The sequence below is a fragment of the Streptomyces sp. NPDC047880 genome (assembly GCF_040706515.1).
GTDB lineage: Bacteria > Actinomycetota > Actinomycetes > Streptomycetales > Streptomycetaceae > Streptomyces.
On the sequence record NZ_JBEZOK010000037.1, the window covers coordinates 1 to 56281 of the forward strand.

The 56281-nt window shown below is 72.5% G+C and carries 53 protein-coding genes and 4 pseudogenes (1 of these 57 cut by a window edge); 22 read left to right on the forward strand and 35 right to left on the reverse strand.

Annotated features, from left to right (window positions below; translation table 11 throughout):
• Window positions 1-113 precede the first annotated feature (113 nt).
• Window positions 114-566, forward strand: a complete 453-nt coding sequence (locus AB0937_RS35905) for an NAD(P)H-dependent oxidoreductase (RefSeq protein WP_366717977.1) — start codon at window positions 114-116, stop codon at window positions 564-566.
• A 14-nt stretch (window positions 567-580) separates the two neighbouring features.
• On the opposite strand, the gene AB0937_RS35910 is transcribed toward AB0937_RS35905, so the two are convergent.
• The gene (locus AB0937_RS35910; protein WP_366718080.1) at window positions 581-1543 is read right to left on the reverse strand and encodes a YihY/virulence factor BrkB family protein; all 963 of its coding nucleotides are present in this window, start codon (window positions 1541-1543) and stop codon (window positions 581-583) included.
• 408 nt (window positions 1544-1951) lie between these two features.
• On the opposite strand from AB0937_RS35910, the gene AB0937_RS35915 reads away from it, so the two are divergent.
• The 3 genes from AB0937_RS35915 to AB0937_RS35925 all read left to right on the forward strand — a co-directional run bounded on the left by AB0937_RS35915 (window position 1952) and on the right by AB0937_RS35925 (window position 5731).
• A complete protein-coding gene (locus tag AB0937_RS35915) occupies window positions 1952-2584 on the forward strand; it encodes a GNAT family N-acetyltransferase (RefSeq protein WP_366717979.1) in 633 nt (210 codons plus the stop codon).
• Window positions 2585-2747: 163 nt separating this feature from the next.
• The gene (locus AB0937_RS35920; RefSeq protein ID WP_366717981.1) at window positions 2748-3428 is read left to right on the forward strand and encodes a lytic polysaccharide monooxygenase; all 681 of its coding nucleotides are present in this window, start codon (window positions 2748-2750) and stop codon (window positions 3426-3428) included.
• 251 nt (window positions 3429-3679) lie between these two features.
• Entirely contained in the window at window positions 3680-5731 is a 2052-nt protein-coding gene (locus AB0937_RS35925) for a DUF1996 domain-containing protein (protein WP_366717983.1), read from the forward strand.
• A 393-nt stretch (window positions 5732-6124) separates the two neighbouring features.
• Here AB0937_RS35925 and AB0937_RS35930 read toward each other — a convergent pair whose 3' ends face one another.
• From AB0937_RS35930 to AB0937_RS35940, 3 genes are all read right to left on the reverse strand, one after another.
• Window positions 6125-8377 carry an MMPL family transporter gene (locus AB0937_RS35930; RefSeq protein WP_366717984.1) on the reverse strand — a complete coding sequence of 751 codons (2253 nt, stop codon included), beginning with the start codon at window positions 8375-8377 and terminating at the stop codon, window positions 6125-6127.
• Between the two features lie 58 nt (window positions 8378-8435).
• Window positions 8436-9398, reverse strand: a complete 963-nt coding sequence (locus AB0937_RS35935; protein ID WP_366717986.1) for a DMT family transporter — start codon at window positions 9396-9398, stop codon at window positions 8436-8438.
• Between the two features lie 87 nt (window positions 9399-9485).
• A complete protein-coding gene (locus tag AB0937_RS35940; protein ID WP_366717988.1) occupies window positions 9486-10307 on the reverse strand; it encodes a chitosanase in 822 nt (273 codons plus the stop codon).
• Between the two features lie 239 nt (window positions 10308-10546).
• Here AB0937_RS35940 and AB0937_RS35945 point away from each other — a divergent pair, with 239 nt between their 5' ends.
• Window positions 10547-10729: a hypothetical protein gene (locus tag AB0937_RS35945; RefSeq protein ID WP_366717989.1), complete on the forward strand. Its 183-nt coding sequence runs from the start codon at window positions 10547-10549 to the stop codon at window positions 10727-10729.
• Window positions 10730-10751: 22 nt separating this feature from the next.
• Here the strand turns inward: AB0937_RS35945 and AB0937_RS35950 are convergent, their stop codons facing one another.
• Window positions 10752-11480: an ankyrin repeat domain-containing protein gene (locus AB0937_RS35950; RefSeq protein WP_366717991.1), complete on the reverse strand. Its 729-nt coding sequence runs from the start codon at window positions 11478-11480 to the stop codon at window positions 10752-10754.
• A 208-nt stretch (window positions 11481-11688) separates the two neighbouring features.
• Here AB0937_RS35950 and AB0937_RS35955 point away from each other — a divergent pair, with 208 nt between their 5' ends.
• Complete coding sequence (locus tag AB0937_RS35955) at window positions 11689-13812, forward strand: SpoIIE family protein phosphatase (protein ID WP_366717993.1); 2124 nt, start codon at window positions 11689-11691, stop codon at window positions 13810-13812.
• A 4-nt stretch (window positions 13813-13816) separates the two neighbouring features.
• On the opposite strand, the gene AB0937_RS35960 is transcribed toward AB0937_RS35955, so the two are convergent.
• Window positions 13817-14509: a GAF and ANTAR domain-containing protein gene (locus AB0937_RS35960; RefSeq protein WP_366717995.1), complete on the reverse strand. Its 693-nt coding sequence runs from the start codon at window positions 14507-14509 to the stop codon at window positions 13817-13819.
• Window positions 14510-14623: 114 nt separating this feature from the next.
• Window positions 14624-17191 carry a SpoIIE family protein phosphatase gene (locus tag AB0937_RS35965; protein ID WP_366717997.1) on the reverse strand — a complete coding sequence of 856 codons (2568 nt, stop codon included), beginning with the start codon at window positions 17189-17191 and terminating at the stop codon, window positions 14624-14626.
• Window positions 17192-17340: 149 nt separating this feature from the next.
• Here AB0937_RS35965 and AB0937_RS35970 point away from each other — a divergent pair, with 149 nt between their 5' ends.
• Window positions 17341-17931, forward strand: a complete 591-nt coding sequence (locus AB0937_RS35970) for a hypothetical protein (protein WP_366717999.1) — start codon at window positions 17341-17343, stop codon at window positions 17929-17931.
• A gap of 73 nt (window positions 17932-18004) precedes the next feature.
• Here AB0937_RS35970 and AB0937_RS35975 read toward each other — a convergent pair whose 3' ends face one another.
• From AB0937_RS35975 to AB0937_RS35990, 4 genes are all read right to left on the reverse strand, one after another.
• Window positions 18005-19108, reverse strand: a complete 1104-nt coding sequence (locus AB0937_RS35975; RefSeq protein WP_366718082.1) for a GNAT family N-acetyltransferase — start codon at window positions 19106-19108, stop codon at window positions 18005-18007.
• Window positions 19109-19813: 705 nt separating this feature from the next.
• Complete coding sequence (locus AB0937_RS35980) at window positions 19814-19969, reverse strand: hypothetical protein (RefSeq protein WP_366718001.1); 156 nt, start codon at window positions 19967-19969, stop codon at window positions 19814-19816.
• Window positions 19970-20173: 204 nt separating this feature from the next.
• On the reverse strand, window positions 20174-21253 hold the full coding sequence (locus tag AB0937_RS35985; protein ID WP_366718003.1) for an LLM class flavin-dependent oxidoreductase: 1080 nt from the start codon (window positions 21251-21253) through the stop codon (window positions 20174-20176).
• A complete protein-coding gene (locus AB0937_RS35990; RefSeq protein WP_366718005.1) occupies window positions 21253-21759 on the reverse strand; it encodes an SRPBCC family protein in 507 nt (168 codons plus the stop codon). Before AB0937_RS35990 ends, AB0937_RS35985 begins: the two co-directional genes overlap by 1 nt.
• 313 nt (window positions 21760-22072) lie before the next feature.
• Between AB0937_RS35990 and AB0937_RS35995 the strand changes: the two genes are divergently transcribed.
• Window positions 22073-23425 carry a diacylglycerol kinase family protein gene (locus tag AB0937_RS35995; RefSeq protein ID WP_366718084.1) on the forward strand — a complete coding sequence of 451 codons (1353 nt, stop codon included), beginning with the start codon at window positions 22073-22075 and terminating at the stop codon, window positions 23423-23425.
• A 74-nt stretch (window positions 23426-23499) separates the two neighbouring features.
• Here the strand turns inward: AB0937_RS35995 and AB0937_RS36000 are convergent, their stop codons facing one another.
• Entirely contained in the window at window positions 23500-23826 is a 327-nt protein-coding gene (locus AB0937_RS36000; RefSeq protein WP_361111586.1) for an antibiotic biosynthesis monooxygenase, read from the reverse strand.
• 114 nt (window positions 23827-23940) lie between these two features.
• Between AB0937_RS36000 and AB0937_RS36005 the strand changes: the two are divergent.
• Window positions 23941-24195, forward strand: a pseudogene (locus AB0937_RS36005) (NAD-dependent epimerase/dehydratase family protein); the annotation flags it as partial.
• Window positions 24196-24475: 280 nt separating this feature from the next.
• On the opposite strand, the gene AB0937_RS36010 reads toward AB0937_RS36005, so the two are convergent.
• Window positions 24476-24622, reverse strand: coding sequence for a hypothetical protein (locus AB0937_RS36010; RefSeq protein WP_361307289.1), 147 nt, complete (start codon window positions 24620-24622; stop codon window positions 24476-24478).
• Between the two features lie 139 nt (window positions 24623-24761).
• Here AB0937_RS36010 and AB0937_RS36015 point away from each other — a divergent pair, with 139 nt between their 5' ends.
• The 5 genes from AB0937_RS36015 (at window position 24762) to AB0937_RS36035 (ending at window position 29828) form a co-directional block, all read left to right on the forward strand.
• The gene (locus AB0937_RS36015) at window positions 24762-25223 is read left to right on the forward strand and encodes a hypothetical protein (protein WP_366718008.1); all 462 of its coding nucleotides are present in this window, start codon (window positions 24762-24764) and stop codon (window positions 25221-25223) included.
• A gap of 286 nt (window positions 25224-25509) precedes the next feature.
• Window positions 25510-27150 carry a phosphoglucomutase (alpha-D-glucose-1,6-bisphosphate-dependent) gene (gene pgm / locus AB0937_RS36020; protein ID WP_366718010.1) on the forward strand — a complete coding sequence of 547 codons (1641 nt, stop codon included), beginning with the start codon at window positions 25510-25512 and terminating at the stop codon, window positions 27148-27150.
• A 303-nt stretch (window positions 27151-27453) separates the two neighbouring features.
• Window positions 27454-27741 carry a zinc-ribbon domain-containing protein gene (locus tag AB0937_RS36025; RefSeq protein ID WP_366718011.1) on the forward strand — a complete coding sequence of 96 codons (288 nt, stop codon included), beginning with the start codon at window positions 27454-27456 and terminating at the stop codon, window positions 27739-27741.
• Window positions 27742-28107: 366 nt separating this feature from the next.
• Window positions 28108-28593 (forward strand): SRPBCC family protein, encoded by a 486-nt coding sequence (locus AB0937_RS36030; RefSeq protein ID WP_366718013.1) that lies wholly within the window; start codon window positions 28108-28110, stop codon window positions 28591-28593.
• Window positions 28594-28820: 227 nt separating this feature from the next.
• Window positions 28821-29828 carry a peptidase gene (locus AB0937_RS36035; RefSeq protein WP_366718015.1) on the forward strand — a complete coding sequence of 336 codons (1008 nt, stop codon included), beginning with the start codon at window positions 28821-28823 and terminating at the stop codon, window positions 29826-29828.
• Window positions 29829-30105: 277 nt separating this feature from the next.
• Here AB0937_RS36035 and secD read toward each other — a convergent pair whose 3' ends face one another.
• The 4 genes from secD to AB0937_RS36055 form a co-directional block, all read right to left on the reverse strand.
• Complete coding sequence (gene secD, locus AB0937_RS36040; RefSeq protein WP_366718017.1) at window positions 30106-32373, reverse strand: protein translocase subunit SecD; 2268 nt, start codon at window positions 32371-32373, stop codon at window positions 30106-30108.
• A gap of 80 nt (window positions 32374-32453) precedes the next feature.
• Complete coding sequence (locus tag AB0937_RS36045; protein ID WP_366718018.1) at window positions 32454-32879, reverse strand: hypothetical protein; 426 nt, start codon at window positions 32877-32879, stop codon at window positions 32454-32456.
• A 42-nt stretch (window positions 32880-32921) separates the two neighbouring features.
• Complete coding sequence (locus AB0937_RS36050; RefSeq protein ID WP_366718020.1) at window positions 32922-33605, reverse strand: response regulator transcription factor; 684 nt, start codon at window positions 33603-33605, stop codon at window positions 32922-32924.
• A 2-nt stretch (window positions 33606-33607) separates the two neighbouring features.
• Window positions 33608-34561: a sensor histidine kinase gene (locus tag AB0937_RS36055; protein WP_366718022.1), complete on the reverse strand. Its 954-nt coding sequence runs from the start codon at window positions 34559-34561 to the stop codon at window positions 33608-33610.
• Window positions 34562-34930: 369 nt separating this feature from the next.
• On the opposite strand from AB0937_RS36055, the gene AB0937_RS36060 reads away from it, so the two are divergent.
• The 3 genes from AB0937_RS36060 to AB0937_RS36070 are packed head-to-tail and all read left to right on the forward strand — an operon-like array spanning window position 34931 to window position 36462.
• Entirely contained in the window at window positions 34931-35242 is a 312-nt protein-coding gene (locus AB0937_RS36060; protein ID WP_366718024.1) for a TraR/DksA C4-type zinc finger protein, read from the forward strand.
• Between the two features lie 42 nt (window positions 35243-35284).
• The gene (locus AB0937_RS36065) at window positions 35285-35659 is read left to right on the forward strand and encodes a TraR/DksA C4-type zinc finger protein (protein WP_366718026.1); all 375 of its coding nucleotides are present in this window, start codon (window positions 35285-35287) and stop codon (window positions 35657-35659) included.
• A complete protein-coding gene (locus AB0937_RS36070; RefSeq protein ID WP_366718028.1) occupies window positions 35656-36462 on the forward strand; it encodes a rod shape-determining protein in 807 nt (268 codons plus the stop codon). The genes AB0937_RS36065 and AB0937_RS36070 overlap by 4 nt, the downstream gene beginning before the upstream one ends.
• A 14-nt stretch (window positions 36463-36476) precedes the next feature.
• Here the strand turns inward: AB0937_RS36070 and AB0937_RS36075 are convergent, their stop codons facing one another.
• Window positions 36477-36698 (reverse strand): hypothetical protein, encoded by a 222-nt coding sequence (locus tag AB0937_RS36075; RefSeq protein WP_366718030.1) that lies wholly within the window; start codon window positions 36696-36698, stop codon window positions 36477-36479.
• Window positions 36699-36809: 111 nt separating this feature from the next.
• Window positions 36810-37238 (reverse strand): hypothetical protein, encoded by a 429-nt coding sequence (locus tag AB0937_RS36080; RefSeq protein WP_366718032.1) that lies wholly within the window; start codon window positions 37236-37238, stop codon window positions 36810-36812.
• A gap of 71 nt (window positions 37239-37309) precedes the next feature.
• Between AB0937_RS36080 and AB0937_RS36085 the strand changes: the two genes are divergently transcribed.
• Together AB0937_RS36085 and AB0937_RS36090 are read left to right on the forward strand one after the other, a co-directional pair.
• Complete coding sequence (locus AB0937_RS36085) at window positions 37310-37897, forward strand: LysE family translocator (RefSeq protein ID WP_366718034.1); 588 nt, start codon at window positions 37310-37312, stop codon at window positions 37895-37897.
• 77 nt (window positions 37898-37974) lie between these two features.
• Entirely contained in the window at window positions 37975-38526 is a 552-nt protein-coding gene (locus AB0937_RS36090; protein WP_366718036.1) for a snapalysin family zinc-dependent metalloprotease, read from the forward strand.
• Window positions 38527-38679: 153 nt separating this feature from the next.
• On the opposite strand, the gene AB0937_RS36095 is transcribed toward AB0937_RS36090, so the two are convergent.
• Window positions 38680-39483, reverse strand: coding sequence for an inositol monophosphatase family protein (locus AB0937_RS36095; protein ID WP_366718038.1), 804 nt, complete (start codon window positions 39481-39483; stop codon window positions 38680-38682).
• 389 nt (window positions 39484-39872) lie between these two features.
• On the opposite strand from AB0937_RS36095, the pseudogene AB0937_RS36100 reads away from it, so the two are divergent.
• Both AB0937_RS36100 and AB0937_RS36105 read left to right on the forward strand, forming a co-directional pair.
• A pseudogene (locus tag AB0937_RS36100) lies at window positions 39873-40162 on the forward strand (alpha/beta hydrolase); the annotation flags it as partial.
• A 213-nt stretch (window positions 40163-40375) separates the two neighbouring features.
• Window positions 40376-40801, forward strand: a complete 426-nt coding sequence (locus AB0937_RS36105; protein ID WP_366718086.1) for a hypothetical protein — start codon at window positions 40376-40378, stop codon at window positions 40799-40801.
• On the opposite strand, the pseudogene AB0937_RS36110 reads toward AB0937_RS36105, so the two are convergent.
• The 15 genes and pseudogenes from AB0937_RS36110 to AB0937_RS36180 form a co-directional block, all read right to left on the reverse strand.
• Window positions 40779-40955: pseudogene (locus tag AB0937_RS36110) on the reverse strand (2-phosphosulfolactate phosphatase); the annotation flags it as partial. The gene AB0937_RS36105 and the pseudogene AB0937_RS36110 sit on opposite strands and share 23 nt — an antisense overlap.
• Before the next feature lie 53 nt (window positions 40956-41008).
• Entirely contained in the window at window positions 41009-41197 is a 189-nt protein-coding gene (locus tag AB0937_RS36115; protein ID WP_366718040.1) for a hypothetical protein, read from the reverse strand.
• 127 nt (window positions 41198-41324) lie between these two features.
• A complete protein-coding gene (locus AB0937_RS36120; protein ID WP_366718042.1) occupies window positions 41325-41894 on the reverse strand; it encodes a dihydrofolate reductase family protein in 570 nt (189 codons plus the stop codon).
• A gap of 138 nt (window positions 41895-42032) precedes the next feature.
• Window positions 42033-42287, reverse strand: a pseudogene (locus AB0937_RS36125) (carbonic anhydrase); the annotation flags it as partial.
• A gap of 104 nt (window positions 42288-42391) precedes the next feature.
• Complete coding sequence (locus AB0937_RS36130; protein ID WP_366718044.1) at window positions 42392-42859, reverse strand: SHOCT domain-containing protein; 468 nt, start codon at window positions 42857-42859, stop codon at window positions 42392-42394.
• Between the two features lie 49 nt (window positions 42860-42908).
• Window positions 42909-43790: a ribonuclease BN gene (locus AB0937_RS36135; RefSeq protein ID WP_366718046.1), complete on the reverse strand. Its 882-nt coding sequence runs from the start codon at window positions 43788-43790 to the stop codon at window positions 42909-42911.
• 3 nt (window positions 43791-43793) lie between these two features.
• Window positions 43794-45149, reverse strand: a complete 1356-nt coding sequence (locus AB0937_RS36140; RefSeq protein ID WP_366718048.1) for a hypothetical protein — start codon at window positions 45147-45149, stop codon at window positions 43794-43796.
• 123 nt (window positions 45150-45272) lie between these two features.
• Window positions 45273-45935 carry an HdeD family acid-resistance protein gene (locus tag AB0937_RS36145; RefSeq protein WP_366718050.1) on the reverse strand — a complete coding sequence of 221 codons (663 nt, stop codon included), beginning with the start codon at window positions 45933-45935 and terminating at the stop codon, window positions 45273-45275.
• A 288-nt stretch (window positions 45936-46223) separates the two neighbouring features.
• The gene (locus tag AB0937_RS36150; protein WP_175437358.1) at window positions 46224-46421 is read right to left on the reverse strand and encodes a hypothetical protein; all 198 of its coding nucleotides are present in this window, start codon (window positions 46419-46421) and stop codon (window positions 46224-46226) included.
• A gap of 121 nt (window positions 46422-46542) precedes the next feature.
• On the reverse strand, window positions 46543-47067 hold the full coding sequence (locus AB0937_RS36155) for a hypothetical protein (RefSeq protein WP_366718052.1): 525 nt from the start codon (window positions 47065-47067) through the stop codon (window positions 46543-46545).
• An 18-nt stretch (window positions 47068-47085) separates the two neighbouring features.
• Entirely contained in the window at window positions 47086-48714 is a 1629-nt protein-coding gene (locus AB0937_RS36160; protein ID WP_366718054.1) for an MFS transporter, read from the reverse strand.
• A gap of 166 nt (window positions 48715-48880) precedes the next feature.
• Complete coding sequence (locus tag AB0937_RS36165; RefSeq protein ID WP_366718056.1) at window positions 48881-51586, reverse strand: LuxR C-terminal-related transcriptional regulator; 2706 nt, start codon at window positions 51584-51586, stop codon at window positions 48881-48883.
• A 138-nt stretch (window positions 51587-51724) separates the two neighbouring features.
• Window positions 51725-52216 carry a hypothetical protein gene (locus tag AB0937_RS36170; protein ID WP_366718058.1) on the reverse strand — a complete coding sequence of 164 codons (492 nt, stop codon included), beginning with the start codon at window positions 52214-52216 and terminating at the stop codon, window positions 51725-51727.
• Window positions 52217-52704: 488 nt separating this feature from the next.
• On the reverse strand, window positions 52705-54600 hold the full coding sequence (locus tag AB0937_RS36175; protein ID WP_366718088.1) for a protein-arginine deiminase domain-containing protein: 1896 nt from the start codon (window positions 54598-54600) through the stop codon (window positions 52705-52707).
• Window positions 54601-54789: 189 nt separating this feature from the next.
• Window positions 54790-55212 carry a DUF350 domain-containing protein gene (locus tag AB0937_RS36180; protein ID WP_104781710.1) on the reverse strand — a complete coding sequence of 141 codons (423 nt, stop codon included), beginning with the start codon at window positions 55210-55212 and terminating at the stop codon, window positions 54790-54792.
• A gap of 204 nt (window positions 55213-55416) precedes the next feature.
• Between AB0937_RS36180 and AB0937_RS36185 the strand changes: the two genes are divergently transcribed.
• Window positions 55417-56281: the 5' portion of an enoyl-CoA hydratase/isomerase family protein gene (locus AB0937_RS36185; RefSeq protein WP_366718060.1), read on the forward strand. It continues 200 nt past the right edge of the window; only the first 865 of its 1065 coding nucleotides appear in the window; it begins with the start codon at window positions 55417-55419; its stop codon lies off the right edge, out of view.

Genomic DNA, 56281 nt, shown 5'->3' on the forward strand with positions numbered 1-56281 from the left:
TGCTCGCCCGTCGCGAAACCCCCTGCGCCACTGCGACACCGGCCCCCGTCACCGCGCGCGGTGACGGGGCCCGGGCTTGCGTGACGAGCGCCCGAACGGCAAGGTCAGGTGCCGTGGCCACCTTGCTGATCGTCCATCACACACCCTCGCCGAACTGCCAGGCGTTGTTCGAAGCGGTCGTCTCCGGGGCGACGGACCCCGACATCGAGGACGTCCGGGTCGTCCGCGTGCCCGCGCTGTCCGCCACCGCCTCCGACGTCCTCGCGGCCGACGGCTTCCTCCTCGGCACCCCCGCGAACCTCGGCTACATGTCCGGCGCCCTCAAGCACTTCTTCGACCAGGTCTACTACCCCTGCCTGGACGCGACCCGCGGTCGCCCCTTCGGCTACTGGGTGCACGGCGGCAACGACGTCACCGGAGCGGTGCGCGGCATCGAGTCGGTCACGACGGGCCTCGGCTGGCGCCGCGCCGCCGAGGCCGTGACCGTGACCGGCGAGCCGGGCAAGGGCGACCTCGAACGGTGCTGGGAACTGGGCGCGACGGTCGCCGCCGGACTCATGGGCTGAACCGCCCCGGCGGGTCAGGTCTCTTCCAGCCGGCGCCGGTCTTCCTCGTCCCACGCCCGGGTGTCCCGCGGCTGGGTGTACGGCTCGGACTCCGGCGGATGCCCGCCGGCGATGGCGCGCTGGCGCACGGTCTCCGCGTCGAACTCCAGGCCGAGCAGGATCGCCAGATTGGTGATCCACAGCCAGACCAGGAAGACGATGACACCGGCCATCGTGCCGTAGGTCTTGTTGTACGAGGCGAAGTTGGCCACGTAGACCGCGAAGCCGGCGGACGCGACCATCCAGATCAGCAGGGCCAGGAGACTGCCGGGCGTGATCCAGCGGAACCCCTTCACCTTGGCGTTCGGGGCCGCCCAGTACAGGATCGCGATCATGACCACGACCAGCAGTACCAGGACCGGCCACTTGGCGATCGACCACACCGTCAGCGCGGTGCCGCCGATGCCCAGCAGGTCTCCGGCCTGTCGGGCCAGCCCGCCCGTGAACACCACGATCAGCGCGCTGATGACGGCCAGCACCAGCAGCACGACCGTCACGCCCACGCGCATCGGCAGCAGCTTCCACACCGGCCGGCCCTCGGGCATGTCGTACACCGCGTTGGCGGAGCGGATGAACGCTCCCACGTAGCCGGACGCCGACCACACCGCCAGCACCAGACCGACGACGGCCATCAGCGAGCCGATGCCGGCGTTGCCCTGCAACTGGTCCACGGCCCGGGTGATGATGTCGCCCGCGGAGCCGGGTACGAGCTCACGGACGTTCTCGGTCACCTTGTCGGTGGTCGAACGGCCGGTGAGGCCCAGCATCGACACCAGCACCAGCAGCGCGGGGAACATCGCCAGCACGCCGTAGTAGGTCAGCGCGGCGGCGCGGTCGGTGAGCTCGTCGTCCTTGAACTCCCGCACACTGCCCTTCAGGACCGCGACCCACGACTTCCGGGGCAGGTCGGTCGGCGAGTCCGGCGCGGCGCGCTCCACCGAGGGATCCGGTCCCGGCTCGTCGAAAGCGGCGGCGGCCTCCTCCCGGCGCTCCTCGACGGAACCCTCCCGGCGATCCGGTCCGGCGGTCTCATCGCGTCCGGCTCCGACGGTTTTCCGGCGCTCCGCTTCGGCAGCCGCCCCGCGCCCGGCCTCGAATGTGCCGCTACCGTCCGCCTCCACGGTCTCCCGGCGGTCCGCCTCCACCGTTCCCCGGCGATCCGCCTCGGACCCCGGGGGCGGGTTCTCCGGAGGCGGGGCCTCGGACTCGGCGTGCTCTTTTCGTCCCGGAATACGCAGCTTCACCATGTGAGACGGGTAACCCCAGGCCGAAGCCTTAAGCCGCGCAACTGCAAGACCGGCCCGCACATCGCGTTGAGAAAGCGCTCCCACGGGCACGATGCCGCCATGACCACCGCACCCGCCGTCCGCCGCTACCGCCCCGAGGACCGTCCGGCTCTGGACGGCATCTGCGTCCGCACCGCCCACCACGGCGAGGACAGCCGCCCCCACTACGACGATCCGGGCATCTTTCCGGCGGTCTTCGCGGCACCGTACGTCCATCTGGAACCGGATCTGGCCTTCGTGCTGGACGACGGGCGGGGAGAGGCGGTCGGCTACGTCCTCGGTACGGCCGACACCCCGCGCTTCGCCGAAGCCTTCCGGGCCAGGTGGCTGCCCCAGGTCGCCGACCGGTACCCGGAACCGCCCGGCCCCGCGCGCACTCCGGAGGAGGCGTTGGCGGGGATGCAGCACCACCCCGAACGGATGGTGCTGCCCGAGCTGGCCGGCCACCCCGCTCATCTGCACATCGACCTGCTGCCCGCATGGCAGGGTCACGGGTACGGGCGCCGCCTGATGCGGACCTTCCTGCAAGCGCTGCAGGACGCGGGAGTCCCTGCCGTCCACCTGGCGATGTCGAAGGCCAACACCCGGGCCAGGGCCTTCTACGACCGCATGGGCTTCGAGGAGCTCGACGTCCCCGAACCGGGTGAGGCCACCTTCCTCGGGCGCTCCACGAAGGAGCTCGATCGGCTCTGACCGATGCGGAAGTGGCGCAAACACACATTGCCGACCCGTGGCCGACGGGCGCAGTCTGTGCAGAGTGGGAGCGCTCCCACTTCGAAACATGATCGAAAGTGCGCAGGAAGGCGCGCACGATCACGAGCCCCACTCGAAGTCCCCACATCCGAAAGGGGAGATCATGAATTGTCATGGTCATGACCTTCCGTCGTCCCGGTCCAGGGCCCGCCTGACGCTCGCCCTGAGCCTGCTGGTCGCCGCGCTGCTGAGCCTCGTCCCGTGGAGCGGCACCGCCGTCGCCCACGGCTCGGTCGTCGACCCGGCCTCCCGCAACTACGGCTGCTGGCTGCGCTGGGGCAGCGACCACCTGAACCCCGCGATGGCCCAGCAGGACCCCATGTGCTGGCAGGCGTGGCGGGCCGACCCCAACGCCATGTGGAACTGGAACGGTCTGTACCGCAACGGCTCCGGCGGGAACTTCCAAGCCGTCGTCCCCAACGGCCAGCTGTGCAGCGGCGGCCGGACCGAGGGCGGCCGCTACAACTCGCTCGACGCGGTCGGCGCCTGGAAGGCGACGGACATCACCGGCAACTTCACGGTGAAGCTGTACGACCAGGCCAGTCATGGCGCCGACTACTTCCTGGTGTACGTCACGCGGCAGGGCTTCGACCCCACCAGCCGGCCGCTGACCTGGAACGACCTCCAGCTCGTCAAGCGCACCGGCAGGTACGCGCCCAGCCAGAACTACGAGATCCCCGTGAGTACTTCGGGACTGAGCGGCCGGCACGTCGTGTACACGATCTGGCAGGCCTCGCACATGGACCAGACCTACTTCCTGTGCAGTGACGTGAACTTCCGCTGACCTGCGCCTCCCGCCGGACAGCGTGTCCGGCGGGGCCCGGGAAAGTCCGGCCTTCATGAGAGTTCTCCGAAAATTTTCGAAGTGAGTGAACACGCTGGTGCTCCCGTACGTATGGGGCGAGGGGATTTTCATGCCCGGCACGCCACAAGCGCAGGAGAGCACCCTTGGGACGCAACACGCGAAGACGCCCTACAGGCCCACGACGCGCGACCTTCGCCGCATTCGCACTGATCCTCGGCGGAGGCGGGCTGATGGCCGCGAACGTCTACGCCTCGGCCACGGGCGGTGGTTCGGGCGCCGACGCCGCCCAGACACGATCCGGCACGGGGGTCGGGACCGCGGGCGCCACCATCGACTGCCCCGACGTCGGCAGCAAGCTGACCTCGGTCCCCGAGCAGGCCCGGGGGGAGGTCGACAAGGAACTCGCCCTGCTGGACGAGCAGATCGCCAAGGCCTACCAGCGGCTGAGCGAATCGACGCAACAGATGCAGCAGGATCCCGGATTCGCCGACAACGCGGTCGTGAACCCGCTGAAGGAGAAGCGGGCCGCGACCCTCGAACGCATCGCGATCGCCATCGACCGCGTCGGTGACCGCCCCGAAGGACTGGAGGCTCTCGCCGCCTGCACCGTCCAGGACGGCAACAAGGCCACCGCGCAGGGCGAGGGCCAGGACGCCGGCGCCACTCAGCAGCCCGGCCAGGGGCAGGCAGGCCAGGGCCAGCAGAACGGCCAGGGCGCCAACGGCGGGCAGGCGGGCAACGGCCCCGTCGCCGCCGACTTCGCCGACATCAAGAGCGTCCAGCCCAATGTGAACACTCCCCGGCCGGAAGGCAACGCCTCCCGTGGCTCCTTCGCCACCAGTTGTGGTGTGAACGAGAACGGGCTGTTCAACTCCGACAACATCATCGCCGCCCCGGGGGTCACCAACGGCGCCCACCACTTCCACGACTACGTCGGCAACCAGGGCAACAACGCCTTCGCCAGCGACCAGGAACTCGCGAAGGCCGGGACCAGCTGCGAGGACCAGGGCGACAAGTCGTCCTACTACTGGCCCGTGATCCGCCTGCAGAACGGCGCCAAGGAGCAGGACGCCGACAAGCCCGGCGGCGGCATCGAGGGCAACGCGGGCGAGATCGTGACGCCGAAGCAGGTCACGCTGACGTTCGTGGGCAACCCGCGCGAGAAGGTCACCGCCATGCCGCGGCTGCTGCGCATCATCACCGGCGACGCCAAGTCGTTCGTCAACGGCCCCGCCAACGCGAACGCCTCCTGGAGCTGCACCGGCTTCGAGGACCGGCAGTTGAAGGACAAGTACCCGCTGTGCCCGCAGGGCAGCGACGTCGTACGGACCTTCAAGTTCCAGAGCTGCTGGGACGGCCGCAACATCGACAGCGCCAACCACCGCACCCACGTGGCGTTCGCGGACGCCGCCGGGAACTGCCCCTCCGGCTTCCGCCCCATCCCTCAGCTCGTCCAGCGCATCGTCTACGACGTCGGCGCGCCGAGCCTCCAGGACGGCGGCCGTACGTCACCGCTGTTCGCGGTCGACTCCTTCCCGGAACAGCTGCACAAGCCGGTCACGGACCACGGCGACTTCATCAACATCTTCGACGAGGATCTGATGGGGGAGATGGTCGACTGCATCAACGACGGCCGTAAGTGCGGAGCCGGAGCGGACGGCGGGCAGAACCCGGCGCCGGGCGAGGAGCCCGCGGAGGAGCCCACCAAGTCGCCGGAGGCTCCGCAGGAGGAACCGACGAAGACTCCCGAGGCCCCGCAGGAGGAGCCGACGAAGACCCCCGAGGCCCCGCAGGAGGAGCCCACCAAGTCGCCGGAGGCTCCGCAGGAGCAGCCGACGAAGACGCCCGACGCCCCGCAGAACGGCGACGGCGGCGGCCAGCCCGGTGACAAGGGCGACGGTGGCGACGACGGCGGCGACGGCAAGGGTGAGGCCCCGAAGCCTCCGGCGGACAAGCCTGAGCCCGGGGACGCGTCCACCGCTCCCGGCGCCCCCCGGCCCGAGGTGAAGGCGACCGAGTCTGCCGACGGTGGCAACGGCGCCGAGCAGGGCGGCGGTGCGAAGGACGACGACGGCGACGACTCGGACACCATCGGCGAGTCCCAGGCCGTCGGCACGGCGACCAGCGCCGCACCGACCCCGTCGGCCCCGTCCCGGACCGAACCGCAGGCGGTCGGCCAGGGCGGCCTGGCCGACACCGGAGCCCAGCTCTGGCCGGCCGCGGCGGGCGCCGTCCTGGTCATCGCGGGCTTCGTCGTCCTGCGCCGGGTGAGGCGCGGCTGAGGGCAACGCCCGGACGTGAGCCGTGAACGGCGGCGGGATCCCCATCGGATCCCGCCGCCGTCGCGTGTCTCGGGCCCAGGCCCTGCCCCGGTCCGCTGCTCCGGCCCGGCCCGGCCCGGCCCGGCGCGTACGCCGGGTGCCCGGGGCGGGAGGTTCTCCCTCCCGCCCCGGGCACCCGGTGGAGATCAGTGGTGGCGCCGCTGGTCCCCGTGCTCGTCGGTCTCCTCGGTTTCTATGCGTTCCATGCGGACCTCGCCGGTGACGCTCTCCTCCTCCGTGACCTCTTCGGTGGTCAGGTGGACACTTTTCGGACAGGGGGATGGGGTGAGGCTTCGAAACCATCCCAAACGGCTGATGCCGTAAGCGCGTTGCGGCGGCGGTGGGAGTCGCGATTCAGTGAGCCGCGGGACGGGCCTCGGACTTCGCGCCCTCGGCGTCGATGTGCGGCAGCACCCGGTCCAGCCATCGCGGCATCCACCAGGCGTGCCGCCCGAGCAGCGTCATCACGGCCGGCACCATGAGCAGCCGCACCACCGTCGCGTCGATGAGCACGCTGACGGCCAGGCCCAGCCCGAGCATCTTGACCACGATGTTGTCGCTGATGAGGAACGCCGCGAACACGCTGACCATGATCAGCGCGGCACAGGTGATGACCCGGGCCGTGATCTCCAGGGCGTGCGCCACCGACCCCTTGGCGTCACCGGTGCGCAGCCACGCCTCGTGGACGCGGGACAGCAGGAAGATCTCGTAGTCCATGCTGAGGCCGAAGACGATGGCGAACATCATCATCGGCACGTAGCTCTCGATGGGCACCTTGCCGTGGACCCCGAGCGCCGGACCGCCCCAGCCCCACTGGAAGACCGCGACGACCACGCCGTACGACGCGGCGATCGACAGCACGTTCAGGACGGCCGCCTTGACGGCGACGAGCAGCCCCCGGAACACGGCCAGAATGATCAGGAACGCCAACCCCACCACGACGGCGATGATCACGGGCAGCTGGGAGGCGACGATGTCCCGGAAGTCGACCTGTGTCGCCGTCGTGCCGGTGACGTACCCCTTGGCGTCCGTGCCCTGGACGACGTCCGGCAGCGTGTCATCGACGAGACGGTTGGTCAGATCGGTGGTCACGGCGTTCTGCGGGGACTTGGTCGAGTAGACCGTGCCGACCAGGAGGTCGCCGTCCTGCGTGGGCGTCAGGGGAGTGACGACGGCGGCACCTTGCACCTTGTCGAGTGACTGCTGGGCCTTCGAGGCCAGGCCGGAGCGCTGCGACTGGGGCACGTTCGTCTGGTCGACGACCACCGTGAGCGGGCCGTTCGAGCCGGGCCCGAACGCGTCGGACATCAGGTCGTACGCCCGCCGGTCGGTGAAGGAGGTCGGGTCGGCGCCGTCACCGATGTGGCCGAGCTGGATGGAGAACAACGGGATCGCGAGGACCACGACCACGGCGACGCCCGCCGACAGGAACGTCAGCGGTCTGCGCTCCACCCGCTGCGCGTACCGGTGCCAGGTGCCCTGCGGCGTGTCACCCGCCCCGGCCTCGGTCTCGGCGATGGGCGGGCGCACGTGGAAGCGGTCGATGTGCCGGCCGATGAAGCCGAGCAGGGCCGGCACGAGGGTGAGCGCGCCGACGACGGCCGAGACGACGGTGACGGCGGCGGCGACACCGAGCAGGGAGATGAAGGAGACCCCGGACGCGGACAGGCCCGCCAGCGCGATGATCACCGTGCAGCCCGAGACGAGAACGGCGTGGCCGCTGGTGCTCGCGGCCTGGCCCGCGGCCCGCACCGGGTCCATGCCGTCGATGAGGTTCTGCCGGTGCCGGGTGAGCATGAACAGGGCGTAGTCGATGCCGACACCGAGGCCGATCATCGTGGCCAGGGTCGGTGAGACCGTCGCGAAGGTGAAGGCCGCCGCGAGCAGCCCGAGGATGGCGAGCCCGCCGACGACGCTGATCAGCGCGCTCAGCAGCGGGACGACGGCGGCGATCACGCTTCCGAACCCGACCAGCAGCACGATGACCGCCACGCCGAAACCGATCAGCTCGCTCACCCGGTCGTCGGCGGACGGCCGGGCGAGCTCACCGAGCGGCCCGCCGTACTCGACCTCCGCCCCGGCCGACCGCAAGGGCTGCACGGCGGTGTCGACGCCGTTGAGGTAGTCGTCGCCGAGTGTCGAGGGCTGCACGTTGAAACGGACGGTGATGTAGGCCGTCTTCTTGTCGTCCGACAGCGGCCCCACGTTCTGCTGACCGCTCGGCGTGGCCGGGGCGGACAGCGGATTCTGGGCCGACAGCACGTGCGGGAGCTTCTCCAGGTCGGCGATCGTGGTCGACATCTGGGAGCTCAGCGCGGTCAGGGGCTGCTGGTCGTCGTGCATCACGATCTGGCTGCTGTATCCGCCGGCCTGGGGATCGTGCGCCTTCAGCACGTCCAGGCCCTTCTGGGCCTGCGCCTGGGGCAGGCTGAAGTTGTCGGAGTACTCTCCCCCGAACTCACGGTTGACGACCTGCAGCGCCACCAGTGCCACCAGCCAGGCGATGATGACGATCACGAAGTGGCGTGCGCACCACTCGCCGAGCCGCCGCAGCACACCCCCGCGTGCGGCCTTCTGGTCCCCGTCACCGGTGCGGCTGTGCGGCATGGACGTCGTCTCCTGTGTCGGCCGGGAGGTCGGTGCCGCCCATTAGATGCGCCCGGGATCAGTCCGGCCTTTCAGGCACGCGGACTCCCGGTGACTCAGGACGGCCGTTCCCCCGAAAGGCCCGCCCCGGCACCGGGCGCCCGCGCCGCGCACGCCTCAGCGCTCCCGACCCGAACGCCACACCGAGCCCCACCAGCGCGCTGCCTGCCGCCTGCGCCAGTCCGTAGGATCCCGTGCCGACGAGCGGTGCGGTGCAGGCCGCCGCCACCGGGATCAGACCGGAGAACAGGGTGGCGCGTTCCGCGCCGATCCGCTGCATGCCGATGTACCAGCACACGAAGCCGACGACGGTGACCACCACCGCCTGCCACAGCAGCGCGGCCGTCTCGACGCCGTCCGGGCGCCGCAGCCAGCCGGCTCCGTCGGCCAGGAGCCCGACCGCCGCGGACTCCGCGCCGGCGACCGCGCACACCGTCGCGGACAGCAACCGGGGCCCGAGCGGGCGCAGGACGGGAACGGCGAGTACGGCGAACCCGGCCTCCCCGGCGAGGGCGCACACGGAGAAGGCGATCCCCATGCCGTCCGTACGCCCCCAGCCCTGGACCGTGAAGGCGCCGACGGCCACGAGCAACGCCCCGTACAGCACCGACCGCTGGGGTCTCCGCCCGTCCAGAAGAGGCACGAGCACGGCGACGGCCACCGGTGCGCAGCCCACGAACACGCCGGGCACCGCCGGTTCCGCCGTGCGTTCGGCGGCGATGACGGCCAGGTTGAAGCCGACCATGCCGACCGCGGCGAGCAGGGCCAGACGGACCCATTGACGGGGTGCCAGGGCCCGAAGGCGGTCGGCGGCGTCCCTCCCGGCCACCGGGAACAGCAGCAGACAGGCCAGGCCGTAGCGCAGGAACTGGCCGCCCGCGTACGGAAAGTCGCCCAGCACGCTGTTGGCCGTGAAGGACCCTCCGACGAGGACACAGGCGAGCGCGGCGAGCAGGGCTCCGCGCGTGGTCGTGGCGTTCATGGGGATGACGCTAGGGAGCCGGGCGGCCCGGGAAGGAGTCCACTTCCGCGCCTGCTTGGCGGACCAATTCCCACCCGGGCCGCGGCGTCAGCCGATGTGGTAGCTGTCTCCGTAGACCTTCCAGTCCAGCGGCGGGTTCAGATCGAGGTTGCGCCGGTTCAGGAAGACGCGCTGTGCCGTGTCGACCCGGCTCGTGTCGCTGTGCGCCTCCTCCTGTTTCATGGCCCACACCCGGGCGTCCAGGAACGCGTGGAGGTACGTCACCTCGTCACCGCCCTGGGCCGGCGGCTTCGCCGTCCGCAGGGCCCGCCTGCGGATGTTGCGGAAGCTCGTGGAGTCGCCGCCGTCGCCGTGCATGACGATGGCGTCGTAGTAGGCGAACTGGCCCAGCACCCGCAGCCCGTCCGCCTTCCCCTGCGCGACCGCCGGGTTGAAGTAGACCCGGTCGCGCTCGTCGTCCTGGGCGCGCCTGAAGGCGGTGTCGCGCGCCGCTCGGCGCCAGTCGCCGGGGAAGCCGGGGTCGAGCCCGTCGTGTGAGTCGGAGCCGTCGACGTCGCGCAGGGCCGGGAGGTACTTCGCGAGGACGTTGCCGGGCTTGCGGGCGGTGTAGAGCTCGACGAGGTCCAGCATGTCGCCGGTGCCGGAGCAGAAGCCGATGAGGCCGGCGGTGTAGCCGCGGCCGTCACCGATGTCCTCGATGTACTGGTACTGCGCCTTCCAGTCGAGCGAGGAGTTCTCCGCGCTCGACACGAGCTGCATGGCGATCTCCTTCTTCGCCGGGTCGTCGAGTCCGAGCGCGCGCCCGGACGCCGTGGCGTGCGGTGGCTTCAGGAGCGGGGTGGCGGCGAGGGCCGCGCCGAACAGCGCCAGGACGGTGCGGCGCGAAGCCGGGGCCGAGGGGTGTCTCACGGTGCCTCCAAGCAGAGTGGGGGGTTGGAAGAGCGGGCCGTGCAGAACTGATAGGAAGGTTTCCTATCACTGTGAAGCCGCAAGGGAAACAAGCGGGTGGGAAGTTCGTAGGGTCGAACAAGCCGGATCGCCGCCGAAGCTGACCGACGCCGCGGGAACCAAGAGCCCCTCCCGCACGTCAACCCTTTGCCCACCAAGGGCCGAACGGTCGGACCGACCAGCCGGAGAGGGGAATCGCCATGGACGAGGCGACGTCACAGCAGGGGAGCGAGGCGGAGGGCGCCGCCCGCCGTGCCCGTTTCGGGACACTGCCGGAGCCGGTGCGTGTGGAGGACATGGTCGAGGAGCGGGCGGCCAGTGTGCCCGAGCCGGCGCGCACCGCGTACAACCAGGACGAATGGCTCGTGCGCTACTGCCTGTGAACCGCCCCGCGCGGGCGCGGCGCTACGAGTCGCTCCGCGCGTCCAGGCCGCGCAGCCACCGCACGACGTCGTCGGCGTCCTGGGCGCGGGCGATGTCGAGCGGGGTCATGCCGTCGTAGCCGCACCAGTGGGGATCGGCGCCGTGCCGGTGGAGGTACTGCGCGGTCCGGAGGTGCCCGCCGTGGCAGGCCCCCCAGAGCGCGCTGGTGATCTCGTCCGGTGACGGAGGCTCGTCCGCCTCGACGTACGCCCGGACCCGGTCGAGCAGGCCGAGCGTGGCCGCGTCCTGGAGGGTGACGCGCGCGCCCAGTTCGACCAGCCGGTCCGCGGCACGCCACTGGCCGAACCCCCGGGCGTCGGCGAGCGGGGTGCCGCCACCGATCACCGCGCCGGGTGCTTCGATGTCTGCCCCCGCCGCGACGAGCGCGTCCAGCACCGGCACATCGTTGTTGCTGGCCGCCCAGTGCAGCGGCGTCTCCGTGTGCGCGCCGTCGAATCGGGCACGCGGGTCGGCCCCGGCGGCGGCCAGGACCGCGGCCACCTCGGGACCGCGGGGGAAGTGCCCCGGCCAGTCGGTCGCGATGTGCAGCAGGCTGCGGGTGCCCCTGCCTTCCTCGTCCTGCTCGGTGATGCGTGCGGTGGCGAGACCGGGGTGGTCGGCGAGCAGTTGCCGGAGGCCGGGCAGGTCCCCGCCCCGGATCGCCTCGGTGACGGCGACGGCCAGGGGGTCCCGCGATGTCAGCGTCTGCAAGCCGGCCTCCCGATGCCGTCCAGGGCCTCCGATTCTGCCAGCGGGCGTCCGCCCGCACGGCCGCTGTGCGAACGGTCCTTCCTCCCTGGCCGGCGGCCTCGTGACCCCGCTCCGGGTGTGCACATCCGGCGGCGGACCGGGCACTCGTCGGACGACGTGCCTGCACGCTCCAGCAGGCGTAGCGTCCGGGTAGGAGCGGGAGGACACCATGCCCCGGACCGAGGAGCGCCCCGGCGGCGCCGGATCGCTGGACGACCTTGGCGCGGCCCTGGCCGACACCGTGCGCGGTACCGGCGCCTCGAGCGGCGGCCTCTACCTCATCGAGGAGGCGGAGCCGGTGCTGCGCCTGGTCGCCCTGTGCGGTCTTCCGCTGGCCTTCAGCGCCCCCTGGCAGCGGCTCCCCCTGACCGCGCCCGTCCCTGTCGCCGACGCCATCCACGACGACGCGCTGGTCAGCGTCGCCGGACACGACGACATGGCCCGCCGGTACCCCCGGGCCGCCGCCGTCCTGCCCTACCCGTTCGCCCTGGTCGCCGCCCCGCTGACCGGCGTACGGCGCTCCTGGGGCGGCCTGGTGCTGATGTGGCCCGCCGACCGGCCGCGCAGGGTCACACCCCGCGAACGCGGTCACATCGACGCCAGCGCCCGCCGCATGGCCCGCCTCCTGGACGACGCCCCCCGGCCGCCGTCCCTGCCCGACCAGCCGCGCGTCGTCCCCGTCGCCGCCGCACGCCACCCCGCGCAGACCGGACTGGCCGCCGCCGACTACCTCGAACGCCTCCCCGAGGGCGCCCTGGCCCTCGACCTGGAGGGCCGCATCACCTTCGCGACCGACACCGCGGCCCGCCTCCTCGGCCGCGGCGCCGACCGTCTCCTCGGCACCCGGCCCTGGCACTCCCTGCCCTGGCTGGACGACCCCGTCTTCGAGGATCACTACCGCACGGCGATCATCAGCCGTACCCCGGTCTCCTTCACCGCGCTCCGCCCCCCGGAGCAGCCGCTGACCTTTCAGCTCTACCCCGACACCAGCGGCATCAGCGTCCGCGTCCTGCCGAGCACGGAGGGGGCCGAGCCGCCCCCCGCCGCGCGGCCACCCCTCGCTGCTCCGACCGGACGCCTCTACCAGCTCGTCCACCTGGCCGCCGCGCTCACCGAGTCGGTGACCGTGCGGGACCTCGTCGCACTGATCGCCCACCAGATCCTGCCGGCCTTCGGCGCCCAGGGCCTCGTGCTGTCCGGTGTCGACGCCGGCCGGCTGAAGATCACCGGCCACCACGGCTATCCGGCCGACGTCATGGAGCGGCTCGACGCCCTGGCCCTGGACACCGACCTCACCCCCGCCGGCCAGGTCCTCGCCAGCGGCACCCCCGCCTTCTTCGCCGATCCCGCCGAACTGGCCGCCAGCCACCCGAGCGCACCCCAGATCAGCGGCAAGCAGGCCTGGGCGTTCCTCCCCCTGATCATCTCCGGCCGGCCGGTCGGCTGCTGCATCCTGTCCTACACCCGGCCGCACACCTTCACCGCCGACGAACGCGCCGTCCTCACCTCGCTGTCCGGCCTGATCGCCCAGGCCCTCGACCGCGCCCGGCTCTACGACACCCAGCACCGGCTCGTGCACGAACTGCAGCGCACCCTGCTGCCCCGGGCCCTGCCGCGTGTGCCCGGCCTCGACGTCGCCGCCCGCTACCTGCCCGCCGGCCACGGCACCGAGGTGGGCGGAGACTTCTTCGACGTCCTGCGCCTGGACGAGACGAGTGCGGCCGCCGTGATCGGCGACGTCGAAGGCCACAGTATCGCCGCCGCCGCCCTCATGGGCCAGGTCCGCACCGCCATACACGCACACGCCACCGCCGGGGCCGCGCCCGGCCAGGTCCTCGCCCGTACCAACCGGCTCCTGGCCGACCTCGATTCCGAACTGCTCGTCTCCTGCCTCTACGTCCACCTCGACCTGGGCCGCCACCAGGCGTCCCTCGCCAGCGCGGGACACGTGCCGCCGCTGCTGCGCCACGCCCGGCACCCCGCCGCCGTCCTCGACGTCGAACCCGGCCCGCTGCTGGGCATCGACACAGGCACCGACTACCCGGTCACCACCGTGTCCTTGCTCCCCGGCACGACCCTCGCCCTCTACACCGACGGCCTGGTCGAGCTCCCCGGCACCGACGCCACCCGCACCACCTCCGACCTCGCCGCACACCTGGACACCGCCGACGGTCACGACCTGGAACGGCTCATCGACCGGCTCGTCCGCCACATCACCCCCACCGGGCAGCACGCCGACGACATCGCGGTGCTCCTCCTGCGCGCCTCCCGGCCGGGCGGCCGTCCGGCGTGAGACGTCAACCCCCGTCCGGGGAACCGGCCCTGACCCGCTGGGCCACGTCGCGCAGCTTGAGGTTGTGGTCCTGGGAGAGGCGCCGCAGCACACCGAAGGCCTCGTCCTCGCTCAGCTCATGGCGTTCCATCAGGATCCCCATGGCCTCACCGATGGCGTGCCGGGTCTCCAGCGCGTGCTCCAGCTGGTCCACGGTGCGGGCCGTGGCCAGCGCCACCGCGGCATGCGAGGCGAGCAGCCAGCCCGCGGCCTCGATGTCCTCGCCGAACGCCCCGGGGCGGCGCGAGTAGAGGTTCAGGGCACCGAAGTCCTCCTCGTGGGTGTACAGCAGGACACCGGTCATGCTGCCGATCCCGAGGTCACGGGCCGCCCGGCTGTACCGCGGCCAGTCCGGCTGCGGCCGGGTCATGTCGGCGATCCGGAACAGCCGCTGCCCGTCCACGCGACGTGCGGCGTCGAAGCACGGCCCCTCGCCGAACTCGCCCTGCAACCGGTCCGACTCCGCGACCATGTCACCGCACACGGAGAGCGTCACGGCCCGGCCCTTCGAGACCGTCAGGATGCCGGCGGCGTCACAGCCGTCGATCAGCCGCACCGCCGATGACGAGATCGCGTCCAGCGTCGCCTGGACCGAACCCTGCGCGCTCAGTTCCCGGGCGAGCCGCGCCATCTGCTCGGCGTACCGCTGCCAGTCCACCGCAACCACCGCCCTGCTCGCCGGTCGAAACCACCGTACTCCGGGCCGCCTCGCACGGCCGTCCGCCCGCTCGGCCCCGCGTACCGGCGGCCTGCCCGGGGTGCAGAATCGCGATCACCGGTACGCCGTGAGCAGCAGAGCCACGTCGTCCGGCCGCTCCCGGGCCCGCCGGGCCGTTCCCACCAGCCGGTCGGCGAGATGCTCCACCGAGTCCGCCGGGGTCTCCGACAGACGGCGCCGGACCGCGTCGATGCCCGCCTCGATGTCGCTGCCGGGCCGCTCGACCAACCCGTCGGTGTACAGGGCGAGCACGCTGCCGGGGGCCAGGGTGAGCGCCGTGACGGGGTACACCGAGTCGGGCTGCACGCCCAGCATCACGCCGCCCGCGAGATCCAGTGTCTCGGCGCGCCCGTCGGGGTGGCGCAGCAGCGGCGGGGGATGGCCGGCCCGCACGGCGAGGGCCCGCCCGGTGGCCGGGTCGAGCTCGATGTAGCAGCAGGTGGCGAAGACGTCCGACTCCAGCTCGCTCAGCAGCCGGTTGGTGTGCGTGATGACCTCCTGCGGCGGGCGCTCGCTCGCCGCGAAGGCGTGCACCGCGCTGCGCAGCTGCCCCATCACCGCTGCGGCGCCGACGCTGTGGCCTTCGACGTCCCCGATGACCAGGGCCACGCCACGCCCGGTGTTGATCACGTCGTACCAGTCGCCGCCGATCGCCATGCCCTGCGTGCCGGGCAGATACCGGCCGGTGGTGCGCAGGCCCTCGACGCTGGGCAGCCGGTGCGGCAGGAGACCCTCCTGGAGGCCACGGGCCACGGCGGACTCCGAGTCGTACAGCCGCGCCCGTTCCATCGCCTGGGCGGCCAGGCCGCTGAGCGCGGTGAGGGCGGAACGCTCGTCGGGGGTGAACCGGTGCGGGGCGTCCCAGCCGAGGATGCAGGACCCGACGGAACGGCCGGAGGCGATCAGCGGCAGGAACGACCAGGCCTGCATGCGGTCCAGGGTGATGCCCGGATAGGCGAGGGACAGCTCCTCAGGCGATTCGAAGAACAGGGGGAGCCGCGTGGTCAGCGCGTGGACGCCGGGCAGCTGCGTGTCGAGGGTGACGCCCTCGAACGGGGTGAGGAAGCCCTCCGGGTAGCCCGACTCCCACAGCAGGTACATCCGGCCCTCGCGGACGGTGTAGAGGGCCAGCTCCCGGGCGCCGAAGGCGGGCAGCAACTGCTCCGACACGGCCCGGCAGACGTCCCGCACGGTGACCGCCTCGGTGAGCACGCTCGCCATCTGCACCACGTGGTAGAGAGCTCCGGCCCGCGCGGCCGCCACCGGTGCGGGCGGCGGCGCGGGGACGCCGGGGTCCCCGGCGGCGTCGGAACCGGCTTGCGGCCCCTGCTCGGCACCGGTCGGCGGCCCGGTCGGGGAGATCCGGCCGGTCAGCCCGTGCACGTCCGGGTAGAGCACGAAACCCAGCCAGTTCCCGTCGGGCCGCCGGACCAGGAACGACACCTGCTCCTGCGAGAGCATCGCCGCCCGGTAACGGTCCTCGTACGCGGGGTCCCGCAGCCAGGTGACCACCTCCCAGGGGTAGCGGCCGAAGAGGTCCTCCCGGCCGGAGCCGAGCAGTTCCTCGCAGCGGCGGTTGGCGTAGGTCAGCCGCCCGTCCTGGTCCAGCGAGAAGATCCCGTCGGGCAGCCGCTCGGCCGCCTCGGCCGCGGTGAGACCGCCGCCCGCGTCGACGAGGGCGCCCACCAGGATCCGCGCGGAGCCGGCCCCGCCCCGCACGAGGTGGCCCCACAGTTCGACCGGCCGGTAGCCGGTCTTCTCCTCGCCCGGGGACTCGTCGCGGACCCGGAAATGCCGGGACCTGACCCGGCCGGAGGTCAGCGCGTCGTGCCGGCTCTCGCGCAATTCGTGCAGGTCGTGGGGGCTGACACGGGCCTCGACGTCCGCGATGGTGCCGCCGTAGGCCGCACGGTCGAGGCCCAGGAGTGCGAGCGCGTCGTCGTCCGCTGTGCAGCGGTCGCTGTCCAGGTCCCAGTCGATGAGCCCGACCCGGACGGGACGGGCGGCCGAGGTGGGCAGCCGCACATTGACCGGCTCGTCGTCGTACTCGACGGGACGTGCGGCGGAGTCCGGGTTCGGCCGGCCGGCGGCGAGGCGGTCGAGGCGCCCCTCCATGGCACGCGCGGCGGGGCGCAGCGCGAGGGCGACCGCTTCCTCCTCCATCGGCGTCCGGGCCGCCGAGCGCAGCACGACCAGGACCCCGACCGCTTCGCCGCCGGCCCGGACGGGCTGGTAGGCGGAGCCGAAGGAGTAGGGGAGCCCGGCGGTGAAGTGCGGAAAGCGCACCATGGTGGCGCGCTCGTCCGGAAGCCACAGCGTCTCGTCGCGCCGGTAGGCCTCCGCCATGGGCAGGGCACCGCCCACGGGCACCCGCCACCAGCTCCTGAGCAGCGAGCGGGGCACCCCGCTGACGATCGTGAGCACCAGCGAGCGCCGGTCGCCGGAGCGCAGGTAGACCAGGCCGCCGTAACCGTCGAGGTCCCGCACGGCCTCCACCAGCGGGGCCGTCAGGGCGTCCTCGATCCGGCCGGTGTCCTCGCCCGGTACCCGGCCCTCAGCCCCGTCCCGGCTCCGGCCGGCGGCGGACCGCGGCCTGCCCGGTACGGCGGCTGTCTCATCCATGTCGCGTCCTCCCGGTACGGACGCACCGGACATCAATCGCTTCCCACCAGGATGTGCCATGGTCGGCGCTACGGCACGGTAAGTGCAACCTTTCGGCCGTCCCGGCCGTCTCACCCGGTATCAGCCACATGCAAGCCTCGGGGGCGGCAATGGTACGAATCAGCAGAGCATGCGCAACTCTCGCACTCGTGGGAGCCACGGTCGGTGTGGCGGCGGTCCCGGCCGGTGCCGCACCGGCCGCCGGACAGCGGGCCACCGTACAGACGGCGACGTGTCCGACCGGCTGGGGGAGCCTGGCCAAGACCGACGCGGGCGCCACCGTCGCACCGATGACCGATGTCAGGACCGGTCGTCACACCTGCTTCGACCGGATGGTGATCGACGTGCCCGGCGCGGGCAGCGGCGTCGGCTACAGCGTCCGGTACGTCGACCGGCTCTACCAGGACGGCTCGGGCCGCTACATCGCCGTCTCGGGCGGTGCCGTACTCGAGGTGCGGGTGTCCGCACCCGCCTACGACCCGGAGACGGGCGCGGCCACCTATCCCGGCCGGGTGGCGCGGCCCCTGCCGGGTGTGGACCTCACCGGCTACCGCACCTTCCGGGACACCCGGTTCGCCGGCAGTTTCGAGGGGGAGACCCAGATCGGTCTCGGCGTCCGCGCGCGGCTGCCCTTCCGGGTCCAGCAGCTCGACGACCGCGTCGTCGTGGACGTCGCCCACAGCTGGACCGCCACGCGCTGACGGCACCCGCGCCCGGCTCCGCGGGGCCGGGCGCCCCTGCTGCTGTGCTGAGGCCGGGCCGGACGGCCCGGCCTCAGCCGCCGCGCAACCGGCCCAGCTCCTCGAGCGTCCGTGCCGCCGCACCGGCCAGACGGGGCCGGCCGCGGACGAAGCGGCGGGCGGCCCGGGCGGGCTCGCGGCCCAGCCAGTGGGCGGCTCCGCCCGGCACCGGCCGCACCACAGCTCCTTCGTACACCCGCAGGTCACGGGTCTTGAGGGACTCCTTGTAGCGGGCCGGGCCGCTGCCCAGGTCGACGGTCTCGATGCCGTCGGCCGCCGCGGCCTGAAGCATCCGCAACTGCAGCACCAGCCCGGGGGAGTACGTGGCGTACGCCCGGTCGTACGCCGGGAACCACCAGGACAGCACCGTGCGCGAGCGCAGCCCCAGGTGCGCGGCGACCGGCCGCCCGGCGGCGTACAGCACGGACAGCACGCCGCGGCACTCCGGCTCCTCGCTCTCGCCGAGCAGCCCCACCAGCCGTGTGATCCACTCCTGCGCGAACCGGTCCCGCCGGCCGGTCCGCCGGTACTGCGCCGACTTCCACTCCATCAGCGCCCGCAGTGCCCCCGGGTCCCGGGCGTCGTACACGAACCGCACCTCGCCGACCTGCCGGGCCAGCCTGCGCTCCTTGGCGAGGGTCTGCCTGAGGAAGCCCGGCGACCGCGCCCGCAGGTGATCCCTGTACGCCGCGAAGCCCCCGCCGATGTCGACGACCGGGGAGGCGAGCTCCTCGACCGCGTGCGCCAGGAACACCCCTTGACCGGCCTCCAGATTGTCGAACTCGAAGGACGACAGCCCGCACGCACGCAGCAACCGCCGGGCGTCCGGTCTGATCCCGGGACGTAACACGGCCCCCTGACTGTCGGACACCCCGAGACCGACGGCCCGGCCCCGGCCCAACGCCCCCGTCTCGTACGGAAAGAACCCCACCGGGGATCCGTCGTCCTGCAGCACCGCCACGCGGGCACCCGGCCTGACCCGCCCCACCGCCACGGTGAACGCCGGGTCGAGAAAGGGGTTCGCCGGTGCGCCGGACTCCGTCCGGATCTCCCGCCACATCTTCTGGTCGCTCGGGCCGAGTTCGTCCGGCCGCAGAACGAGAACGCGCTGTCCAGGCAACTCTGCCTCCTGTGTCATCGGCATGGACACATGAAGGCCTGCACTTCACCGCGATGCGGTACCCGGGCAGTACTCAGGCCGCACGGGGGCAGGCCGTTGGCGTACTGCCGTCTCTCAGCAGCGCAACGTCCGCAACCGTGCGGCGCTCGGGGCGGATGGGGTCGCCCCCGGACACAGGACCGCTCCCGTCGCGCGGGGCTCCGTGCCGCTCCGGCCCGCCACGGCCGCCTCGGCCGGTGCCGGGCCGCCGCCCGCCGCCCCCGTGGTCCGCGGCGTGCGTGCCGCCGGGTGCCGGACCGACGGCTCGTCCTCACACGGACACGGCTCCCCGGCGCCTTCGGGCCAGGCATGCGAAGCGGCGTCAGAAAGCGTCGCGTCCACCTCTGCCGTCACCGCCGCCGGGTGCCCCTCGCCCGCGAGCCCCGGTACGACGAGGTGCAGCAACAGCAGGCAGGCCGACAGAGCCACCACCGCTGCCCAACGTCGCCGCACCATCAGACCCCTGACCTGCGTTCCGGCGGGGGAGTACGGAGTTGACTCGCCCTCAGGGACGGCACCGGACCAGACCCCCCGACACGGCCGGCTGCGCTTCCAGTAGGCCGAGCCCGGCTCCGCCCCGTCAAGCCCCGGTGTGACGGTTCGTCCCTCTCGGCCGGTTGCCGCCGGAAATCCAACGGAAAGCGCTGACGCCCGAGGGGTGTTCAGTCGCCGACGCTCAGCACCTCACCGCGCCTTGCCGGTGACGATCAGTTCGACGGCCTTGGTGTCCCCGACGCGCGCCGATCCGCCCTTGCGCGCCGTCCCGAACGAGTCGAAGGGCCGGGTGCAGGAAGTGAGTCCGTCACCGCCCGGAGAATCCGCGTCGACGGGGGTCTTCACCCACAGCCGCTGATCGCCCGTGAGGCAGGGGTTGTTCTTCCACTTCTGCAGATGGCCTCGTCGAGCAGGTCGCCCACGGATCTGTCGTCCCCGGCGGCGGTGCCGCATCCCGCCAGGACCGCGCTCGCCGGCAGGCAGAGCGCGGTCGTCGTCAAGGTGGCCACGGCCCGCACGGAGCCCCCTGTCGTTCGGGTCGGCCGATGATCAGCCAGGGGAGCTTACGCCCGTCCCGCCGGCCCGGGTCTCGTGGACCAGTTCGATCGCCCGGCCGAGCGTGTCGAGCCGGTCGTCGAGGGTGTCCCCGGCCGGGTACAGGCGGACCGTGTCCACCCCGGCGTCGCACCAGACGCGCAGGCGCCGCCGCACCATCTCCTCCGTGCCGATGAGCGTCGTGGCCAGCACCATCTCGTCGGTGACGAGCCCGGTCGCACCGTCGCGGTCACCCGCCTGCCAGCGCCGGCGGACCTCCCCCGCGACCTCGGCCCAGCCCTGCCGGCCGTAGGCCCGGTTGTAGAAGTTGGTCGACGCGGACCCCATGCCGCCCAGGCTGAAGGCGAGTTCCTTCTTCCGGCCCGCGACCATGGCGGCCAGCGCCTCCTCGTCCCGGGCGAACGCGACCTCGGCGCCCTGGCAGACGTCGATGCCGGCACGGTCACGGCCGGCGGCGGCCAGCCCCTCGTCCAGGGGAGCGAAGTACGCCTGCGCGGCGCCCTCGGGAACGAAGCTGGTACCGAGCCAGCCGTCCGCGACCTGGCCGGTCAGCCGCAGCATGGCGGGCGACAGTGCCGCCAGGTAGACGGGAACGGGGTGCTCGGCGCGCATGGACAGGCGCATCGGCACCGCCTCCCCGCCGGGCAGCGGAATGCCGAACTCGGAGCCGGAGTAGGAGATCTTGCCGCCCGCGACCACCTGACGCAGGATCTCCACCGTCTCGCGCATCCGCGCCAGGGGACGGGCGAACGGCACCCCGTGCAGGCCCTCCATCACCTGCGGGCCAGAAGGGCCCAGCCCGAGCAGGAACCGCCCGCCGGACAGGTTCGACAGGGTGATCGCCGTCTGTGCCAGGGCGACCGGCGTGCGCGTGCCGATCTGCATGACCCCGGAGCCGAGCAGCATGCGCTCCGTGCGGGCCGCGTAGAAGCCCAGGGCGGAGGGGGCGTCGGAACCCCATGCCTCGGCCACCCAGCAGACGTCGAGCCCCAGTTTCTCCGCCTCCACCACGAAATCGGCCTGCCGGGACCAGGAGCCCAGGGCCGCCGCCTCGACGGTCGTCGCCGCGCGCATCACGCCTCCACCCGCTGCCTGATGTGCTCCAGCGTGGCGGTCATGCCGCGCTCGAACTCCCTCAGCCGTACGAACACGATCTTCTGCTCCTTCTCCGGCATGGCGTCGATGGCGAACGACAGGCCCGAGCGCCCGGGCCCCATCCGCATCCACTGCGACAGCTGCGTGCCGCCGTCCTTGGGCCGGAGCTCGAACCGCCACACGGCGCTGGGTTCCGCGGGGTCCCCGACCGCCCAGCCGAACACCCGCTCCGGATCGCACGCGACCACCGTCGAGACCGTCTCCCACTCACCGAACCGCTCGTGCCTGCTCCGGCCGACGAACCGGGCCCCGACGGCGGGCCCGGAGGCGTCCCCGGCCCACCGCGCGCACTGCAGCTCCTCGCTCATCTCGGGCATCCGCGTCACATCCGACACCAGTGCCCACACTCTCCCCGGCGGAGCGGCGACCCACGTCGTCACCTCGACCGTCGGTTGGTCCGCGTATCGCGCGCCCGTCCACTCCATCGCGTGCCGGCCTCCTCGTCGACTGGGGATTGCCGGATCAGAGTTGCGTAATAAGACTGAACAGGTCAAGGCTAAGAAAGCAGAGAGGAGATGAGTCGGCAGGCCGATGCGGGCCGCCGCGCGGTACCGCGCCCGCGGGGCCGCGTACGCTACGGATGGCTCCGCCCGGGGGATCTTCACGTCCTGCGTGACCCACGGCGGCGGAGCCGTCCGGGATGGCGGTGGCGGAGCCGACGTGCCGACGGGCACCATGGTCGCGGCGGGGCGCGGTCTCGGGAGTCCGTCCGCGCCGGCCTTCGAGCGGAGGGACGAGATGGGATCGGCGATGGACGAGCGGTTTCACCGCCGGCAGAGGTGGGCCGCCCGGGGCGCCCTGGCAGCGGCCGCGCTGGCGGCCTTGCTGCCGCTCGTCTCCGGCGGTCTGCGAGGACTGCTCCTGCTGGTGGCGGGCCTCGCGGGCCTCGCCGTGACCGCCGCGGCACTCTGGTGGGTGCTGTCGAGGCGCGGAGTGGCGCGGATCGCGTCGGCCGCGCTGGCCGTCCTCGCGCCCGTCGGCCTCATCACCCTCTTCGCCGCCGCCAATCTGCTCTGGGTGGTCTTCCTGTCCCTGCTCCTGTGGTGCGGGGCGGTCTGGAGCGGCCGCTACGCCCTGCGCAGCACGGGCCTGCGGACCGTACGCGTGAAGGAGTACCGCACGCCGCCGCCCCTGCGTCCCTTCCTGCTGCTCAACCCGCGCTCCGGCGGCGGGAAGGTCGAGAAGTTCAACCTGCGGGAGAAGGCCGAGTCCCTGGGCGCCCAGGTCGTTCTGCTCGACCCGGACCAGCACCAGGACGTCACCGCCCTGGCCAAAGCCGCCGTGGCCGACGGGGCCGACCTCCTGGGCGTCGCGGGCGGCGACGGCACCCAGGCCCTGGTCGCAGCCGTCGCCATGGAACACGGGCTGCCGTTCCTCGTCATCGCGGCCGGCACGCGCAATCACTTCGCCATGGACCTGGGCCTGGACCGCGACGACCCCGCCGCCTGTCTCGACGCCCTCACCGACGGCGTCGAACTCCGCGTCGACCTCGGGTTCGCCGACGACCGGCCCTTCGTCAACAACGCCTCGTTCGGCGTGTACGGGTCCGTCGTGCAGAGCCCCGGCTATCGCGAGGGCAAGGTCGGTGCCGCCCTGGACCGGCTGCCCGACCTGCTCACCCGGCAGAGCGGTCCGCGTCTGACAGCCACCGCCGACGGCACCACCGTCGCCGACCCGCAGGCGATCCTGGTCAGCAACAACGCCTACCGCATGGACGACCCCTTCGGCTTCGGCCGTCGCGAGCGGCTCAACTCGGGGCGGCTCGGTGTGCTCGCCGTCCGGGTGGACAGTGCCGTGGAGGCGGCCGAACTCCTGCTGTCCCCGCGCCCGGAGGGGCTCACCGTGCTCACCGCCCAGCGCGTCGTCGTCGACGCCGACGCCCCGGAGCTGGAGGTCGGCCTCGACGGCGAGGCGCTCGTCATGCCCGCCCCGGTCAGCTGCCGCATCGCACGCCGCGCCCTGCGCGTCCGGGTGCCCCGCGACCGTCCGGGAGTGCCCGAGGCGCCTCCGCGCCTCGACTGGCGCCGGCTGCGCAAACTGGCGGCGGCGGTCGGCCGCACCGCCGTCCCCGCGCGTTCCCGGCGCACCTGAGCGCCGGTACGGCCCGCACGCAGGAGGTCCCCCACGCCGCGTCGCGTGGGGGACCTCCTGGGTGACACCGTCGGTCAGGCGTCCTTCGGCCCGGCCTGCTGCACGACCTCGAAGGACCACAGCGTCGAGCCGCTCGCCGCGGGCTTCGGCCGTTCGCCGCCCTCGCCGCCACCCTGGTGCGCGCTCTTCATCGGCCCCTCCATCCACGCCTGGAAGGACTCCTCGTCGCGCCACCGCGTGTAGACGAGGTAGGTGTCGGTGCCCTCCACGGGGCGGAGCAGCTCGAACCACTCGAATCCGTCGGAGTTCTCCACGGCGTGCGCCCGGGAGGCGAAGCGCTTCTCCAGCGTCTCCCGCTGCTCGGCGGGCACGGTCAGCACATTGATCTTGACTACGCTCATGGGCCCATCTTGCCCGACGGCGCACCCGCGCTGGGCCGGCCCATACCCCTGAAGGGTTTTGAACGCGTTCAAAACATGGTTAAGGTTGCTCCGCACATCGAGGGGGAGGCCTTCGTGAAGTTCGTGATGCCCGGCGGTACCGGACAGGTCGGCACGGTTCTGAAGCGCGCGCTGAGCGCGGCGGGGCATGGCGTCGTGGTGCTCAGCAGGCGTCCTTCGGGGCCGGGTGAAGTGCACTGGGACGGCGTCACCCAGGGGCCCTGGGCGGCGGAGATCGACGGCTGCGACGTCGTCGTCAACCTGGCCGGCCGGAGCGTGAACTGCCGCTACACACCCGGCCACCTCCGGCAGATGATGGACTCCCGGGTCGTAGGCCGAACGCACCGCCCGCGTGCCCTGCTCCCGGGCGCCGGCGCTCGATCGCGCCGAGGTGTCCTGCGCGCCGTCGCCCGAGTCGTCGCCGCGACCGGCCAGCACCGTCCCCGCAAGAACCCCGGCGACGCCTAACGCGCAGACCCGCCTGCCGTTCCCCGCCCTGCCCATCGAACCAGTTCCTCTTCCGGTGTGTGGTGCGTCCCAAGTGCCCGAAGCGTGGGTGAACACACCTGCGTGTCCCGGGAGTTGCTGCCCCGAGGTGCCGGCGGCCCGGTCAGTGGCGGCCCTTGAGTTTGCCGAGCAGGCGCTGGGCCTGGGCCCGCTTGCGGGGGTCGGCCGCAGCCCGGCGTGCCTGTTCGGCCGCCCGCCGCCCCTGCGGACTCCGGGCGAACTGCTTGATGCGGTCCAGCATTCCGGCCATGACGCACCTTCCTTCCTGTCGTGATGTGCACCTACCTGCCATGCGCCTACCCTGCGGCGACGCGCTCAGGCACACCTCCGTCCGGCCGGTGCGCGAGGCGAATGTGTTTGCCGCCGCAGTCAGAGGCAAGTCGGTGTCCATGACTGAAGAGAACAAGCGAACGAATCAGAAGGCGTCGACCGTACGGACCGCCGAGTCCAAGGCGCGCCGCACAGCGGACAAGGCCACCGCGCCGGCGTCCCAGGCGGCCAAGGGCGCCGCGGGCAAGGCCGGTGAGGTGGCGTCAGCGGCGAAGTCCGGCGCCGAGCGGTCCGCCGAGACGGCCAAGTCGGCCGCCGGGCGCTCCGCCGAGACGGCCAAGTCGGCGGCGCAGACCGCGGCCAAGGGTGTCGAGGCGGGCCGCCAGGCGGTCGTCACGGCCTCCGGCCACGTCGCCACCACGGCGAAGACGGCCTGGACGGTCATCGCCCACCGCAAGCTCGTGGCCGCGGGCGTCGGAGCGGGCCTCACCGCGCTGAGCGCCGCGTCCTACGCCGTCGGACGCCGCGCGGAACGCGGCGCGCACGGCCCCCTGACGCGGCTCACCGGCGGCCGGATCTAGGGCGGCGCGAGGACGTGCCGGCCCGAGGAGCAGGCGGCGCGACGCGCCACCGGGTGCCCCGGTGGTCCGTGGCGCCGCCCCTCGCGCGCGTGCCGGCACCCCGCGGCGACGAGAACGTCCGCGGGCATGCCGGCGTGCGCCCTCGCCCGGACGCCGAGCCGACCGCCTCGCACGTGGCGTGGCGCACATCCGCCCCCGACCGGGGCGCGCCCCTCGCGCGGCCCCGCCGTCACGGGAAAAGATGGGACCGCACACGAAGGATCAACCCATGCGGAGGAGCGGGCCCATGCAGCACGAGCGAGCGGGAAGTCCGGCCGGACCCGAGGATCTCGTCGATGTCGCTCGGCTGGTCACCGCGTACTACGCGCGCCGCCCCGACCTGGACGACCCGGGGCAGCGCGTCACGTTCGGGACCTCCGGACACCGCGGCTCGTCCCTGGCGAACGCGTTCAACGACGACCACATCGCCGCGACCAGCCAGGCCATCTGCGAGTACCGGGCCGGCCAGGGCATCGACGGCCCCCTCTTCCTGGGCGCCGACACCCACGCCCTGTCGGAGCCCGCGCGTGTGACCGCCCTGGAGGTGTTCGCCGCCAACGAGGTGACCGTGCTGATCGACGACGCCGACGGCTACACGCCGACCCCGGCCGTCTCGCACGCCATCCTCACCCACAACCGCGGCCGTACCATCGCTCTCGCGGACGGCGTCGTGGTCACGCCCTCCCACAACCCGCCCGCCGACGGCGGGTTCAAGTACAACCCGCCCAGCGGCGGCCCCGCCGCCTCCGATGCGACCTCCTGGATCCAGGACCGGGCGAACGAGATCATCCGGGGCGGCCTGAAGGACGTACGGCGCGTCTCCTACGCCCGCGCCCTCGCCGCACCCACCACCGGCCGTTACGACTTCCTCGGCACCTACGTCGCCGACCTGCCCGGCGTGCTCGACCTGGACGCGATCCGCTCCGCCGGTATCCGGATCGGCGCCGACCCCCTCGGCGGCGCGTCGGTCGCCTACTGGGGCCGCATCGCCGAACAGCACGGCCTCGACCTGACCGTGGTCAACCCGCACACCGACCCCACCTGGCGGTTCATGACGCTGGACTGGGACGGCAAGATCCGCATGGACTGCTCGTCGCCGTACGCGATGGCCTCGCTCATCGAGCAGCGCGACCGCTTCCGGATCTCCACCGGCAACGACGCCGACGCCGACCGGCACGGCATCGTCACCCCGGACGCGGGTCTGATGAACCCCAACCACTACCTGGCCGTGGCGATCTCCTACCTGTACGCCCACCGCGACCGCTGGCCGGCCACCACCGGCATCGGCAAGACCCTGGTCTCCTCCGCCATGATCGACCGGGTCGCCGCCGACCTGGGCCGTGAGCTGGTCGAGGTGCCCGTCGGTTTCAAGTGGTTCGTGGACGGCCTGGCCGGCGGCACGATCGGCTTCGGCGGGGAGGAGTCCGCGGGTGCCTCCTTCCTGCGCCGGGACGGCTCCGTGTGGACCACCGACAAGGACGGCATCCTCCTCGCCCTGCTCGCCTCCGAGATCACGGCGGTCACGGGCAAGACCCCGTCCGAGCACTACGCCGCGCTGACCGCACGCTTCGGGGAACCGGCGTACGCGCGCATCGACGCACCCGCCTCCCGCGAGGAGAAGGCCCTGCTGGCCAAGCTCTCCCCGGCCCAGGTCAGCGCCGACACCCTGGCCGGGGACGCGGTCACGGCGGTGCTCACCGAGGCGCCCGGGAACGGCGCCGCCATCGGCGGCATCAAGGTGACCACGGACAACGCCTGGTTCGCGGCCCGCCCCTCGGGCACCGAGGACGTCTACAAGATCTACGCCGAGTCGTTCCTCGGCCCGGACCACCTCGGCCGGGTCCAGGAGGAGGCCAAGTCCGTGGTGCTGGCGGCCCTGTCCGGCTGACCGCGAGCACACCACAGCCCGGGTCCACCGCACGGGACCCGGGCTGTTCGCGCCTCCGCCGGGCAGGCTGCGGGCGGAGCAGCACGACAGGCACCGCCGAGGCCCTGCCCGCTGGGCCCCTGGGCCGCGTGGACGGGTCCCGCTCCCAGCGGGCCCGGCGCCCGGCGCGCCGGAAGGCACCCGGCCTCGTCACCCGAGTGGTCCAGCCCCCACCGGGCTCTCCACACGAACGAGGGGCCCACGCCCCCGACGTGCCCTCGATACAGGACACTGGGTGAAGATCCCACCGGGAAGGACCGACACGTGATCATCTTCGGCACCAAGGGCTACCTGTACCAGCTCGCGATACTGACGCTGGTGTGCGGCCAGTGCGGGAACCCCGCCGCACACACGCTTCGCAAGCGCCTCACGAAGTTCACCCTGTTCTTCGTCCCGCTGTTCCCGATCTCCACGAAGTACCTGACGCAGTGCACCTTCTGCGGCGCGGAGCAGAAGGTGACCAAGGAGCAGGCGGAGCAGCTGCAGGCCCAGAGCGTGAGCGGCCCCAGCGGCCAGGAGTACGGGCAGCCGCAGCAGCACGACCGGTTCTGATCCCGGCGGCCGGACCGCTCCGGCACACGCCTCGACGCCGGCCACCGGCTCCTCGCCGCCGCCGGCACGTCGGCGGGTGTCGAAGCGTCCCGCCCGTAGCGTCCCGAGCCATGACGACCGACACCCACTGGTGATCCAGCCGAGCATCCTCTACTGCGGCACGCCCGTGGTCCTGCTGACACGGAGAACCCCGACGGCACCTTCAACCTCGCGCCGGGGGAACACGTGGACCGCCTCGCCCCGCCGGTCGCTGATCGCCTCCGATGTGGCAACCGGAGGATCCCGGGTACTCGGCCCGCACGGGCCCGGACCTGTGTGGGCCGATGGGCCTCCTGCAGTCGATCAGTGAATACGGAGGCATTTCAGATGAGCACCATCAAGGAAACCGTGGAAGTCGACGTCCCCGTCCACACCGCCTACAACCAGTGGACGCAGTTCGAGGAGTTCCCGAACTTCATGGAGGGCGTCGAGGAGGTCAGGCAGCTGGACGATCGCCACAACCACTGGACCACCAAGATCGCCGGGGTACGGCGCGAATTCGACACCGAGATCGTCGACCAGCTGGTCGACGAGCGGGTCACCTGGCGCACGACCAGCGGGGACACCCACCAGAGGGGCTCCGTCCGCTTCGAGCGCCTGGACGACACCCACACCAGGGTGGAGCTCGTGCTGGATGTCGAGCCCAGCGGGGTCGTGGAGAAGGCCGCGGACATGATGGGCACCATCGACCGCCGCGTGAAGGGCGACATGAAGCGCTTCAAGCAGTACATCGAGGAGCGCGGCGTCGAATCCGGAGCCTGGCGCGGCCGTGTCGAGCCGGGCGGCCCCGGCGGCGCCGGCCCCATCCTCTGACACCCGCTCACTCCGGAACCCGGCCTCCCCGGTGAGGCCGGGTTCTTCTGTGCCCGCGTGTCCCGCCCGGAGCGGGAAAGCGGGGAATTTCGGCCAACGTGATGACATGCACCTGTCTATATCGGCCTGCCGGTGGCACGCTGCCCCCTGACCGTCCGCAGTGACACCCCTGCCTGACCGGGCGACGGGCTTCCCGCCGCCTGGCCCCCACAGCAGAAGGAGACCGCGTGATAGGCCGACCCCGCAGCCCGTACCCGTCCGGCGGCAGCCCCCGCGTCCGCCGCTCCGTCCTTGGCGCGCTCGCCGGCGTCGCCGCGCTCCTGGCGACCGGCGTCACCGCGGCACCGGCGGGCGCCGCACCGGACCCGGGCGTGACGACCCCCTCGGCGCAGGAACGCGCCCTGGCCTTCTGGACCCCGCAGCGCATGCGCGAGGCCACCCCGCTCGACCTGCTGACCGTCGACCGATCCGACGTACGGGCCCCCGCGATCCGCAAGGGCAAGGCGACGGTCGTGGCCCCCAGCGCGCCCGCCTCCGCCATGGGGCCCACTGCCTTCCCGCACGGCGGCGGGCCCTGGTCCGGCGGGGGAGCGGTGACCAAGACCGCGGGACGGGTGTTCTTCAGCTACCAGGGCCGCACCGCGTCCTGCTCCGGCAACGCCGTCACCAGCGCCAACAAGAGCACCGTGCTCACCGCCGGGCACTGCGTGAAGCTGGAGGGCGCCTGGCACACCAACTGGGTGTTCGTACCCGGCTACCACGACGGGCAGCGCCCGTACGGCACCTGGACCGCGTCCAAGACCCTGTCCACCCCGCAGTGGACGGCCAGTGAGGACATCAACTACGACATCGGCGCGGCCGTGGTCGCCCCGCTGGACGGCAAGAAGCTGACCGACGTCGTCGGCGGCCAGGGCCTGGCCTTCAACACCGGCTACAACAAAGCGATGTACTCCTTCGGCTTCCCGGCCGCGGCGCCGTACGACGGCGAGAAGTTCATCTACTGCAGCGGCACCACCACCCGCGACTTCCTGTTCTCCAACGACCACGGCCTGACCTGCAACATGACCGGCGGCTCCAGCGGAGGCCCCTGGTTCACCCAGTTCAACGAGGCCGGCGGCACCGGCCTGCAGTCCTCGGTGAACAGCTTCAAGTACAACTTCTTCCCGAACTCGATGTACGGCCCGTACTTCGGCGCGGACGCCCAGAACCTGTACCAGAGCGCCCAGTCGTCCTGATCCGCCGTCCACCGGGAGCCGTCTCCTGCGCCACCACGCGGCGCGGGAGACGGCTTGTCCCGGTGCGGTTCGACGGCGGTTTCCGGGCGGCGCGCCTGGTCGCCCTGGGGACGGCACCGTGCGCTGGCCTCCTGCGGCACCTCACCGCCGGCTCACCGGCCTCCGCCCCTGCGCGGCGCCACCGGCGACCCTCACCGCCCGGGCCGTGCCCGGGAGTTGGCCCGCGCCCTGGCCGAAGAGGTCGGCGTGGCCCCGGTACGGGCCGCGCTGGACCGGCTCACTTCGTGACCGGCCGTCGTCGCGACGGCCTGGCCCGCGGGGGACGGCGGTGCAGCCCGATCGCCAGGGGAGCGGCGGTGAACACCGAGGAGTACGTCCCGACGGCGAGCCCGACGAGCAGCGCCAGCGCGAAGTCCATGAGGGAGGAACCGCCCAGCACCGCAAGGGCGGTGAGCACGAACGCCGCGCCCATGCCGGTGTTCACCGTGCGGGGCAGGGTCTGCAGGATCGCCTGGTTCACGACGCCGGGGAACGGCACCCCGGGGCTGCGCCCGGCCAGTTCCCTGACCCGGTCGAAGAGGACCACGGAGTCATTGACGGAGTAGCCGATGACGGTGAGCAGGGCCGCCAGGAACACCCCGTCGACGGGCTTGCCGAGCCAGGCGAACACCCCCAGCAGGATCACCACGTCGTGGACGAGAGCGACGACCCCGGCGGAGCCCAGCACCCAGCGGAAGCGTGCGGCGAGGTACACGAACTGAGCCCCCACGGCCACGGCGAGCGCGATCAGCGCGCCCCGGCGCAGCTCCTCGCCGAGGCTGGGACCGATCAGCTCGTCGCGGACCTTGTCCGCCCGGCCGTCGAGGCCGCGCAGGGCACCGGTGACCTCCGCCTCCTCGGCGTCGGTCAGCGGATCGGTCCGCACCGTCAGACCCGTGTCGCCGGAGGACTGCACGACCGCCCGCGGGAATCCCGCGTCGGCGAGGGCCGAACGGAACCGGCCGGGATCGACGGGACCGCTGGTGCTGTACTCGATGAGGCGGCCCCCGGTGAACTCCACACCGAGATCGACACCGCGCACCGCGATGCCCGAGCCGGCCAGCACGAGCACGGCCGCGGACACGGCGAGCCAGCGGCGCGGGCGGCGCATCAGGAAGGGGTTGCGACGGGTGAGGCGCTCGCGGACCGCGCCGATGCGGGCGATGCCGGTGAGCCCGGGGCGGCGGCGTACGCCCGGACGGCCCGCGGCGAACTCGGCCAGCACACGGCTGACGACCAGGGCGCTGAACATGGAGGCGAGCACACCGATGCCGAGGGTGACGCCGAAGCCGCGCACCGGCCCGGAGGCGAGGAAGAACAGCAACGCGGCCGCGATCAACGTGGTGACGTTGGAGTCGGCGATCGCGCTGAAGGCGTTGCGGAAGCCGGCCGCGAGCGCCGAGCGGATGCTGGGCCGACGGCGGGCGCCGTACTCCTCCCGCGCCCGCTCGAAGACGAGCACGTTGGCGTCCACCGCCATGCCGATGGCGAGGACGAACCCGGCGAGACCCGGCAGGGTCAGCGTGGCGCCGAGGGCGGCCAGGGCGGCATACGAGATCAGGCCGTAGCAGGCCAGCGCGAGTGCGGCCAGGCCCCCCATCAGCCGGTAGACGGCGATGATGAACAGTGAGGTCAGCACGGTGCCGATGGCCGCCGCCCAGGCGCTGGCGGTGATGGCCTGCGCGCCGAGCGTCGGGCCGACGGTGCGCTGCTCGACGGTCTCGACGGGCACCGGCAGGGCCCCGCCGTTGATGAGCAGGGAGAGTTCGCGTGCCTCGTCGGGGCCGAACGAGCCGGTGATTCTGGTCGCGCCGTCGCGGATTCCGGTGCCGCAGGCGAGGGACGGGGCGACCTGCGGGGAGGAGATGACCTTGTCGTCGAGGACGATGGCGACCCGCCGTGCCGGATCGCCCGGCGCTCGGCAGGCGGCCTCGCCGGTCAGACCGGCCCAGCCGGCCCGGCCGGCGCCTTCGAAGCCGACGGTGACGTGCCATCCGGCCCCGCCCTGCTGATCGAACCGGGCGTCGGCCTCCCTGACGTCCTCACCGGTCAGGGAGGCGGGGCCCAGGCGCAGCGGGGTGCCGGACTCGTCGGGCAGGATGCGCTCCCGGGTCGGCTCGGGCCCGGGCCGGGAGGTGTCGTCGGCACGGGCCGCGGTCCCGAGTACGGGGTGGAAGGTGAGTTGGGCGGTGCGGCCGAGGACGTCGGCGGCCTTCTTCGGGTCCTGCACACCGGGCAGTGCGACGATGATCCGGTCGTCGCCGGAGCGCACCAGCGTGGGTTCGGCGACGCCGAGCGCGTCGATGCGGCCGCGCAGTACCTCCAGGGTGCGGTCGGTGGCAGCGCGGTCCGCGTCGGCCGTGGGGGTGGAACGGGTCTCGAGCACGATCTGCGTCCCGCCGCGCAGGTCCAGACCGAGCCGGACCGGCACGGTGACCGCGACGCACAGGGACAGGGCGAGCACGGTGAGGGCGAGCAGCGCTCTCATCCGCAGGGAACGGTTCAACGGAGCCTCCGGCAGGCACACCTCGACGGCGGCCGGCGTGGGCCGCCGCGAGGCGGGTCGGGGTGAAAGGGAAACGTGCGTCAGGTGCCGGAGGACACCGGGGGTGCCCGCCCCCGGTCCTGGTCCACGTGGGGTCGTGCGGCGGGCACGGGCCCGGCCGGAGGCTCGTACGGCGCGGTGAGCGGGCGTGGGACGCCGTCCGTGGTCCGGCCGTGGGCGCCGGAGTGTGCGCACGGGGCCGGTTGCTCGGCGTGCGGCTGCTCGTGGCGGGTGGCCGCCCGCACGGCACAGGCGACATCGCACCCGTCGTCGGCGCGCGTCCCGTCGTGGTGGAGCCGGTCCGCCGCCACGGGCGGGCCGGAGACACCCGCGCCCGGTGGGCCGGGCGGCGGGGTGACGAAGACGAGGGCGGCCAGCACCGCCACGACGACCGCCAGGACCGCACTGACGGGGGAGCGGTGCCGGGCGGCGCCGATGACGGGCGCCGTGCGCGCGGTGCGGTGCACCGTCCCCCTCTCGTCGTGGTGTGCGGGCCGGCGGCCGGCGGGTCAGGGTTCGATCAGCCCGGCGCGGATGGCGTAGCGGGTGAGGTCGAGACGGTCGCGCAGACCGAGTTTCTGCAGCAGGTTCGCGCGGTGGCGCTGGACGGTCTTGACGCTGATGAACAGCAGGTCGGCGATCTCCTTCGACGAGTGGCCCTCGGCGACCAGTTTGAGGACCTCCTCCTCGCGGAGGGTGAGGATCCGGTCGGGTGTCTCGTCACCGTGGCGGGCCCGGTCGAGGTAGTTGCGGATCAGGGCGGTGACCGCGCCGGGGTACAGGAAGGGCTCGTCGCGCATGGCGGCCCGGCAGGCGGCGACCAGGTCGCGGTCGGCGACGGACTTCAGCACATAGCCGCTCGCGCCGGCCTTCAGCGCCTGGAAGAAGTACTGCTCGTTGTCGTGCATGGTGAGCATCAGGATCCGCAGGCCGGGTCTGAGGGTGGCCAGTTCGCGCGCCGCCTGCAGACCGGTCAGGCGCGGCATGGCGATGTCGAGCACCGCCAAGTCGACCTCGCGGGTGCGGGCCAGCTCGATGGCCTCCGCCCCGTCGCCGGCCTCGGCGACCACCTCGAGGTCCGGTTGCTGGTCGAGGATGAGCCGCACACCGCGCCGGACCAGCGCGTGGTCGTCGGCGAGCAGGATGCGGATCGTGCCGGGCCGGGCCGGGGCGGGCGTGGTGGTGTCGGACATGGTCAGGGCTGCTTCCTCACAACGGGCGCGGTGAGCTGCACCCGGGTTCCGGCCCGGGGCGCGGGGGTGATCTCGAGGCTGCCCCCGACGAGCAGGGCCCGCTCGCGCATCCCGCGGATGCCGGCGCCCTCGCGAGGGGCCTCGATGCCGCTGCCGTCGTCGGTCACGGTCAGCTCCACACCGTCTCCCGTCCCGCGGAGGGCGACGGTGACCCGGCCGGCGTCCGCGTGGCGGGCGACGTTGGTCAGCGACTCCTGGGCGACGCGGTAGAGGACCAGTTCCGTCTCCGGCTCCAGAGGGGGCAGGTCGGTGTCGAAGCGGCGGGTCACCAGCAGCCGGGTATGGGTGGCGAAGTCCTCGCTGAGCGAGGTCAGCGCGCTCACCAGACCCAGATCGTCCAGCACCCCCGGCCGCAACCGGCGCGCCAGCCGCCGCACCTCGTCCAGGCTCTCCCGGGTGATCTCCTGCAACTCCTGCAACTCCTTGCGCAGCGGCTCCGGGGCGTCGTCCGCGGAGCGCTTGAGCCCCAGCAGGATCGCGGTCATGCTCTGGCCGACCTCGTCGTGCAGCTCCTGCGCGATGCGGCGGCGTTCCCCCTCCTGCGCGAGCAGGGCCCGGGCGCTGCTGGCGACCCTCTCCTGCTCCAGCCGCTCCAGCATGGCGTTGAACGTACGGATCAGCTCCGCGACACCGCCGCCGCCGGAAGCGGGCAGACGCTGGCCGGGCCGCAGCAGGTCCACGGTGGTCATCAGCCTCGTGAGGCGGTCCAGCGGGGCCAGGCCGAGCCGCAGCAGGGCGGCGTTCGCGACGAGCATGACGGCCAGACCGCCGACCAGGATGACCGCCTCGGTCAGCAGCACCGGCACGGAGACGGTCACCGGCGCCCACAACAGCAAACCCGTGGCCGTGCCCAGCACCACGGCGTTGAGGGCGAAAATCCGCCAGAACAAGGACACCGTCCCTGCGCCTCCCCTTCTACGACCTCGGTCTCACCTCCACTGTCGGGCATCGCGGAGCCCACCGCGTTCGTGGCCCGGGCACGTGAGCAAGCCTGTGACCAGGCTGCCGCCCGTGCGCGGCTCCCGTCCATGGGACCTGACCCCCATTTCCCCGGGCACGCACCACCCGGGGCGCGGCCCCATGGGTCCCTCGCTCCGGCGCAAATGGGTCGCGCGCCCGATGGGCATCCGCCGCGGGCCGGGCCAGGGTGGAGAACACACGACCACCCGACAGCCGACGGGCGGCCCGGCGACGCCGCCGGGCCGCCCGCCACGCATGACCGGACCCGCGGACCCCCGCACCCGTCGCCGAGAAAGGAACCGACCATGTCGCTCGACGTCACCCGGGCCGAGCCCCATCCGCACGAGGCCCGCCGGCGCCTGGAGCACGCCCGCACCTCCCGGCTGGCACAGCTTCGCGCACTCGACGAGACCGGGCACGGCCCGGACGATCACCTGCTGTCCGCGCAGAGAACCGCCATGGAACGGGCCCTCAAGGAGATCGAGGAAGCCTTCGCCCGGGTCGACGACGGCACCTACGGGATCTGCGTGGGCTGCGCGAAGCCCGTTCCCCCGGAACGGCTCGAGATCCTCCCCTACACCCGCCACTGCGTCGCCTGCCAGCGCCGCACGGCCTGACCCGCCCGGACCGACCTCCTCCGCCCTCCGCAAAGGGGTGACGTGGTGAACCACCAGACCATCGACCCGAGTACGACGCACCTGTCCGCCGAGGACCTCGCCGCGCTGCGCGAGAACCTCCACGAGCAGCGCCTGTTCCGCCGGGAGCAACTGCGCCTGCTCGCCGGACCGGTCACCTCCCGGGCCGACGACCGGCTCCGGCAGCGGGCCGCCGCGCAGATCGAGGTCCGCGTCAAACTCGCCGCCTCCGCCCGCATGGTCCTCAACGACGTCGAATCGGCCCTCACCCGCATGGACGAGGGCTCCTACGGCCGCTGCCACCTGTGCCGGCGTCCGGTCGAACACGAACGGCTCATGATCGTGCCGCAGGCCCGCTACTGCGCCCGCTGCCAGCAGGTCAAGCAGGCACAGCCATGACCGGCGCCCACGACCTGCCCGGCGACGGCGGCCGTCACCGGCTGTGGCGCGGGTGCCGGCACTGCTGCGGCATCGCCCTCGACATGGGCAGCGCGCGCACCCGCGTCTGGCTCGCGGGCAAGGGCACGGTCGTCGACGTGCCCACCGTCACCTTCCCCGGCACCGGCGCGCTCCACCCCGTCCAGCGCGGCACCATCGTCGACACCCCGGGGTGTGCCCGGATGCTGCAGCGCCTCCTCGGCAACCGGCTGCCCCGGTTCACCCGTCCCATGGTCATCGTCACCACGCCCGTCCTGGGCGGTGTCGCCTACCGCACCCGGGCCCGCGCCGCGGTCGAGGTGCTGCGGCCCCGCAGCGTCCTGACCGTCCCAGGCGCCCGGAGCATCGCCCTGGCCGCCGATGCCGACATGTCCCGGCCGCTGCTGGTGGTGGACATCGGCGCCCACCTCACCGAGGTGGTGCTGCTGTGCGACGGTGCCGTCACCGACGCGCACCGGACGGCACTGGGTACCGGCGACCTCGGTGAGACGGCCACGCCCGGGCAGATCGTCGAAGCGGTGGTCGCCATGCTGACCGCGATCCGCCGCCACGACCGCACCTCGCTCACCGCGGGAGCGCTGCGGCGGGGCATCCTCCTGGCCGGCGGCGGAGCCCTGCGCCCGGAGATCACCTACCCCCTCACCGACCGCCTGAAGGCACCGCTGCACATCGTCCCTGCCCCGCACACCGCGGCCGTCCGGGGCGCCGCCAGGTTCCTGCAAGCCGCCCACACCCACCCCTCGGCCGTCACCCGTCCGCAGTAGGCCAGGTGTCGGCGTCAGCGGGGGACGCCCAGGTCGTCGAGGCGCTGGTGCATGACCTCCGCCGGCAGGCCGGGGTTGCTGAATGCCCGGGAGGAGAGCGCCGGGTTCTCACAGCTCTCCAGGATGAGGCCGACGGGCAGGGCGGGGTGCGCGGCGGCCATGCCACGCACTCGTTCGTCGGGATCCGCGAGCAGGCGGACCACCACGTCGGCAGGGGTGTGCGGGTCCAGTCCCACCAGCCGCCTCTTCTCCGGGTCCGGGTCGTCGGCGAAACGCCGGCCGGCGCCCGTGCGCGGGAAGTCGGCGTGGCCGAGCAGAGCGCCCTTGGAGATGACCTGGCAGTCCAGCTAGGTCTGCAGCACGACTTCGCCGTCCACGCCCGACTGGTTCTCGCACAGGAGGAGCCGCACGGCGTAGTCGTCGTCCCGGGAAAGCAGTGCGACGGCGTCGGCGGGCAGGTGCGGACTGCAGGCGGCACTGCGGCGCAGCAGGATGTTGGCCGACCGGGCGCATCGGCGCAACGCGTCGGGGTCGGCGCACAGGCGCACCCATTCGACGGGATGCAGCCGGTCGGACGGGCTGATGGTGATGTCGACGGCGCCCCGTTCGGCCTCGGTCAGCTCGGGCCGCACCGACACGGCCAGCCGGACACTGTGCGCGTCGTCGTCGGCCAGCCGGCGGACGAGGTCGGCCGGCAGGTGGGGGTTGGCCGCCAGTTCGCGCCGCTCCGACTCTGCGCTGCTCGCCGCGAGCTGTTCGGCGGTCGCCCTGCTCATGGCACCGCGGCGGATCACCTCCTGCCGTTGGAGGGGGCCGAGGTCCGAGTCGAGCAGGAGGTCGGTGCAGCGTGCGTCTTCGCGGCAGGAGATCGGCGGCCGAGGACCCCGCGAAAGGCAGAGCGGCCGCACTGGGCGCTCAGACCCGGTTGTGCGCGCACATGCTGGCCGCCGCGGCCGGCCTCTCGGTGATCGCCACCCGCTCACCCCTGGTGTACGACGGGATCAAGCTGATGGGGGCGGCCTACCTCGTGTATCTCGGTGTGCGGGCCGTGCGCGCCGCCCGCCGGGCCGCCCGCGAGCGGCGCGACGCGAACGGGGTCACATCCGCGGCGCCGGAGAGGGGGAGGCCCGCCCAGGGGCGTCTGCGGAGCGGTTTCACCCAAGGGCTGCTCACCAACGTGCTCAACCCCAAGGCCGCCCTGTTCTTCCTCAGCGTCCTTCCGCAGTTCGTCGACGGCGACGGGTCGATGGCGCAGCAGATCTTCTTCCTCGGCATGCTGGACGTCCTCATCGGCGTGGTCTGTTGGTTCGCTCTCGTCGTGGTCGCCGCGCGTCTGCGAACCCTGCTCGCCCGGCCGAAGATCCGCCACCGCTGGGAGCTGACCACCGGCTGGCTGTTCATCGCCATCGGCGTCTCGGTCGCGGCCGTCGCCTGAGGATTCAGTGGTGACGCGGCTGGGCAGGTCAGCAATGTCATGAGCACGACTGCCCTTCCCCCACAAGGAGGTCGATCATGCACGTCCGAATGCTGACCGGCGGCCTCGCCGCCGCCTGCCTGGTGTCCTTGTCCCTGACCGGCAATCAGATCGCGGCCGCGGCCGAAACCCCGGTGGCCGCGCGCGTCCTGACCTATGACGCCAGCGGCTCCGCGGAGTTCAAGAGCGCCGTCAACCGGGGCGCGTCGATCTGGAACGAGAGCGTCGACGCCGTCGAGCTACGTCCCGTCACGGCCGGGCAACGAGCGAACATCCGGGTCCTCGCGGACAACGGCTGGCCTCGCGCCCTGCCCGGCTCCCTGGGCAACGGCACCGTGTACATCGGGCGCCAGGCCGTCGACCAGGGGTACGACACGATCCGCATCTCCGCGCACGAACTCGGGCACATCCTGGGCCTGCCGGACCGCAAGCCCGGACCCTGCTCGAGCCTGATGTCCGGTTCCACCGCGGGCACTTCGTGCACGAACCCCTACCCGAACGCCGCGGAGAAGGCAGAGGTCGAGGGCAACTTCGGCGGCGCACTCGCCGGGCGGGCACCGGCAGCGCGTGCCGGGGTGATCGTGGACTGACGGGTGCGACACCCCGCGTGAGGAGGCCCTGCGCCTCGCAGGACCTCGCCGTTGACCGGTTGGCGGCAGCGACAGACGGCTCCCCCGCCACGCCCCGGTGTGGCGGGGGAGCCGGGCGAGTTCCGGAGTGCGGCTCCACCGCCGCCGGTCACCTCACCGGCTCAAGCTTCCCGTCATCGACATCAGCAGTCCGTGTGTCTCCTCGTCGGAGGCCGCCACGAGCCCGCGACCGGCTTCACCGACCGGGGCGCCGTCGACCCCGGTGACGACACAGCCGGCGGCCCGGCACAACGCGATACCGGCTGCGAAATGCACGCTCCCGGACAGGTCGCCGCCGTCGGTGACGTACGCGGCCCGCTTGCCCGCGGCGACCCAGGCCAGCGCCAGCGACGTGGAGACGACGCGCGGCCTGAAGCGCCGGACGAACTCGGGGTGGGCCAGCAGATCCACGGCCCGGAACGCGGGCGCACCCGGGAACGGCGGATCCAGGTTGACGTCCACCAGGCCGGTGGCGGGCGTAGGCACCAACAGCGTGTCGTCCGCCCCGGTACGCCGCACCCACGCGGTCCGGCCGTCCGTGCAGAAGACCTCGCCGCTGAACGGGTCCGCCACCGCCGCGGCCCCGCCCCGCAGCGCCACGTTGACGGCCACCAGCATGTGGCCGGCCGCGTAGTTCAGCGTGCCGCACAGGGGATCGACCAGCCACTGACGCGCGGCGTCGGCGGCACCCTGCTGCCCGCCCTCCTCCCCGAGCACCGCGTCATCGGGCCGTGCGGCGCGAATGACGTCGAGGATCGCCTTCTCGGCCGCCACGTCGGCAGCGGTGGCGAAGTCCCCGGCCCCCTTGTCGATGCGGTCGAGCCGACGGCCGTACAGGGTGCGGACCACGTCCGCGCCGGCCTGTGCCCCGGCTGTGGCGACGGCGGCATCGTCGGTGTCCGTCCAGGAGTCGATCATGCGCGGCACACTACCGAGGCACGGCTGCCGTCCCAACGGACTTTCCTGGGCGGGGTGCTGTGTCAGGACACCAGAAATGTCAGCTGCTCGGAGCGGTTGGCCACGGCCTCACAAGACCGGTGACTTCGCCGGTCCGCGCGCGGCGGCCGGCCCCTGACAGTGGCACGGCCGGCCCGACGGCGGTGCCCCACCGCGGGGACGCGGCGGACTCCGCAGGTCCCGCATGCCCGCGAACGGGCAGACCGCCACGACAGGAAGGACGACCCGTCGTGCGATTCCACCCCCACACCGACTCGCCCCCGCGCCCCAGTGGGGCCCTCGGACGCGGCGCCCAGCGCCGGGCCGGACGACTGGCCGGCGCCGCCGCCGCGCTCGCCGTCGTCGTCGGCCTGGGCCCCTTGAACAGCCCGGGCGCCCACGCTGCGGGCACAACCCCTACGAGCGCGGCCCGGCTCCCACCACCGCCGCCATCGAGGCGCCGCGCGGCCCGTACGCCGTGTCACAGACGTCCGTCTCCCCGCTGTCCGTCACCGGGTTCGGCGGCGGCACCATCCACTACCCGACCACCACCGGCGACGGCACCTTCGGCGCGGTGGCCATCGCGCCCGGCTGCACCGCCTACGAGTCGTCCATCGCCTGGCTCGGGCCACGCCTTGCCTCGCAGGGCTTCGTGGTGTTCCGCCCCGCCTGCGCGTTCGGCGTGGAAACAGCCTGCTCACACTTCCGGGAGGCATGCTGAGGTGGTGACCGGCGTATGTGCGTCGCGCCTGCCGCGACGACCACAGGTGAGGGGCATGAGGTGGTGGACGACCGTCGAGCGGAGGTGCCGCCCGGTGGGGAGGCCGGTGTGCTGGCGGACCGGCTGAAGGAGCGGATCTACGCGACGATCACGATGATCGCGGTGGTCGTCGGCCTGTCCCTCGGCGAGGTGGGCTCTGTCGGCGCCGTCGCCACCGTCCTGACGACCGCGCTGGGCCTGTGGCTCGCGGCGTTGGTCGCCGACCAGCAGGCGCACCGCACCGTCCACCGCCGCCTCGCCACGGGCCATGAGCTGCGCCGCATGCTGTACGTCAGCAGCCCGCTGCTGTCGTGCGCCGTCGGTCCGGCCGTACTGATCGCTCTGGCGGCGCTGGACGTCCTCAGCCTGGACGCCGCGTTGCTGGCAGCGGCAGGAGTGGGTGTCGTATCGCTCTTCCTGTGGGGCTGTCTCGGCGGGCTGCGCATGGGCGGCGGCCCGGTGGCGGCGGTGGTGGCAGGCCTGTTGGACGCGGCGATCGGCGTGGCGGTCGCCCTGGTCAAGGCTGTGGCCGGGCACTGAGGACCAGCAGCGAGTCCTCCACGGTCGCCGGCATGGCAAAGGGGAACCGGTCGAGCTCCAGACACAGGGAAACGTCATCGGGGTGCACTCCCAGCCGCACCCCCTTCGCCAACTCGGCAGCCGCGCGCGATTCGCTTGCGCGGCGGAGGTACTCCGTCCGCCCCGGTCCCCTCGGCCCACACGACTCAGCCGTGCTGGTCGCACGACTCAGCCGTGCTGGTCGACGAGCCGGCCGAACGACGTCATGCACGACGGGCAATGGCGATCCGTCTCCACCGGCTCGGTCTCCCTCGGTTCGAGTGGCACGCCGCAGAGGGCCACGGTGCCGTGTTTGGCCTTCACGTGCCAGACGAAGGCCGTGCCGGGCTCGTCGAGGCCGGTGCACATCTCGTACATGCTTCCCCCATGGGACGGACGACTCTCCGACCAGGACATCGCATCCGCGGCTGCGGCACAGTGCGGGGGCGGCTGTTCGGGTGAAGCGAGCGGCCGGCCAGGGGGCGGACGGTTCGGCCGGCGCTCGTCAGTCCCGGCGCACCACGCGGTGCCGGTGGTGGACGACGCCCGAACCGAACGTGCGGGACTCGACGAGTTCGAGATCGACCCTGCGTTCGTGCTGCGGGAAGAACGGGAGGCCCCCGCCGATCAGCACCGGGTAGACCACGGTGCGGTACTCGTCGATCAGATCCGACGCGGCCGCCTCGGCGGCGAGCGTCGCGCCGCCGATCGCGATGTCACCCTCCGCCGGCTCGGCCCGCAACCGTTCGATCTCCTCCGCCAGGCCCCCGGACAGCAGACGGGCGTTGCCCTGCACCGTCGACAGCGTCCTGGAGAACACCACCTTCGGCAGCGGCTTCCACAGCGCGGTCCACTCGAGCTGCGCGTCGTCCAGCGACTCGTCCTGGTCGGCGGTCTCCCAGTACAGCATCGTCTCGTACAGCCGCCGCCCCAGCAGGTGGACGCCGACCTCCCGGATCTCGTCGATCCAGAAGCGGAAGACCTCCCCGTCGGGCACGGACCAGTTGAAGCCGCCGTCCGGTCCGACGATGTAGCCGTCGAGGGACGTGCTCATCGAATAGGTCACGCTGCGCATCGGCAGTCCTCCTCGCTGACGGGATTCGACCGTACGGTGTCCCGCCGCGCTGCCGCAGTGCCGTACGCGCGACACGCGTTCCTCGCGACCACTGCGCAAGGCCTGGCAACCGGCGCCTCGTCAGAGCTCGCCGGCACACACCAGCGGGCAGCCCAGCAGGCCCACGCCGTACTCGATACTGCCCAGCACCTCAGCACCCGCGACGTGGCCCGCGGTGCGCACCACCGGCAGGTCACCCGGGCGGCGGTCGAAGACGATCTCGGCGGCCACCCGGGAGTCGGAACACCCGAACGGCACGGCGCAGGGCTGTTGGGCCGGTGCGAGCTCGGCGCGGCGGGCGGCGTCCTGCGCGGCGTGCTCGGGGGCACCTGCGACGAACCGCCGGTCACCGGCCGCGGCAGCAGATCGAGGGCACCGCGGGCGTCAGGGTGCGGGGCTCGGCCATGATCGGAGCCTGAGGGCCGTCGGTAACCTCGCACCGGCTGCCGCCGCCTGTGTCAACGACCGGACGCGGGCGGGGTGAACCCCGACTGCCCGGCCGGGGCATGTCCCGTCAGGACGAGCTCCTTCGCCCTGCGGTACTCGTCGTCCGTGATGGCCCCGCTGTCCCGGATCTCGGACAGCTTGGCGAGTTCGTCGACGCTGCTGGACCGGCCCTCGGTGCCCGCGGCCTGCCTGATGCGGGTGTCGAAGGCCTCCTGCTGCGCCCGGGCCTGGGCCATCTCGCGGCGGCCCATGTTCTTGCCGCGGGCGATCACGTAGACGAACACGCCCAGGAAGGGCAGCAGCACGGTGAGCACCAGCCAGCCGGTCTTCGCCCAGCCGCTCAGGTCGTCGTCACGGAAGATGTCGACCACCACGCGGAAGAGCAGGATGAACCACATGATCCACAGGAAGAACAGGAGCATGCTCCAGAAGACGCTCAACAGGGGGTAGTCGTAGGCCAGATATGTCTGCGCGCTCATTTCTCTCCTCCGTCTCGGCGCTCGCCGGGGCCACCGGCGGGTGCTGCCTTCAGCTTGGGTCCGGAGAGACACGATCGGCCTCACCCGGCGCGGGTGAGCGTGCGGCAGCCCGGTACCACGCGGTGGAGGCGACGTACTCGCCGAGGGCCAGGCCCGACACGGCCACGAGGAAGACCGCGATGAGCCAGGACAGGAAGGTGAACACGGGGCCGAGCGGGCCGAACTCGTCCAGGCTGCGCTCCATCGCGGCGGGCATCAGCACGCGTGCGGCCAGGCTCAGCAGGACCGTACCGGCGCCGGCCAGCACCGCCCCGGGCAGCAGGCTCCGCCAGCCGATCCGGCCGCCCAGCAGCAGATGCTGGGACCACCACCACAGCAGCGTCGCGGACAGCAGGGACAGCATCAGCCCGGTCACCGTGCCCGTGCCGAGTCCCTTGCGCAGCGGTGCCTGGAACAACAGGTAGGCGAGCCAGACCAGCAGCCACAGCAGCCAACGCCAGAAGGCCGCTCGTATCGGTGCGCGCGGCAGCCGCCAGCAGCGCTCGCACACCGCCTGCAGGGCCCGGCTGAACGCCGTGGCCGACACGAGGGTCACCACCGCGCCCACCACTCCGGCCGTGTTGCGTGTCGTGCCCGCCGCGGAGAACACCTGGCGCAGCTCCTCGAGGGTGTCACCGCGCATGCCCAGAACCGCCCGGACGGAGTCGGCCAGCAGGTCCTGCATCCAGTCCGGGGCGAACGCCGCGACGGTCATCAGCAGCGGGAGCGCGGTGAGGAACGCCTGCGCGGCCAGCCGCACCGAGCCCTCCACGATGTTGAGCGCCGCCAGGCGGGACAGCAGCCGGGCCGTGGCTCCGGACCGCAGGCCGGCCGCAAGCCGCGCTGCCGTGCGCCCGCGGTGCCTGCCGGAGGGGCCGGGTTTCAAGGTCATGACTCACGGAACCGCCCGCTGCCCGGCCTGTTCCGCCGTCGATCCGGCCGGGCCGGCGGCCGCCAGGATCGCCAGGACGGCCAGGACGGCCAGAGCGACACCGACGACGAGCGCCACCGCTCCGACGGTGGGGTGGTTCCAGAGCACCAGCGTCAGAGCCGCCGCCCCGATGACCACACCGGTGATCCACTGTCGGTGGCCGGCCAGCAGGCGTCCCACCGCACCGGTGTGCATGCCCGCGTTCTCCAGCCCCCTGCCGGTGGCCTGCGTACCCCGGCCGGCCGCCGTCCGGACGCCACGGGCCAGGCGCCCGGGACCGTACAGGTACGCGACCAGTGCGATGATCACCGACACGACCAGCAGGGTGAGCGTGCTGTCGCGCAGGAATCGGACGAACGTGTCGTAGATGGTCGCGGCCGCGTCGGCGGGCAGCACCGCCGGCGGGACCGAGTCCAGATAGACGCGCCGGATCAGGGCCAGCACGACGAGCAGGCCCACCATCATCACGCCGACGCCCGTGGCGGTGATCATCAGCATGACCCGGTGTGCGGGAGCGGTCCAGACGGCGAGTGCGGCCAGCACGACGGTGAGGACCGGCAGCCAGGTGCCCAGGACATCCAGCAGTCGCATCGCGTCCTGTGCCTTGCCCAGTTGCTCGGTCTCGAACAGGGTGATCGTCCGGTCCGTGTCCGGGATGGCGGAGGCCTTGTCGAAGCCCGCGTCGACGAGCCGCTCCCGTACCTGGTCGACGACCTGTCCCACGTTCAGCTGGACGGTGCCGTTCACCGCGCCCACCGCGCCCTCGCGGTCACCCGTGAGCATGTTCACCACCGCGGCGTGCGAGCGCCGGTTGGCGCCCTCCCACACCTGCTGGAAGGCGTCGCTGGTGATCACGCGGGTGACGGTGCGGTCCACGACGGTCCTGACCGCGTTGCGCAGCGGACCCTCGAGTGAGGCGGCCCCGTCGACGACGCGGGGCGGCGCACCCGCGTCCTGAAGGGTCCGCACGAGCGCGTCGGTCACCGCCTGGACGTCGACGTTGTCCACCACCCGGTCCGTGAGCCGGTTGATCACGACGTCCTGCACGGGTGGTGCGGAGGCCAGCGGCGCGACGGTCGCCACGTACCGGTCGGTGTCGGAGACCGTGTCGTGGACCCATGCCGCGACGACGGCCAGCGGCGCGAGAAGCAGGGCCAGCAGGAGCAGGACCCAGGATCCGGCGCGCCGCGCCCGCCGGTGACGAACCGCCGCGTGCCGGCGCAGCCGCTCGTACTCCGCTCGTTCCTCGGCGGTCATGACGTGCTTCGCGTTCGGGGATCCGCCGGAGTGCGGCGGGTCCGGGGCTGCGGCGGAGTTCATGGGTGTGCCTTTCCGCGTGGTTCCACGTGTGCCCCGCCCCGGGCGCTGTGCTCGTCGTCGCTCGGGCGACCGAGGTGGGGTGTCGCGCGGGCGGCGGCACCCGCGTCGCGTCGGCGGCGGGTCTCAGGCGGCCTCGGACGGGGCGTGCGGCCCCGCCGTGTGCGTCCTGCGGAGCGCGGCCCGCCACGCCAGAGCGACCGCCGTCTCGGCCAGGCCGAGCAGCACGAGCCACAGGCCGAGCAGCCGGGTCAGGGCGCGGGCCGACTCCGTGGGCAGGGCGAGCACCACGATGCCCGCGACGATGCCCAGCATCGCGGCAGCGAGGACGACGCCGCGGTGCGGCAGGTCCTCGGCGACGACGGCCGTGTAGAGGGTGAGGATCCCGGACACCAGCCAGACGACCCCGGTGACCAGCGACAGCACGGTGATCGTCTGCAGCGGGTCGCGCAGGCACAACACCCCGGCCAGGACGTACACCACGGCCAGCAGCAGCCCCGGCAGCCGTTCGCCGTGCTCCTCCCGGCCGAAGACGGACACCAACCGGAACGCCCCGCTCACCAGCAGGTACAGCCCGATGAGGACGGCCAGGACGTGCAGGGTCGCCTCCGGCCAGACCAGGATCAGCACGCCCGGCACCAGGGTCGCGACGGCCGAGCCCAGGAGCCAGGTCCAGGAACGGCCCAGTCGTTCCAGCCCGTACGCGGTGCCGGACGCAAGGGTGGGGACCGCCCCGTCGGGCCGGTGTTCCTGCCCGGGGAACGGTGTCGGACCACGCGACATGCTCATGGCTCCTCCTCGCGTGATCGATCAGTCGGCTCGGGACCGCTGCGGTGCGGTGCGGTGCCCGAGAGGTGTGGCAGGGCCATTGCGCAGCTCTGCCGGCTCCAGAATCCCGCCTGTCACCCTGTGCCGGGGTCACCCGTCACGGGTGATCTGCCGGTGCCGCGGTGGTGCGGGAACGCCCGTGCGGCAACCCGCCGAGTGTCGTGACGGCAGGTCAGCAAACGTGTACGGCAGTCGAGTTGGCGCCGCTCGGGTACACCGGTGGACCTGGGGGCGTGCGGGCCGGTCGTGTCATTCCGGCACCGGCCGCATCTCGACGACACGCAGTCCCAGTGACTGGCAGCGCGCCAGCAGCCCGTACAGGTGCGCTTCGTCCACGACGGGGCCGAACAGGACGGTCTGGCCGGCCATCACCACATGGCCCAGTTCCGGAAAGGCCTTCGCCAGCGTTTCCGACAGGTGCCCCTCGACGCGGATCTCATAGCGCACGAGCTTGTCCTCCCACGGATGCCCGGGACAGGCGGACGGCGCCCTTTCCGCCATCGTGCGCCTCCGGCCGGGCCCGGACCTCACCCGGAGCAGGTGACCCGCCGGGTGACGGACGCCGGGATCAGTGCTTCAGCACGATCTTGAAAGCGATGATGAGCAGGCCGAGGAACAGGTTGACCGACGCGGTGACGGCCATCAGCCGCGGCGAGGCACCGGCACGGCGGGCCGCCGCCACCGACCAGCCGATCTGGCCGACCACGGCGACGCACAGAGCCAGCCAGAGAGCACCTCGGACGTCCAGCCGCAGCAGCGGGCTGACCGCCACCGCCACGGCCGGCGGGACCGCGGCTTTGACGATGGGCCACTCGTCACGGCACACGTGCAGGACGAGACGCCGGTCCGGAGCCTGCTGCGCCAGACGTGCCCCGAACAACTGGGCGTGCACGTGCGCGATCCAGAACACCACTCCGGTGAGGAGCAGCAGCAACACCAGCTCGGTCCGGGGGAACTGGCCCAGGGAGCCGGCGCCGATCACCACGGAGGACGCCAGCATGGAACCGTAGACGCCGCCGGTGTAGTCCGCGCTGGCCCGGCGCTCTGCACGGCGCCTGCTACGGCCGGCCGGAGCGGTGGTTGGCCTGGACATGAATGACTCCCCACGGATTCAGTGTGCCGATCCCGTCGCCCCGGCCGTGGCGTCGGCGTCCGGCTCGCGCGGACGGCTGCCGCGGGCGGCCGGCAGGTGACGTGTGACGAGGAAACTGGCCAGGGCGACGCCGCCGGTGGCCAGGATCGCCGCCTTCAGACCCTGCAACTGCGCGTCGGCGTAGGACTCGGTGACGGCGTCGACCTCGGAGGGCGGCAGTCCGGCACGCTCGGCCGCCGAACGCACCTGTTCGGTGGGGACGAAGGTGATCCCGGCCTCGAGGGCGACGCCGACCTGTGCACGGGTCTCCTCGGACAGCTGTGCGTTGTCTTCCACCCGCGTGGTGAAGGCGTGGGCCAGCGCGCCGATGAGAAGGGATCCGATGAGCGCGGTGCCGAGCGCGGAGCCCAGATTCTGCGCCGTGAACTGCAGCCCTCCCGCCTCGCTGCGTTCCTCCTCGCCCACCCCGGACTGCACGACGTTGCCCAGCTGTGAGGCGAGCAGCCCGACCCCCACGCCCAGCAGGGCCATGGCGCCGGCGAACTGCCCGTCGTCGATGGCCGGGTCGATCGTGGCGAGCAGCCACACGATGGCCGCCACCAGGGTCGTCAGGGCCAGCCGGACCACCCGGCGCGGTCCCACCACGCGCCCCAGCGAGGACGCGCACAGGGAGGTCACCAGCATGGTGGCGGACACCGGGAGCAGACGCAGACCTGTCTCGAAGGCGTCGAACCCCTGGACCACCTGCAAGTACAGCGGAATCGTGAAGAACAGCCCCAGCAGGATGAGGTTCTGGCTCAGCAATGTCAGCAGGCCCGACCGCAGAACGGGTCTGCCCAGCAGGGACAGGTGCACGAGCGGATCGGCGCCCGCGTGCTCCCGCCGCCGCTCCCACCAGCGGAAGACGGCCAGGACGGCGGCCCCGGCGCCGACGACGAACAGAGTCGGGGCGAAGCCGAGCACGGTGAAGGGCGGGTTGCGGGGTTGTACCCATCCCCAGGTACTGCTCTGCAGGACGCCGAGGACGCCCAGTCCGAGTCCGGCCGCGGAGAGAACCGCGCCGACCACGTCCAGACCGGGGCGTGGCCCGCTCGCGGGGGGCGTCGCGATCACCCGGCGGCACAGCAGCACCGCCACGACGACCACGACCTCGCCGGCGAAGACCAGCCGCCAGGTCAGATACGTCGTCACCCAGCCGCCCAGCAGCGGGCCGACCGCGATGCCCGCACCCGCGAGCCCGCCGATGACCGCGTAGGCGATGGCCCGGTCGCGTCCGCGGTAGGACTCCGCGACGAGGGCCGCCATGGCCGGCAGCACCATGGCGGCGCCGAGCCCTTCGATGACCGACCAGCCCAGCGTGAGGACCCACAGAGTGGGGGCCAGAGCCGTCAGGCCGGATCCGACGCCGTAGACGACCATGCCAAGCACGAACATGCGGCGACGCCCCACGATGTCCCCGAGCCTGCCGCCGATGAGCATGAAGGCGGCCATGACCAGCGCGTACAGAGTGATGACGGCCTGGATGGCCGTGACCTCGGTGTCGAAGTCCTCGACCAGCTGGCTGATGGACACGTTCATCACGGAGGTGTCCAGCACCATCAGGAACTGGGCCGCACCCAGGACGATCAGAGCCCGCCAGCGCTTCACGGTGTCCACCTCGCCGCGTCGTACCGGTACGCCGGCGCAGTGCCCGGCATGCGCCGGCGTACGCGTCGCCGACTGCCCTCATCGCACCCGATCCGCGCCCCGCGCGCCTCACCCACGAAGGGGGAAATACGGTCGGTCCGTGCGGGGCAGGGGATCCGGCGCGAACTCAGAGCATCCGGAGGTCGCGTGCGCGGCGTACGGCCTCGCCCCGCCGGTTCACCGCCAGTTTCCGGTAGACGCTCTTCAGGTGGGTCTTCACCGTGTTCACCGACAGGCAGAGGTCGGCGGCGATCTCCTCGGTCGACATCATCCGGGCCACCCGGTCCAGGACGTCGTGCTCGCGTGCGCTCAGCTCCACAGCCACGAGCGGTGCGGGCGGCGACTCCGGGCGGGTGCGCTCGCCCCGCTCCGGCGCGGCGGGTGTCAGCCAGCCTGCCGCCAGATCGTGCAGCGGAGCCGTGGCGATGAGAGGCCGGATCCACGCTCCGGCGTCCAGGAACGGACGTCGCAGCCGCTCACGGCGGGCGTCGAGCAGGGCCTGTGCCACGAGCTTGCGGGCCGTGGCTCCGTCGCCGGCCGCAGCGGCGGCACGGGCTCTCACCAGCGCTGCCCGCACCGTCACCGCCGGGCCGGTGCGTCCCTCGGCGTGGACGCTGTCGAGCAGGTCGAAGGCAGCCGCGGGACGCCGGGCTGCGAGCTGGATCGCCGCGGCCTCCACGGCGCACACGGGCTGGTCACCGGAGACGCTCCGCAGCACCTCGGCGGCTTCGTCCGGCCGTCCCTCGGCCAGATGGGCGGCCGAGGTGACGAGCGCTTCGTGGCTCCTCGCCCACGGGGAGGCCACGGCGGCGGGGACGGCCGGGTCCGCCGCCTCGACAGCGGCCCGCACCTTCCCGCGGGCCATCAACAGGCGCGCTGCCGCGAGGGCGCGCCCCGCCGCCAGCACCGGATCAGGCGTTCCGGAGGGGATCTCGGCCGCCTCGTCGATGAGGGCCTGTGCCCGGCCCAGTTCATCGCGGTCCACGGCGACGGCGGCCAGGACCAGCCTTCCGATTCCGGATCCGGACGGCCGGGGCGCGCCGGGCCGGTCCGCCTCGGACACCGCGGCCAGTGCCTTGCGCTCGGCCCGGCCGGGCCAGCCGTTCATGTAGTCGAGCAGGGCCAGGTGCCCCATCGCCTCCTCCCGGGGCAGAGCGGTGGCGGTTCCGCCGGGAGCGCCGGCCACGCCGGTCAGGACGGCACGCGCGTCCTCGTAGCGCCCGGCCCACAGGAGCGTGGAGCCGACGTGGGTCATCAGCAGGGCGGTCAGTTCGGGATGCTTGTCCAGCAGGTGACCAGGAACCTCCTGCCTCAGCTCCGCGGCCGCTTCGGCGGCCTTCTCGACCTCCGGGGGAGACCCGTTCAGGCGTGCGGCCAGGGCCTCCAGCAGCGCACAGCTCAGCCGGGCGGCCGCCGGGTCGTGAGCGTCGTTCTCCTCGTGGGCGAGCTGCTCCTCGGCGCGGCGCAGACCGGCCAGGCCGTGGTCCAGGTCGTGCCGGGACAGGTCGCGGGCGGCGCGCACGAGACAGGTGGCCGGGCTCCTCGCCTCGGGCCCCATGCGGGAGAACAACCGCACCAGGTTCTCCGAGCTCGGACCGGTGAAGAGCAGCCCGATCGCGAGATCGTCCACGAGGGCACCCGCGGTGAGGTCCCAGTCGCCCGCGGCGGCGCTGTGGGCCAGTGTCTCCGGCAGGAAGCCGTGACGGTGCAGCCACCGTGCGGCCCGTCGGTGCAGTTCCGGCTCCAGCCCGGGCAGGCGAACGCGCAGATGCGCGCGCAGTATCTCCCCGAACAGCGGGTGGAGCTGGTACCACGAGTGCCCGAGACGCTCGACGAACGCGTTCTCCCGGTGCAGCCCGGCGAGGATGGGCTCGGCGTCGGTGCGGTCGGTCAGCGCGTTGGCCAGGTCGGGACAGAAGCGCTCCAGGACGCTGACGCGCAGCAGGAGGTCCTGTGTCTCCTGCGTCTGCCTCTTGAGGACCTCGGCCAGCAGGAAGTCGGCGACGGTGCTGCGGTCCGCCTCGAACTCCTTCAGATAGAGCTCGGGGTCGGAACTCTCCCGGGCGGCCAGGGCGGACAGGCTCAGGCCGGCGGCCCAGCCGCGCGTGCGGTCGACCAGGTTCCGCGCGGCCTGGACCGGGAGGCTCAGACCGTGGAGTTCCAGCAGTGCGGCGGCCTCTTCCGGTGTGAAGGCCAGTTCGGCGGAGCGGATCTCCGTCAGATCACCGGCCGCCCGGTAGCGGTGCAACGGGAGCAGGGGTTCGGTGCGGGTGACGAGCACGAGGTGCAGTCCCGGGCCGGCGTGGTGCAGGACGAACTCCAGCTGCTCGGCGACCGTCGCGTCGGTCACGCGGTCGTACTCGTCGAGCACGAGGACGACCGGCTGCTCGCGGCCGTTCAGATCGCCGGCCAGGGCCGAAAGAAACCTGTGGTCCACACCGGCGGCGTCCACGGGTGCCCCGACCGCTTCGGACGCCGGTTCGCCACAGGCCCGCAGGGCCTGCAGCACGTAGGCCCAGAACACCCCGGGACGGCAATCGCCCACATCGCAGGTGAGCCAGGCGACCGGACGGCCCAGCCCCGAGGCCCAGTCCGCGGCCAGCAATGTCTTGCCCGCTCCGGCGGGGCCGTTGAGCAGCGTCAGCGGTGTCCTCGGGGCCTGGTCGAGGTGGTCGACGAGCCGCTGACGACGCAGGAACGTGTGGGGCCTCGCGGGCAGGGCGAACCGGGTGCGCAGAAACGGATCCCCCAGGGGATCGGTATGTGACAGTGCCGGAACGAGGTGAACCGCCGATCCTTGGACGTTCTCATGGATTTCCGCCAAGGCGCTCATCACCCCTGTCAGTCAGGGCCACGTCATGGGCAGCGCTTCACCCTCAGCATCCCAGCGTTCCCTCCAAGCCGCACGGCAGACCGCGCCGACGCCCCGCTGACCTGCGCTTTCGGCGGCAGATCAGCGGGGTCTCACTCGTCAGCGGGGCGGCCGCGGAGCGGCCGTTGGGCGGTACCTGTCGTCGCGCTCGCGCCAGGAAGCCTCCTCCGACGGCTCGAGGAGGTTGTCGCGCGGCACGACGCACAGGGCCCAGATGATGAAGCCCGAGAGAGCGATCATCACGACGGACCACACCGGGTACTGCGGCAGGGAGAGGAAGTTGGCGATGATGACGAGTCCGGCGATGGCCACGCCCAGCACGCGGGCCCACATCGCCGTCTTGAGCAGCCCCAGGCTGACGATCACGGCGAGTACGCCCAGGGCGAGGTGGACCCAGCCCCAGCCGGTCAGGTCGAACTCGAACACGTAGTTGCGGGTCGTCACGAAGATGTCGTCCTCGGCGATGGCCATGATGCCCCGGAAGATGTCGAGCAGGCCGACCAGGAAGAGCATCACAGCCGCGAAGGCGGTCAGGCCGGTGGCCCATTCGTCCCTCGCCCTGTGTGACGGTTGAGTGTCTGTCGCGGTCATCGTGGCCTCGTTTGCGATGCTCAGGGGGCGGAACGAGCGAGGCGATGCCAGAAGTCCAGGCCCCGGCTCCGAACCGTTCGATGTCCTCATCAGCGTGCCCACGGCAAGCACCGGGCCGCCTCACCCGAGGCGGGTGAGTGTGCGGCGGCCCGCTCGTCTCCACCCCGGAGCCGCACCGGCCGAGGCAGTGACGCCCGTCGAACCCGGCGACGAGACCATGCCGTGGTGGTCCGGCGGCGACAGCGATCATCCCGAGCGGGAGCGGTGCGGGGACGTGTTCGTGCGGCACGCGGATGTGGTGGCGACGCTGCCGGAGGAGCCCCGCTCCGAGCGGACAGCCGGGCGGCGCTTCGCCGGGCCTGCCGGCTTCCCTGAACGTCGGTGCCACCGGGCGGGACCCGGGACGGCAGCGGTGCCGGGGCGCGGATCGGCTGAGGTGCTCTCCCGCACCGATCCGCGCCCCGGCGGCTGAGCCGAGCCCCCGCTGTCTACGCTTGCCGCCACCACGCGGACGCCGCGTCGCGCAGGGTGTTGGTGCCGCAGTGCACCTCGCCCATTCCGAGGTGGTACGTGTACCAGTCGTCGATGTACGACACCTTCAGGCCGACCCGCTGGTAGGCGGCGGTGACGGCCTGCGTGAAGATGTCCTTGCCTGCGACGACCGGGCCCCACTGGCGCGGGGCGAGGTAGCGGTCGCGGGTCAGCAGCACGCCGTTGACCGCACCGGGAACGTACGCGCTGGTCGTCACCGTCGCCGCGGCCCCGGCACGTCCGGCGGCCCGATTCCCGGCGAGCCACTTCTGCTGGCCGTGAGCCCCGAGACCGTTCACGAGGTCGGAACCGGCGCCCAAGCGCGACAGGCGCGGCACGGGGATCTCCCGGCCCTCGGCGGTCAGCGCCTCCGAGTCGCGGGTGTACAGCGCGGGCACCCGCACGATCTCCGCGTCGGTGACGCCCGTCTCGCGCTTGAGGATCTCCAGGTTGGCCGCGATGCGCCGCGCCGCCATCTCGTTGTCGGCCACCAGGTGACGGGAGGCGAGCGCCTTGTCGATGGTCTCCCTGGGCGCCGGGGTGTCACTGCGGCCCGGGACGGAGAACATCTTCGTGCTGCCGTGGCCGTCCCGCTGGGCGTCGCGCAGCAGTCTCAGTCCCGCCCGCGGGTCGGCGACGCCGATCCGCCAGCCACGCGGCGTGTCGGCGGGCAGGAACTGCACGAACTCGTCGACGTGCCCCACCCCGAGCCATGAGGTGTCCAGCAGCAGCGGGTCCTGCAACCCCTGCGACGTGAGCAGCGTCCGCATCACCTTCGACGGACGCGCCCCGCTGTCCTTGCGCTCGCCCATGATGATCCGCCCGGCCGGGAAGGAGCGTCCGCCGTGCGTGTAGGGCGGGATGGTCTCCAGGTTCCCCATGGAGTTGAGCGACCAGTCGTCCGGCTCCGCCCGGTCGGTCACCTGCACGACTCCGATGTCCCGGCCGCGTATCCGCTCGAACAGCTCCCGGCCCGCGTCCCGGTCCGGCTGGGCGGAACGCAGCATCACACGCATCACCTGCCGCCGGCCGTCCGGCCCGGTCATGCTGACGTAGGCCGGTTCGACGAAGTCCTGCGCCCAGCGGTCGGCGTACTTCTCGAAGGTCACCAGCGGCGTGGTGATGCCGGCCTTCCGGACCTCCTTCCCGAGGGCGGCGACGAACGTCCGCTGCAGGCGGCTGTCCGGGCCGTGACCCCGCACCTTGGACACCATCACCTGCTGGGTGTCCTGAAGGTGATGCTGCGTCAGCAGGGGCGCCACACGCAGCGTCACCGCGTCGGATGTGGACTTCTGCCCGGTCGTCACGGTCAGCCGGACCACCGCACGGCCGTCCCACTTCGCACGGTCGCGGACGACATCGGTCGCCTCGACGCCGAACTCCACGCCGGAACGCAGCTCGGCGGCCGTCAGCCGGGTCCTGGACGTCACCAGGATCCACTTCCCGTTCCGCTTGAGGAAGAGGTGCACGTGCTCACCCCCGGCCGCCACCTTCAGGCTGCCCGTCGCGCCGGAGGGAAGGTCCGGCAGCGGCACGGAACGGATCCGGGCGAGGTCGGCGGCGTCCGCGGAGCCGTTGACCTTCGTGTCCGAACCGTCGTTGCACGCGGCCAGCTTGGCGTCGGACAGGGGTGCGCCGCCGGGCCCGGTCACCGGGCACCGCTTGGCGTCGTCATCGATGTTCGGCAGGTACAGAGCCCCGCGCTCGACGGACCAGCCGTCCTCACCCCTGGTATCGCTGCCGGTGGTGACGTCGACCCGCCCGTCGCGGTTCACATCCGCCCGCAGATCGGCGCGCCCGCCCGACTCGGCGGCGAAGGCCGGCCCCGCCAGCACGGATCCGGCGGCAGCCATGGCCAGGACCACCGACCCGGCCGGGTGCAGGAGCGGACGCAAACGTCTAGGTGAACGCACAGCAGTTTCCTCTCGGTTGCGGGTTTCGCCCTGCAAGAGGAAGGAGGACGGCTGTGCGTTCACTGTGCCGCGAGGGTTGTTGCTCGAGAAGCCGCCGAAGCCGCTGACGAGCCCGACAGGAAAGGCGGTTCAGGCGATGGACGCCGAAATGAGCGCGGAGACGGCGAGGTTGCAGGACGCCGTCACCCAGACCGCGGGATGCGGCTCCGCCTCCACCAGCGTGGCACCCAGGCGCCCCGGCGTGACCAGGTCCACCACCAGGAAGGCCACCGCCATCATGACCAGACCCAGCACCCCGAACGCGGCGGTCGAGACGAGCCCCTTGCCGAAGTCCTCGTAGGTCGTCCAGATGGACGTGAACACGATGCCGCCGATGCCGAGCAGTGCGGAGCTGAGGACCGTCGCGGCGTTGCGATTGCGCTCCTCCCAGATCTGCCGGCCGAGCTTCCCGGGTGTCAGCACGTCGACCAGGACGATGCCGAGGAGCAACAGAACCAGTCCCAGACCGCCGTATGCAGTGGCCCGGCCGAGTCCGTTGACGATGTCGCTCATGGGGATGCCAACTCCGAAACTTAGGGATCATGAGTGATCGCGGTCAAAGGGAGGCAAAATCTAGCGCACACATGCCGGCCGGCGAACGGCGCCCGCCCCCTGGGAGATCACCGATGAGGGGGACGAAGTACCCTCCACCTCAATGGGAAGGAACCGACAGCACATGCACGTCACGACGGTCCACGACCCGGGGGAGACGTTCCGATGAGCGGAGCCGGGGAAGCGGAGCCCGTCCTCTTTCACATCAGCGGGCGCGCCGCCCGCATCACGCTCAACCGGCCGCGGGCACTCAACGCGCTCACCCACACCATGGTCCGCCGCATCGACGAGGCGCTTCGCGCATGGGAGCGGGACCCCGCCGTCGAGACCGTCGTGATCACCGGCGCGGGGGAGCGCGGCCTGTGCGCCGGCGGTGACATCCGTGCCATCCATGACGACGCCCGCGACGGCGACGGCACCGCCTCGGCCCTGTTCTGGCGCGACGAGTACCACCTCAACGCCCGCATCGCCCGCTACCCCAAGCCGTACGTCGCAGTGATGGACGGCATCGTGATGGGCGGCGGTGTCGGTGTGTCGGCGCACGGCGACGTCCGTGTCGTCACCGAGCGGTCCCGGGTCGCCATGCCGGAGACCGGCATCGGTTTCGTGCCGGACGTGGGCGGCACCCATCTGCTCGCCGTCGCCCCCGGTGAACTGGGCACCCATCTGGCCCTGACGGGGGCTCAGATCGGCGGCGCCGACGCGATGCTGTGCGGACTCGCCGATCACTTCGTGCCGACGGCCTCGCTGCCGGGCCTCCTCGACGCCCTGGCCGAACTTCCCGCTGAGCAGGCCCTGGCCGGCTGCGCCCAGACGCCCCCGGAAGGCGTCCTGGCCGCCCGGCGCGACTGGATCGACGCCTGCTACTCCGCCGACACCGTCGAGGAGATCGTCCGTCGGCTGCTCGCGCACGGTGACCCCGCAGCCGAGGAGGCCGCGGAGACCCTGCTCGGCAGGTCGCCGACCGCCCTCAAGGTCACCCTCGCCTCCCTGCGCCGAGCCCGGGAGCTCGGCCGGCTGGAGCCCGTCC

Bases quoted from the DNA above. Each gene is read 5' to 3' on its own strand.
- AB0937_RS36135 (WP_366718046.1), bottom strand. From the start codon at position 43,790: ATGACCTTGAAACCCGGCCCCTCCGGCAGGCACCGCGGGCGCACGGCA.
- AB0937_RS35945 (WP_366717989.1), top strand. From the start codon at position 10,547: ATGGACGAGGCGACGTCACAGCAGGGGAGCGAGGCGGAGGGCGCCGCC.
- AB0937_RS36095 (WP_366718038.1), bottom strand. From the start codon at position 39,483: ATGATCGACTCCTGGACGGACACCGACGATGCCGCCGTCGCCACAGCC.
- AB0937_RS36070 (WP_366718028.1), top strand. From the start codon at position 35,656: ATGACCGGCGCCCACGACCTGCCCGGCGACGGCGGCCGTCACCGGCTG.
- AB0937_RS36010 (WP_361307289.1), bottom strand. From the start codon at position 24,622: ATGGCCGGAATGCTGGACCGCATCAAGCAGTTCGCCCGGAGTCCGCAG.
- AB0937_RS35995 (WP_366718084.1), top strand. From the start codon at position 22,073: ATGGGATCGGCGATGGACGAGCGGTTTCACCGCCGGCAGAGGTGGGCC.
- AB0937_RS35965 (WP_366717997.1), bottom strand. From the start codon at position 17,191: ATGGATGAGACAGCCGCCGTACCGGGCAGGCCGCGGTCCGCCGCCGGC.
- AB0937_RS35935 (WP_366717986.1), bottom strand. From the start codon at position 9,398: ATGAACGCCACGACCACGCGCGGAGCCCTGCTCGCCGCGCTCGCCTGT.
- AB0937_RS36130 (WP_366718044.1), bottom strand. From the start codon at position 42,859: ATGAGCGCGCAGACATATCTGGCCTACGACTACCCCCTGTTGAGCGTC.
- AB0937_RS36050 (WP_366718020.1), bottom strand. From the start codon at position 33,605: ATGTCCGACACCACCACGCCCGCCCCGGCCCGGCCCGGCACGATCCGC.
- AB0937_RS35925 (WP_366717983.1), top strand. From the start codon at position 3,680: ATGGCCGCGAACGTCTACGCCTCGGCCACGGGCGGTGGTTCGGGCGCC.
- AB0937_RS36080 (WP_366718032.1), bottom strand. From the start codon at position 37,238: ATGAGCAGGGCGACCGCCGAACAGCTCGCGGCGAGCAGCGCAGAGTCG.
- AB0937_RS36060 (WP_366718024.1), top strand. From the start codon at position 34,931: ATGTCGCTCGACGTCACCCGGGCCGAGCCCCATCCGCACGAGGCCCGC.
- AB0937_RS36180 (WP_104781710.1), bottom strand. From the start codon at position 55,212: ATGAGCGACATCGTCAACGGACTCGGCCGGGCCACTGCATACGGCGGT.
- AB0937_RS36115 (WP_366718040.1), bottom strand. From the start codon at position 41,197: ATGTACGAGATGTGCACCGGCCTCGACGAGCCCGGCACGGCCTTCGTC.
- AB0937_RS35985 (WP_366718003.1), bottom strand. From the start codon at position 21,253: ATGCGCGCGGCGACGACCGTCGAGGCGGCGGCCCTGGGCTCCTGGTCC.
- AB0937_RS35920 (WP_366717981.1), top strand. From the start codon at position 2,748: ATGAATTGTCATGGTCATGACCTTCCGTCGTCCCGGTCCAGGGCCCGC.
- AB0937_RS36155 (WP_366718052.1), bottom strand. From the start codon at position 47,067: ATGTCCAGGCCAACCACCGCTCCGGCCGGCCGTAGCAGGCGCCGTGCA.
- AB0937_RS35955 (WP_366717993.1), top strand. From the start codon at position 11,689: ATGCCCCGGACCGAGGAGCGCCCCGGCGGCGCCGGATCGCTGGACGAC.
- AB0937_RS35990 (WP_366718005.1), bottom strand. From the start codon at position 21,759: ATGGAGTGGACGGGCGCGCGATACGCGGACCAACCGACGGTCGAGGTG.
- AB0937_RS35915 (WP_366717979.1), top strand. From the start codon at position 1,952: ATGACCACCGCACCCGCCGTCCGCCGCTACCGCCCCGAGGACCGTCCG.
- AB0937_RS36140 (WP_366718048.1), bottom strand. From the start codon at position 45,149: ATGAACTCCGCCGCAGCCCCGGACCCGCCGCACTCCGGCGGATCCCCG.
- AB0937_RS36145 (WP_366718050.1), bottom strand. From the start codon at position 45,935: ATGAGCATGTCGCGTGGTCCGACACCGTTCCCCGGGCAGGAACACCGG.
- pgm (WP_366718010.1), top strand. From the start codon at position 25,510: ATGCAGCACGAGCGAGCGGGAAGTCCGGCCGGACCCGAGGATCTCGTC.
- AB0937_RS36015 (WP_366718008.1), top strand. From the start codon at position 24,762: ATGACTGAAGAGAACAAGCGAACGAATCAGAAGGCGTCGACCGTACGG.
- AB0937_RS36000 (WP_361111586.1), bottom strand. From the start codon at position 23,826: ATGAGCGTAGTCAAGATCAATGTGCTGACCGTGCCCGCCGAGCAGCGG.
- AB0937_RS35970 (WP_366717999.1), top strand. From the start codon at position 17,341: ATGGTACGAATCAGCAGAGCATGCGCAACTCTCGCACTCGTGGGAGCC.
- AB0937_RS36090 (WP_366718036.1), top strand. From the start codon at position 37,975: ATGCACGTCCGAATGCTGACCGGCGGCCTCGCCGCCGCCTGCCTGGTG.
- AB0937_RS35930 (WP_366717984.1), bottom strand. From the start codon at position 8,377: ATGCCGCACAGCCGCACCGGTGACGGGGACCAGAAGGCCGCACGCGGG.
- AB0937_RS36165 (WP_366718056.1), bottom strand. From the start codon at position 51,586: ATGAGCGCCTTGGCGGAAATCCATGAGAACGTCCAAGGATCGGCGGTT.
- AB0937_RS35975 (WP_366718082.1), bottom strand. From the start codon at position 19,108: ATGACACAGGAGGCAGAGTTGCCTGGACAGCGCGTTCTCGTTCTGCGG.
- AB0937_RS36030 (WP_366718013.1), top strand. From the start codon at position 28,108: ATGAGCACCATCAAGGAAACCGTGGAAGTCGACGTCCCCGTCCACACC.
- AB0937_RS36175 (WP_366718088.1), bottom strand. From the start codon at position 54,600: ATGGCTGCCGCCGGATCCGTGCTGGCGGGGCCGGCCTTCGCCGCCGAG.
- AB0937_RS36170 (WP_366718058.1), bottom strand. From the start codon at position 52,216: ATGACCGCGACAGACACTCAACCGTCACACAGGGCGAGGGACGAATGG.
- AB0937_RS36105 (WP_366718086.1), top strand. From the start codon at position 40,376: ATGATCGCGGTGGTCGTCGGCCTGTCCCTCGGCGAGGTGGGCTCTGTC.
- AB0937_RS36120 (WP_366718042.1), bottom strand. From the start codon at position 41,894: ATGCGCAGCGTGACCTATTCGATGAGCACGTCCCTCGACGGCTACATC.